The organism is Blautia luti (assembly GCF_013304735.1).
Taxonomy (GTDB): Bacteria; Bacillota; Clostridia; order Lachnospirales; family Lachnospiraceae; genus Blautia_A.
Genome location: NZ_JAAITI010000024.1, coordinates 1 through 55,202, shown reverse-complemented (window position 1 = coordinate 55,202; position 55,202 = coordinate 1). Strand labels below are relative to the sequence as shown.

Below are 55,202 nucleotides of genomic sequence, written 5' to 3'. Positions count from 1 at the left end.
CTTTATCAGAGCTGAATAACGCCGCTGATATCGCACACAAACGAATTTATGACCGTATTCTGGAGAGATGTATTCCTGTCCGTATCAATAACCGGAATATTCGTCAGGACAATGCAACAGCTAATTTAAAACAGGCGAAAAAAATCCTGTTGAACAATCATGCTCCAAACCAGAATTGACTCAAAAAAGTATAACACAATGATTACTTTTCACTGACAGTGGTACTACTTTCTTTCCTCATTTATTACCGGAAATATGTCACTGTCAGTTATCTAAAACCATAGTACCAAACCAAAAGATTTTAAAACCAAAACTGCCCGGATACGGGCATAAAAAGGAGGTGCCAGATATGGCAGATAAAAAAATCATGACACCGGAAGAAAAAGCACTTTTACAGGCAAGACACCGCCAGGAAGAAGCCGAAGCAAGAAATCGCAAAAAAGAACGTGATGCCAGAACACACAGGTTAGTCCAAGAAGGAGCAATTCTGGAAAGTATTGTTCCCCATATTAAAGAAATGGATTTAGATTCCCTGAAACGGGAGCTGATGATCCGGCTACGGGGAATGTAAACGCACAAGTTCTACTCCCGAAGGGCGCACTTACTCACCACCTGATAAATCAGGCAGTGGTATCCCCTTCGGGGCTCGTGCGCTCTGCCGAGGGCTTTATCCGCTGTTGCAGGCAACATCGAAAGGAGGTGCCAGATATGGCAATTTATCATATGCAAGCCAAAGTCGTCAGCCGTGGTTCCGGTCGGTCTGCCGTTGCTGCTTCTGCTTATATGAGCTGTAGCCGCATGTACAATGATTATGACGGCATCCAGCATGACTATACCAGAAAGCAGGGGCTGATCTATCAGGAGGTGATGCTTCCTCCAATGGCTCCATTGGAATGGAATGACCGGGAACAACTCTGGAATGCTGTGGAAGAAACCGAAAAGACCAAAGACAGCCGACTTGCAAGAGAATTTGTTGTCGCACTCCCCGTTGAGTTGGATAAAGACAGCAATATTTCTCTTCTTCAAGATTTTATTAAAAAGAATTTTGTAGATATGGGGATGTGTGCTGATTTTGCCATTCACGATACAGATGGTCACAATCCCCATGCACACATTCTTCTTACTGTCCGACCATTAAATGAAAATGGAACATGGCAGTATAAAACAGAAAAAGAATATCTCTGTATCAAAGATGGGGAAGAAAAAGGGTTTACTGCTTCTGAATTTAAAACTGCTCAGAAACAGGGATGGGAAAAGCAATATCGCTATAAAGTTGGAAAAAAGAAAGAATATCTGACTTCCTCTGTTGCACAGGAAAAAGGATATGAACGGATTGATAAACACCCCAAGAGCAGCCGATATGGCAGACAGAATCCTATTTCCCAACAATGGAACAGTGATGAACAACTTTGTATCTGGCGGGCAAACTGGGCAGATGCCGTAAATAAAATGCTTGCACGTAATCAGATAAATGCTACCATTGATCACCGCAGCTTTGCAGATCAGGGAATCACCGAACAGCCAACCATCCATGAAGGCTACATTGCCCAGAATATGGAAAAGAAAGGCATGATAGCAGACCGCTGTGAAATCAACCGTCAGATTCGTGCGGATAACAAAATGCTCCGAGAATTAAAAGCAAAGGTAGCAAAACTGGCTGAAGCTGTAGAAAAGTCTATTCCAATAATAGCTGAAACGTTAGAAGCGATCCGCAATCATATGATTTTTACACAGTATCATTTGCTCCACAATGAGATGCAAAAAGAAGTGATCCATGACTGGATGAATCATTTTAATCCAATACTGAATAAATACAACACCATTAAAAAGAAACTCAAAGCTAAAGTTACAGAGCGGAAAGAACTGAATGTGAAAAAAGAGAAAACCAGTATTTTGAATCCCATCCAGCATATAAAATTGAATCAGCAGCTTACCACTGTTACCGAAGAAATTGAAGAACTGAAATCAAGGAAAGAGCAGCTAATCTTCCAGGCACAATGCTCTACCGATAAAGATATGACAAATCTATCCAAGAAATATGACCAAATGAATAACAATCTTGATATCCTAGATTCTCAGGACATCTCGCTCAAAAAACAGCTTGAAAAAGATGCCGCCGCTTTCCGGGAAGAAAAATTTCATCCTGAACCAGAACAATATGCCGAGTTACTGGATACCAGAATCCAGATACGTCCTGATTTCCGGGATAAGCTGATTGAACAGCTCAAGGGGACTTTCGGTAAATATTATGACTATCACCGTCGTGATATTGCAGCCGATGAGGTGGATTATCTCAATGTGGAGGATCCTGATGTTTTCTCCCATCGTGCATGGGAACTTAAATATCAGCGAGAACAGGAAATGCGGCGAAATCAGCCTGCAAGAGCTAAGAAAAAGTCCTATGATATGGAATTGTAATCATCTTCGAGTAGATAACATGCTCTTACAAATCTCTTGTTCAAAAATAAACTCCTTTCAAAAAGGCGTATGGAAATCAAAACTTCCATACGCCTTTTTATATTCTGCTCTTCAAATTGTCTAAAAGTTGACTAAAAATATATCACCGTTCATATGATACAATAATTTCTTTGCTATCTGCTGTTTTATAATCAATTGTTCCCAAATTACCAATCAAATCAAATGTCATATCTGCATTAACCTGCAATTCATCTTCAAGCTTGACTGCAGACGGCTCATCTTTTAGAAAAACTGTTAATCCATAAGGCTCTGTTTCAGATTGTATCTCTATACTATCATATGAGTATCCCTCCGGATACTCTTGACCGCTTACAATATTTATAACATTCGAAGAATCTCCTACATAATCTGTCTTATACTTCGATAGGTCAGGAATTTCGTATAGTTTTTCTTTTTTTCCGCACGCCGAAATCAGCATTATTGATACGGCAACCAACATAATTGCAAGTACTTTTTTCTTCATAGAAACACCCCCGAAAGCTTTATTCAAAAATTTACGATTTGAGTAAAAGCCCAAGGAACTTTAATGTCCCTTATGCTTTTCTCTTTTCTTTCGCTGTTTCAGTTCAAACATTCGCTGCTCTTCTGCCTCTTTTCTCTTGCGGCTTTTCTCTTTACGTTCCTGCTTGTTCTGTTCCTGTTGTAATTTCAACGCCTGTTGCGATTTTGTACCAATGCCTATTTCCAGCATCTGCTTCTTTGTTTCCCGCTGCATCCGTTTCGAATTTCTTTTGATATCCTTTACAACAGTTTCAACAACCGGACTGAATTTCAAACTGAAATAGCACTTTTGAATATATTCCTGTACTTCATAATCTTTTGGCTCTGCACCAAATGTTACCTTTGCCACAGATAGTTTACCATCTTCGATGCGTTCAAAGATTCCCACCCAAAACGGCTCTTCAAAAAATACTGTCAGCTTTCCATTTACTTTGTCCATAAAAATCCCTCCTAAAAATGATTGAACAAAGAATGGACAACCCGGAGGGGCAGGTTACTTACCCTATTTATATAGGACGGCCGGGCTACCTACCGGCTCTGGTACATCAAAGATGTACGTTGCGTTTTTATCTTTGCTTTTATAATCAAGCCATGTGGCACGATTAACTTAATTCTGAAACTTCTAAGTTACTTTTTATGCTAAATAGCGAAACCATCACCTTTTGAGAAAAAATTTATACTCCACTTAGGGAGATATCATTTAACTCACCATTTAAAAATCAATATCAGTATACTTATTTTTCAACTTGTAAAATGCTATTATTACGCTTGTATAATATTGCATCATCCAATCATACCATATTTCTTTGCTATAATCGTTCTTTTGATCTGCACGATTATGGCGAATATTATAACCATTAACTATACCAAAAATCAACTTATCATGTTCATTTTTAGGAACTTCATACTCAGCATTTAAAGTATCTTTTACTTCTTCACGTTCACTTTCCAAAATATCGGCAAGAATATTAATAGCTTTCTTTTTCTGTTCTAAATTGGCATCAAAACGATAATACATTTCTGTGGCTGTTGCTAATTGCTCATATACTGAATCGGGTAAATCAGAACCGTCATATTCTAACTGTTCACGCAACGCACCGTTAGGTATTTGCATTATAAATCCATTTGTCGGTTCAAGATAATATCCCTCTTTATATGCACGTAAGATATTATTAATTTGTTCAGCAAATTCTTCCTTTTGTGCTTCATTTTCAAACTGATCTGTTTCATAGTTATAAACACCAATATGGTCGTATAAAATCTCAATCACTGAAAACAATGTCTGCTCATCATATTCTTCAAGATATTGCCAAATTGGCCAAACCTCTTTATCCTGTAAGCATGTTGCAAAATACACTTCCGGTGATGGCAACAAACTTGGTGGTAAAATCTGCTCCGAATCCTGCGTATAAGGAATTTGCCTCCACACTCCTCTTGTAGCCACTTCAAAATACTCTTTATCACAAAAATATTTATATACCTGTCCGAAATACTGTAATAACTCATCAAAATCTATCTGTAGTTGCTTTGTAAGTAAACCATGTCTTTCTGCGTAATATTTTTTCATATTTTTCTGTTCTCCTTATGTCAACTAAAAATTGCCTTGTTCATTTTTAATACTATTTTCCATTAATCTAATCAAATCATCAATGAATGCATTACAGATTTCCCCAAAGTCATAAGCCTTATATTCGCAGGCAAATTGATTTGCAATTACATTTCTTAATTCATCAACTTTCCTCATTTCTGTCCGTTCAATCTAATAGTATTATTTTACCATATCACTTGTTTTTTTACCATCTTCAAAAGAGCAATAGCAAAAAAGCTGATCAAGAATCATAACCTTCCAATATTTTTTCTCTCTGCATCTGTTCCATGTAAATAGATTGCTTTCCGGCACGAGAAAAAATTGTTTGTAGAAACGGTAAAAAGCTCCCGAAGGAGCTTTCCACGCTTTAAATATACACTAATTCTTTTAAGACAATCTCTTCTGCTACATTTCGGATATTATTTACAGCCCTGACCCATTCCATCTGGTCACAAGCTTTCATTTCTTCCGTAATGCCTTCCTTTTCCATCATCTGACGCACTAGAATGTCCATTCTCTCCTGTGCTTCATCGTCCACAGCATTCAGATGTTCTGTCAATCTGTCTTCCAACATATACAGTGAATACATTGCCGGACGATGCTCTTTCAGATACGTTTTTCGCATCATTCCATATTTCCCATAATGCGGTTCTTCATCTGTACTAACAAGATTCGGATAATAAATTCCGTCTGCGCCAAGTGTGTAGGTTCCACCCATTTTTTCAAATGTGCTTTTCATGTGTTATTCCTCCTTGAAATCAGCGATGTTCTTAGATCATCGCAAAATATTTCAGGGCAGCCTTGATAGCATCTTCTTTCTCTTTCGGGCATTGTGGAACTCTTGCATTTTCTGATTTTGGAAGATTATAGTTTTCTCCCACTTCAATTCCACATTTGCGTTTTACCTGAGAAATATATAAACTTGAAACCTTCAAGCCAGATTCTTTCAGCACATAATCCTTGATTTCCTGATAGGTTGCTTTCAACTCGGCACTGGTGGCATCCAGCTCATCCAGATCTAAGTCGATCTCTATCGTGTCATCTGGTTTTTGTTGGGATAAAAGAACAACCGTCTCCACATGCGTACTCTGCGGAAACATATCCGTAGTAGAAACCCGCATCAACTCATAATCCTCCGCACAAAGCACCTTCAGATCCCTGGCCAACGTAGCACTATCACAGCTCACATAAACAACCCTCTCCGGTTTCATCTTAAGGATCGTATTCAGAAGTACCTCATCACAACCCTTTCTTGGCGGATCTACCACAATAACATCTGCGTAGACGCCATTCTTCTCATACTCCCTCGGCAGTACTTCCTCTGCTTTTCCAACAAAAAACTCCACGTTCTCGATTCCATTAAGCTTAGCATTCTCTCTTGCATTGTCAATGGCCTGTGGTACGATCTCCACGCCGCGGACAAATTTTGCTTTCTGAGCCAGGAACAGGGAGATGGTTCCGATTCCACAGTACAGGTCCCAGACTGTTTCATTTCCGGTGAGACCTGCGTACTCCAGGGCCTTTCCGTACAGTTTTTCGGTCTGGATGGGATTGACCTGGAAAAAGGACAGCGGCGAGATCTGATAGGAGATATTTCCGATACTGTCCGTTATATAGGACTGTCCCCAGAGGAGACGAAGCTGATCTCCCAGGATCATATTGTTCCGTTTTTTATTGACATTGATGGTGATGCTGGTCATTTCCGGAATTTCACACAAAGAGTCCACCAGAGCTTTTTCTGCCGGGATCTTATCTCCGTTTAAGATCAGACAGACCATCATCTCATCTGTATGGAAACCATAGCGGATCATAATATGGCGTACAAGACCCTTTCCTGTTGTCTCATCATAAGGCTGTACATGATATTTCTCCATATGGCCGATCACACGGTCCAGAACCTCTTTATTCTGTTTCACTCCCAGAATACAGTCCCGGTTGTCAATAATAGAATGGGTCCTTCCTGCATAAAAACCGGTGATGATCTTTCCGTCTTTATTTTTTCCTACTGGGAACTGTGCCTTGTTGCGGTAATGGTAAGGCTCATCCATTCCCATGATCGGTTCCATGGGGAAATCCTTAAAACCTCCAATCCGCTCCAGATGGCCACGGACTTTTTTCTCCTTGAATTTCAGCTGCTGCTCATAGGATAATGCCTGAAGCTGGCATCCTCCACACTGACGGGCAATGGAGCAGGCCGGTTTCACACGGTACGGGGACGGTGTGATCACCTCCATCAGACGGCCATAGCCGTAGTTCTTTTTTGCCTTGATGATCTTGGCGCTGATCCGGTCTCCGATCACGGCGTCCTTCACAAAAACGGTGAAGCCATCGGCTTTCCCGATACCTTCACCGTCAACTCCGCAATCCTCTATATCCAAAGTCAGTATATCGTTTTTACGGAATTCCATCTATTAAATATCTCCTGTTCTTCTTAAATTGGACTCAAAAAGACGGTTATAACCGAGCCATTCTTTTTTGCCCTTGTCTGCGTGGAAAATCTCTGTCAGTGTCTCCATTCTTGCATCGGTATTGTCTGCCAGATTCAGAGCTACTGCCTCTGCAAGTGCCGGTTTCTTGGGAGAGCCGTACTCCAGCTCACCGTGATGGGCAAGGATGCAATGGATTACCTGATTCTCAAGTTTCTCAGGAAAATCCGGGATCTCTTTTACCAGGTCGTGTACCATCTGTGCCCCGATCACAATGTGTCCCAGAAGCTGTCCCTCGTCTGTATAATCATTCATCGGAAAAGCTGAAAGCTCCTTGGTCTTGCCCACATCATGAAGAAGAGCGGTTGTGATCAGAAGATCACGGTTCAAAAGCGGATAGGCATTTGCCATGTAATCACAGAGACGTGTCACTCCAAGGGTGTGCTCCATCAGTCCGCCGATAAATCCATGATGCACGGTCTTGGCTGCGGAATGACCTTCAAACACCTTCATAAATTCCTGATCTTCCACAAAAAGCTTCTTCAGAAGCTGGGAAAGATACGGATTCTTCACACTGTTGATCAGGTCGCGCAGCTGGCTCTGCATATCGTCCACACTGTTCTCACTGGTAGGAAGATAATCTGCCGGATCATACTCCCCTTCTCCTGCCTTGCGTGCTCTCTTAATGTTCAGCTGCATGGCACCTGCAAAACTTGTCACATCTCCCATGATCTCAATGTAATCCAGGGCATCAAAATCATCGATCCCCAGAGAATTTGGGTCCCAGATCTTACCATCGATCACACCTGTTTTATCCTGAAGGATCAGATTCTCATAGGGTTTTCCATTCTTCGTTGTAGCTGCCTGTTTCTGTTTACAGAGATAGATTCCGTTTACTCTGTCTCCCTCATGTAATTCATTTAAAAAACGCATAAAATTCTTGCCTTTCTGTTCTTTTTACTTTCAAAGCGGACATGCTCACCAAACAAAGTATCCACTTCACACTTTGTATTCACAGCCAGCCTTTCTTTACGATCTCCGGCTGCATCCCGGTCCGGGCTTTCCCTGTATTTTCGCACAGTCTCCCCTTACATCCGGGCTTTATTCAGTATCATAACACATTTTACTTTCCTTTGCTATGGAAATCATGTAAAATAGGAAACGAAGTGTTTTTTTGCATATCCTGTGTTACGCAGAAAAACACGAGATCAACAGAAGTAACAAAAAGGAGTAACTACAGCAACAATGAACAAAAAAGCATACAAAGCACTTGAATACTATAAAATCATAGATCTGCTGACAGACAAGGCTTCCTCCCCCATGGGAAAAGATCTCTGCCGGAAGCTTACCCCTTCCACAGATATCGAGGAAATCCGGTCCATGCAGCTGCAGACCCACGATGCCCTTGCACGCCTGTTCAAAAAAGGCGGCATTTCCTTTGGCAGTGTCAAGGATATCCGGGGCACACTGAAACGTCTTACTGTAGGCAGCGCCCTGAACGCGCCGGAGCTGCTTTCCGTCTGCAGTCTTCTGGAAAATACCGGCCGTGTCAAAGCCTATTCCAGAAGTGACCGTGACGACGGAATGACCGATTCCCTTGACGGAATGTTTGCGGCACTGGAACCTCTCACACCTCTGAGCACAGAGATCCGCCGCTGTATCCTTTCCGAGGATGAGATCAGTGACGATGCCAGCAGCACCCTTCGTCAGATACGCCGCAGCATCAAAGCCACCAACGACCGGATCCACACCCAGCTTTCTTCTCTGGTTGCAGGAAGCGCCCGGAATTATCTTCAGGATTCCGTCATCACCATGCGTGACGGCCGCTACTGTATCCCGGTAAAAGCCGAGTACAAAGGCCAGATAGCCGGCATGATCCACGATCAGTCCGCCACAGGCTCCACTCTTTTCATTGAGCCTATGGCTGTTGTCAAACTAAACAACGACATCCGCGAGCTGGAGCTGAAAGAACAGAAAGAGATCGAAGTGATCCTTGCCTCCTTAAGCCAGCAGGTAGCTGCAGAACTGGAAGCCATCCATGCAGATCTTTCCATCATGGTACAGCTGGACTTTATTTTTGCCCGCGCCGCTCTTGCCATGGACATGAATGCCAGCGAACCGATCTTCAATACTGAAGGACGGATTCGCCTGCGCCAGGCCCGTCATCCTTTGATCGATAAGAAAAAAGCCGTTCCTATTGACATCCGCCTTGGAGATGATTTTGACCTCCTGGTTGTCACAGGACCAAACACCGGTGGTAAAACTGTCTCTCTGAAAACCGTGGGACTTCTTACCCTTATGGGACAGGCAGGCCTTCATATCCCGGCACTGGACCGTTCCGAGCTTGCACTTTTCCGTGAGGTCTATGCAGATATCGGAGACGAGCAGAGCATTGAGCAATCCTTAAGTACCTTCTCCTCTCATATGACAAACGTGGTTTCTTTCCTGAAATCCGCAGATCAGGATTCCCTGGTCCTCTTCGATGAGCTTGGTGCAGGTACTGACCCTACCGAGGGTGCCGCTCTTGCCATTGCGATCCTGTCCCATCTTCACGAACAGGGCATCCGCACCATGGCAACCACCCATTACAGCGAACTGAAGATCTATGCCCTTTCCACTCCAGGTGTGGAAAATGCCTGCTGCGAATTCGATGTGGAAACTTTACGCCCCACCTACCGTCTTCTGATCGGTGTTCCCGGAAAAAGTAACGCATTTGCCATTTCCTCCAAACTGGGACTTCCGGATTTCATCATCGACAAGGCAAAAGAGCAGATCAGTGAGCAGGATGAATCTTTTGAAGATGTTCTGACATCCCTGGAGCAGAGCCGAGTCACCATCGAAAACGAACGTGCAGAAATTGCCCGTTACAAAGAGCAGGTAGAAGAACTGAAAAAATCTCTCCAGGAAAAAGAGGAAAAACTGGACGAACGAAAAGAGCGCATCTTAAGAGAAGCCAATGAACAGGCACATGCGATTCTCCGTGATACCAAGGAATACGCAGACCAGACCATGAAGCTTTTCCATAAGTTCCAGAAAGATCACGTAGATACCGCTTCTGTGGAAAAAGAGCGCCAGAACCTGAAGAAACGTATGTCAAAGGCCGAGAAAGGCATGTCTTCCAAACAGCAGAAGCAAAAACCAAAGAAGCAGCTGAAACCATCCGATCTTTCTCTTGGCGATACTGTAAAAGTTCTCAGCCTGAATCTGAAAGGAACCGTTTCCAGCCATCCGGATTCCAAGGGATATCTCTTTGTGCAGATGGGAATCATCCGTTCCAAAGTACATATCTCCGATCTGGAGCTTGTGGACGAGCCGGTAATCACCACCCCGTCCATGCAGCGTACTGGCGCCGGAAAGATCCGCATGTCAAAAGCGGCCAGCATTTCCACAGAGATCAATCTTCTGGGAAAAACCGTGGATGAGGCAGTTGCAGAGCTGGACAAATATCTGGATGACGCCTACATCGCACACATGAAATCCGTCCGCATTGTTCACGGAAAAGGCACCGGCGCTCTCAGAAAAGGTGTCCACAATTACCTGAAACGCCAGAAACATGTAGCTTCCTTCCGTCTTGGAGAATTCGGAGAAGGCGATGCCGGCGTAACCATCGTAGAATTCAAGAAATAAAAAAGGAGCGGAAACCATGGCTACAAAACAGAAAATCCTCATTGTTGACGATGACAACAACATTGCAGAGCTGGTAGCTCTCTATCTCACAAAAGAATGCTTTGAGACCAAGATCGTAAATGACGGCGAGGAAGCCCTGAAGCAGTTCCATATTTTTCACCCGGATCTGATCCTTCTGGATCTGATGCTCCCGGGTATTGACGGATACCAGGTATGTCGTGAGATCCGTCATACTTCCGATGTACCGATCATCATGCTTTCCGCCAAAGGAGAAACCTTTGACAAAGTCCTGGGACTGGAACTTGGAGCAGACGATTACATCATCAAACCTTTCGACTCCAAAGAACTGGTTGCACGTGTCCGTGCAGTGCTTCGCAGATTCCATGTAAAATCACCATCTGCCGCACCAAAGGAAAAATGTGTATCCTATCCGGATCTGGTGATCAACCTGACCAACTATTCTGTGACATATATGGGACATCAGATCGATATGCCGCCAAAGGAACTGGAGCTTCTCTATTTCCTGGCAGCTTCTCCCAATCAGGTTTTTACAAGGGAACAGCTCCTGGATCACATCTGGGGCTATGAATACATCGGGGATACCAGGACTGTAGACGTTCACATCAAGCGTCTCCGTGAGAAGATCAAGGATAATCCAAACTGGGCTCTTTCCACAGTCTGGGGCATCGGTTACAAATTTGAGGTAAAAGATTCATGAAGCAGCATCTTTATACCAAACTGCTGATCCTGTATTTTGTGTTGGGGGGAATCTGCTTTCTGCTGCTTTCCTCCGGCGGCTCCTACCTGGTAGAAAAAAGGCTTGAACGCTCCACCGGAGAGTACCTTTACCGCACAGCCAGCCAGATGGTTTCCGGAAATGAACTCCGTCAGGCTGTAAAAGACCCGGAAAACGACTCCCTTTCCCTGGCTCTTTCCTCTGCAGCGGCTTTTCAGAATGCAGACTTCTGGGTCATGGACACGGACGGAACCGTTCTGATAAACACAGATGAACAGTCTTCCGGCTCCGGTGAGATCACTGTCAAAAATTTCCGGCCTGCAGATTACGAAAATATCTGTTATTCTTCCGGTACGTTTTATGGGACATTCAAAACCACGCAGTTAAGCACCGTCGTTCCCATAAAAGATACAGACCAGGTGATCGGTTATCTGGCAGTCCACTACCCTATGAAAAACCTCTACGAAAGCCGCAGCAATATCGTAGAGGTCATGATCCTAATCTTTATTATTATTTACGCTTTGTTTTTCAGTTTCCTGCTGATTTATTTCTACCGGGTGCACAAACCGTTAAAAGAGATCCTGAAAGGTGCCCTGGAATTTGCAAACGGAAATCTTTCCTATACGATCCCGGTAGATTCTGAAGATGAGATGGGATATCTTTCCCATTCCCTGAATTATATGGCAGACAAGCTGAACAAAAACGGAGAATATCAGCGGCAGTTTATCTCCAACGTATCCCATGATTTCCGCTCACCTCTGACCTCCATCAAAGGATATGTGGAAGCCATGCTGGACGGTACCATCCCACCGGAAATGCAGGAACGCTATCTGAAAGTCATTGCTTTTGAATCCACCCGTCTGGAGAAACTTACCCGAAGCCTCCTTACTTTAAACGAACTGGATGTCAAAAAGCGGATGATGCATATGCGGCGTTTTGATATCAACGAAACCATCCGTACTACAGCAGCCTCTTTCGAGGGAACCTGTTCGGAACGGAACATCCGGCTGGAACTCCTTCTGGCAGGCAAAGAGCTGTTCGTCCGCGCGGATATGGAGCAGATCCAGCAGGTACTGTACAATTTATTGGATAATGCAGTAAAATTCAGCAGTGACAATTCTTCCATTACACTGGAAACAACCGTCAACCATGGCAAAGTTTTTGTCTCTGTCAAAGACCGGGGAACCGGAATTCCAAAAGAAAGTCTTTCCAAAATCTGGGACCGTTTCTACAAGATCGATGTCTCCCGTGGAAAAGACCGTAAGGGAACCGGCCTTGGACTCGCTATTGTGAAAGAGATCATCAACGCCCACAAACAGAATATCAATGTGATCAGCACTGTTGGCGTGGGAACAGAATTTATTTTTACCCTGGAAAAAGCAAAATAAAACATAAAAAACCTTTGATCCGAAAAGCTGTAAAAGAAATATTCCTTAATATTTCCTACAATCTTTCCAGATCAGAGGTTCTTTTATTTACTCTATAAATCTTCTTCGTCTTGCTATTCAGTATGTAAAGCAGACATGCACTTTCAATCTTTCAATCCGTTCACAATCTTATTTCCAGTCGTAATTTCTCAGGTGCCCTTCCAGATTCATATGTGCAAAATTATGCTGGCGCAGTGCCTCATAAAGAACAATGGCAACAGAATTGCTCAGATTCAGGGAACGGATGTCCCCGATCATGGGGATTCTCACGCAGGTTTCCTGATTTTTCACCAGGATATCCTCCGGAATTCCCGCACTTTCCTTGCCAAACATAATAAAACAGTCATCCTCATACTTTACATCTGTATAAGTCTGAGGCGCCTTGGTGGTTGCGTAATAGATCTTCGCTCCCGGATTCTTCTTGAGAAAATCCTCATAGTCCAGATATCTGGTCACATCCAGATGTTCCCAGTAATCCATGCCTGCACGCTTGATCGCCTTCTCATTGAGACGGAAACCAAGCGGCTCGATCAGATGTAATCTGGTTCCTGTTGCCACACAGGTTCTGCCGATATTACCTGTATTTGCCGGAATTTCCGGCTCATGGAGTACAATGTTTAAAACTCCCATTATTTATCCTCTTTTCATTATTTTAATCTCGTCTTCCGCCGGACGCTCCAGATATCTGGCATTTCCGCCGCTGTAAAGAAGCCTGTCATTTCCGGAATTGGTCTGCCCGATCACTGCTGCCATGATCCCTTCTCTTCGTAACTCCTGCACAAACGCATCGCCACCCTGGATTCCCAGAAGAATGCTTCCACCGGAAAGGAGTTTATAGGGATTCACATCAAAGATCTCACAGATCTCTATGGTTTCCTGTCGGATGGGTACGCTTCGAAGGTCTGCGCTAAGTCCCACTCCGGATGCTTCCGCCATTTTCCAGAGCGCAGACAGAAAGCCGCCTTCCCCCATCAGATACCTGGCACTGGCTCCGGACGCTTCCGCCATCTTCCAGACCTTATTGTTCTCTTTTTTCATTCCTGTTCCGTAAACTTCCGGAAGTTTTCCGGCATCTTCAAGAAACCGTTCCGAAAAAACTTCCCGCAGTCTGTCATGGTAGTTCTCTGCAATCCATGCCGTACCTTCTGCTGCCACAGGGCCTGCCACGATTAGTTCATCTCCGGGTTTCAGCTGTCCATCTATTTCCGCCTGAAGTGCCTCCAGTGCTTTTTTCCCAAGTTTCATAACTGCCGCCTTAATAAATGATCAGCGAAAGTACAGTCGGAACTACCATTGCAAGAACCAGAATAACTGCGATGATCGCTGTGATCACTTTTCTTTTTTTCGGATCAAACATTCCCATAATTTTTATTCACCTCATCTGTAATATCCGTTAATCGCGCATTGTTGGTCAAAGGATCCCTGTCTGTATAATCAAAAAGAATCTTCTTTCCATCTCGGAATACCTCGATATGGGCGGTCTTCGGGATTTTTTCCGCTTTCCGGTAATCCCAGATCATCCTCTCATAGGGCTTCTGATCGGATGCAAAGGATGGCCTGCTCTTTAAATTCTCACGAAGATAAAGATCCAGAAGCATCACATCGGAAAGGGCTTCCAACGGGATCTCTTTCTGTTCTCCGGCAAATTCCATCAGGATCTCATAGCGTCTCATCCTGGAATGAGAAATCTCCGAGTATCCTTTTTTCTCATAAAATCTGCCAAGTGCCTCATACATCCGGAAAGGATCTTCAAAATACTGTTCCAGAAATACAAGGGTGTGTTTGAACTGACCACTATTATAATACACTTCCACCATACTTTCCACCATTTTCAGCCTCAAAATCTCCCCGTAGGTCAGCCAGGCTGTGGAAAGCACCTCATAAGGTTCCCGGTCTTTGTAAAGGATCTGATATTCTCCGGTCATCTCCATCATATGGGAACCCTTCAGCACCTTCAGAAAACCAAGCTGAAACTGCTCCGGACGCAGTGCATAGACGTCGCAGAACGACTTATGGAAGCTGTCATATCCCTCATATGGAAGTCCTGCGATCAGATCCAGATGCTGGTGGATATTTCCAAAGCCGTGGATCTGCTCTACGATTCCTTTCAGTTTTTCAAAATCCATGGTTCTCCGAATAGCTTTGATGGTCTGCGGATTGGTGGACTGTACCCCGATCTCCAGCTGGATCAGGCCCGGGCGCATGGTTTTCATCAGAGCCAGTTCCTCCTCACGGAGAAGGTCCGCGGAAATTTCAAAATGGAAGTTCGTGATCCCGTTGTCATGCTCTGTAATATACCGCCAGATTGCCATGGCGTGATCATGTTTGCAGTTAAAGGTACGGTCTACAAATTTGACCTGTGGAACCTTATTGTCAATAAAAAACTGCAATTCGTTTTTTACAAGTTCGATATCACGGAACCGAAGCTTCTTGTCTATGGAAGAAAGACAGTAGCTGCAGGAAAACGGGCACCCTCTGCTGCTCTCATAATAGATGATACGGTTTTTAAACTCTGTAAGATTGCTGTATGCAAACGGAACTTTACTTAAATCCATCAGTTCCCGCCAGCCTGTGTGTACAATATCCGGGACTTTGGTTTCGTCATGAAAAGCCACACCTCGGATTTCTTTCAGGTTTTCCGGCTTTCTTTCTATATAATATCCTGCCAGTTCATGGAAAGTTTCCTCTCCCTCTCCTACCATCACACCAAAAAACGCGGGATTCTTTTTCAGAAATTCCACCGCATCGTAAGATACTTCCGGACCGCCTGCCCAGAAATCCACATGTGGAAGGATTTTCTTAAGATCCGGTACCAGTTCTTTTACAAAGGAAATATTCCAGATATAGCAGGAAAAACAGATCACATCCGGCTGTTCCAGATAAATGTCCTTTAAAATGTCATCCCGGATCTGGTTGATCGTATACTCTTTGATCACTACATTGGGACTGTACTTTCCGGAGCAGGATTTCAGGTTGTATACTGCAAGATTGGAATGGATATATTTTGCGTTGCACGCTGCAAGTAAGATCTTCAAAATTACTATTCTCCTAACTTCTGCCGGGTGACAGACTTCTACATCCGGCAGTTTTCATTCTTTCTCTGTCTGATTCTTTTCGCTTTATGATTATAACGTTCCAGCCCCCGGATGTAAATAGAAAAACAGGGATTCCCGGTATGCATAAAGATTCCGTTTCTGTTGTATTTCCATTCAAACAGCGTTAAAATGGATACTACATCTTTTATAAAGGAGTACCTTTTTATGGACCGAAACAGCTGCCTGAACTATTTTCAGGCTTTTCCCTTCTGGGAACATATGACCGAAGAAGACCAGGATTTTCTTCTTGATAATATCCGCGAACTCCATTACCCGGCAGGTGCTGCCATACAGTCAGAAGAACGCCAGTGCCTAGGAACTCTTTTTCTTCTGAAGGGCGTTCTCCGCGTGTACCTTCTGTCCTCTCAGGGAAAAGAAGCCACACTGTACCGTTTAAGGGACAGTGATATCTGCACCCTTTCCGCTTCCTGCATGCTTTCTGCCATCACATTTGATGTGCAGATCGATGCGGAAACAGACTGTGATCTGCTTCTGCTTCCGGCAGTTCCTTTTTCCCGGCTGATGAAAAACAATATCTATCTGGAAAATTTCATTTATAAACGGACAACCGAACATTTCTCGGATGTGATCGCAGGAATCGAACGGACATTTTTTATGACGTTACCTCAGAGGATTGCAGCCTTCCTTCTGGACGAAGCTGCAGATACCGGTTCCGATGAACTCACGCTCACCCAAGAAGCCATCGCCCGCTCCATCGGAAGCGCCAGGGAGGCAGTCAGCCGCAGCCTCAAAAAAATGAATAAAGACGGCTCTATCCAGATTTCACGGGGATCGATCCGCATTCTGGATAAAAGCCGTCTTTATGAAATGATGAATACTTTCTGATCTTACTGAAGTGCTGCCTCAAGCTCCGCTTTTGATGTCAGTCCCACAAAACGTGCTGTCTCTTTTCCACCCTTAAACACAAGCAGTGTAGGAATACTCATAATCTTATACTGCTGTGCAAGAGACGGTTCTTTATCTACGTCTACTTTCCCTACTTCGTATTCTGCTTCTGCCAGCTCTTCCACAACCGGAGCCTGACGTCTGCACGGTCCGCACCAGGTTGCCCAGAAATCTACCAGTACCGGTTTCTCTGCATTTAATACCTCAGTTTCAAAATTGTCTGTTGTAAAAACTTTTGCCATGATAAAATTCCTCCTTAAATTTATATGTTATGAAAATCCGATCATAATCCTGATCGTTATCAGTGTCTGCCGTTCTTCTGAATTTATGCTGTCTTCACTCTATGCCTGCCCTTTCAGAAGTTTCCGCACATACTGACAGGCAGAAAGTCCTGCCTGTGCTCCATCATGTACGGCCTTTGCCACCTGAAGAAGACCTCCGGTACAATCCCCTGCCGCGTACAGTCCGGGAACCGTTGTCTCCATCTCTTCATTCACCCTGATATTTCCTTTTTCATTCAGTTCCGCACCAATCTGACGGGCCATCTCTGAACTTCCGGCTGTACCCAATGCCACAAAAACACCTTCTGCAGGTGCAAATGACGTTTGCGGTTCGCCTGCTTCCTGTAAGGATACATCTCCTTTCAGGCGAAGTCCCTGAACACGCTCATCTCCCTCAATTGCCTGAATTTTCATGGTATTCACGTCAATTGCATTCTCTTTTGAAAATTCCGGTTTCTTTCCATCTGTAAAAATCGTCACATGGGAAGCTGTATGAGAAAGTTCCTCAGCTTCATGAAGAGCAAAATCACTGTTTCCAAGAACTGCTACATCTTTTCCACGGTAGAAAAATGCATCGCATACTGCACAGTAGCTGACTCCTTTTCCTTCAAATTCCTTCACTCCCGGAATTTTCGCGGAGGCTCTTTTGCTTCCGGTTGCCAGGATCACACTGCGGGCTTCAAAATCGCCTTCGGTTGTTTTTACCTCAAAGGTATCAAAGCCTCCCATTCCCACAACCTGTGCATCCAGAATCCTGACGCCAAGTGCCCTGGCCTGCTCAAGTCCTCTTTCAAAAAGTTCTTTTCCGGAAAGAGGTCTCTCAAGTCCGTAATAATTCTCGATCTTCTCTGCTTTTTCCAGTGAACCAATTCCTGTATTGATGATCAGCGGGTCCATATTTCCTCTCGCTGCATAAAGAGCTGCGGAAATTCCTGCCGGGCCTGCTCCTACGATAATGATATTTTCCATTTCAGACACCTGCTTTCTTCTGCTTCTTTGAAATCTGTTTTATAATATACGCTCTGCATCGGTCTGTTTCTGTGATTAAGTCACTTTTACTTTCTCACAAAAACTATTATACCACATCCTTTTGGAATTACATCCCCTTTATCACCTTTATCTTCCCTGTTTTTCCTGTCGCAAACGTTTTCCGAAATCTTGCACCCGGCCCTCTTCTATGCTATTATTATAACGGTTTGCTAATGCAAATCATCCATTTTTGCTTTTAATTAATTTTCGTGATTTCGAATAGATCAATTATGAAATAAGGGAGAGTTGTTTATTATGAGAAGTTTTGAATATTTTACCCCCACACGGGTGGTTTTTGGAAAAGATACACATCTTAAAATTGCCACACTTCTGAAAGAACAGAACTGTAAAAAAGTTCTGATCCACTATGGTGGACACAGTGCCGTCAAATCCGGTCTTATTAATGAGATCAGATCCGTACTTGACGAGGCAGGGATTGCCTATGTAACTCTTGGCGGCGTCGTTCCCAATCCGCATCTTTCCAAAGTCCGGGAAGGAATCGAACTCTGTCGCAGAGAAAATGTGGATTTTCTTCTTGCCGTAGGAGGCGGAAGTGTTATTGATTCCTGTAAGGCCATCGGTTACGGTCTTGCAAATCCGGAAACAGACGTATGGAACTTTTTCCTCCGCACAGAAACTCCAAAAGCATGTCTTCCAGTTGGTGTAATCCTTACCATCGCAGCTTCCGGAAGTGAAATGAGCAATTCCTGTGTCATCACAAATGAAGAGGGCTGGCTGAAGCGTAGTACTGCCCGAAATGACCTGTGCAGGCCACGTTTTGCCATTTTAAATCCACGGCTTACATACACCTTACCTCAGTATCAGACAGAAAGCGGCTGTGTGGATATCCTGATGCATACCATGGAACGGTATTTTGTAAATATCGAAACTATGGAAATTACAGACAGCATCAGCGAATCTCTGATGCAGACGGTAATCTACAATTCCCGTATCTTGCTGAAAGAGCCGGATAATTACACTGCCAGGGCAGAAATCATGTGGGCAGGAAGTCTCTCCCACAACGGCCTCACCGGCTGTGGAACCGGCGGCGGTGACTGGGCATGTCACCAGCTGGAACATGAACTTGGCGGAACTTACGATGTAGCTCACGGTGCCGGTCTGGCCGCACTGTGGGGAAGCTGGGCCCGTTATGTCTATGACGCAAATCCAGAACGTTTTGCCCAGTTTGCTACCAACGTATTTGAAATCCCATGCAGCATCGATTTCAACAAAACCGCACTTGCCGGTATTGAAGCCATGGAAGATTATTTCCGTTCCATTCAGATGCCTACCAGCCTTCATGAGCTTGGTCTTGATCTTACAGAAAAAGATATCCACGATCTGGCATTTAAGTGCAGTTATGAAGATACCCGTACCATCGGTGTCTTCAAACAGTTAAATATGAAAGATATGGAAAAAATTTATCTGGCTGCCCGCTGAATTTGCCGCATATAATATTGCAGATGTTTTTTTGAAAATCGGATTTTTCAGAAAAACATCTGCTTTTTTTCATTTTCCCCTTGCATTCTCTACATAAATGTGTTAAAGTAACAAAGTGCTCGAAAGAGACATGCCCAGATAGCTCAGTTGGTAGAGCAGAGGACTGAAAATCCTCGTGTCGCTGGTTCGATTCCGGCTCTGGGCATTATTTTTTTGCTCTGTTCACAGTTCCTGTTTCCTGTTGAACAGAGTTTTTCTTTTTATAAATAAAAAATACTGCATTCGACATTTTCTGATAAAGCGGATATTTATATTCCGATTTATACATTAAGTCTGATGCAGTATTTTTTGTTATACGGCGTTTTTACTGAAGCAGATAAACTTCTGTATAAAATACACCTTTCTCCTCTGCCTCTGAATGTGTGGCAACATAAACATCAATACAGTTGGTACGGATCGCACCTCCGCAATCCTCCGCCACGTAAACCTGTCCATTGATCACCACCTTGGAACCATATGGAATCTGGCTGGGGTCTACTGCTATGGTGTGATTGGTTGTTGCCGTTACACCTGTAGATGTGATTCCATTTGACCATGGACCACAGCAGATACTGCATGGGCAGTAATGGGTAATACGGAAAGTTCCCAAAGATTTCAGTGTGGCATCGGAAGAAACTGATACCGGAGTTCCGACTTTTACACCATTGGCAGATGTTCCGGAACCACCCGTAGACGTTACGCCGTCCACAGCGTCTGCAAAAATACCTTCTCCGGAACTCTTGGTAAGGGAACCTGCTTTTGTTTTCTTTTCCTGCTCTGCTTTGGCTACTTCGTTCTCCTGATATCCTTCCAGACAGCTGGTAGGAATATATCCAGTCTGCTGTGCACCGCTGTCATCGGTGTAAACGATCCGGCTCCAGATATCATCTACAGTACCAGTTCTCTTCAGCTCATCATCCTGAAGAACTTCTCCTACTACTTCTCCGTCTTTTTTTCCCGGATAATCAAGAATATCGCTGTCTTTGGCTGCCGTGACTGTATCCGTAAATTTATTCACGGTTTCCGTATCACTGAGCACGCTATCCTGAACATAACCGATAATCTTGTCCTCTCCGTCTTTCTGAAACGTAACTTTACTCCATCCGTTGTCACATACGGCAACTCTCTCAAGTTTCGTTCCCAGAAGAACGGATCGAAGTTCTGATCCACTCTCTCCGGGATTGGACCGAATTGCGGTATTCTTCGCAGTGACATAAAGGGTGTCCGTCTTCGCCAGTGCATTTACTGTATTTCCTTCCCCATCATCAATCTGAAACTGCTGAGGGGATTTTTTCTCCTGTGTATATGTATTCAGTGTTGCTTCATATCCAAGTACCTCTGCAGATGCTGATACAGGGAATATCATGGAAGCACACAAAATAACTGCAAGAAGCCTTTTACGCATGAAATCTTGCCTCCTTTTTTCCGGCATTCTGCGGTTTGTCCCGACTATCATAGCATATCAGATCGTATTTTGCAATTTTGTAGGTCAGTCTTCAGAAAATTTTAACAAAAAGATCACATTTCTTAACTGGTCAAATCACCATCCGACGGGTAAAATAAGCTTATGAATACAAAACGAAAAACCCCTAAACTTACAAAAAAACAACGCCAGCGTCTCCGCGTACGCCAGGTTCGCAGACAGAAGTTCTTTCTGGGCTTGATCTTTTTACTGGTCCTCGGATGCATTTTTCTGCGTTTATCCAGATTTTCCGGAAAGCAGACAAATACGTATCAGATCAATGCATCCTGTGAAGCCTACCGAGATGAAGTTACCACGGAAGCCGCCCAATATGGCATGTCTGACTATGTAGATCTGATCCTGGCGGTTATGATGCAGGAAAGCTCCGGCCAGGGAACCGATCCCATGCAGTCATCCGAAGGCGCTTATAATACGCAGTATCCCCAGCAGCCTAACGGAATCACAGATCCTTCCTATTCTATCTCCTGTGGAATCCAGGAGCTGAAATATGCCCTGGATAAATCCGGATGCACAGGACCCGCTGATCTGCCCCATATCCGTCTTGCCCTGCAGGCCTATAATTTTGGTACAGACTCTTATTTCTCTTATCTTGCCAAAAACGGAGAAACCTCCTGGACAACCGAAAGCGCCCAGGCATTTGCCCAGATGGCAAGTGGTGGCAAGCAGCGTGATGAAGACGATCCCCTTCACGATCCGGCAGGTCCATGGGATTACGGTGACCAGTATTACCCGGACCATGTACTTCGCTATTATCACATAAGCAGTGAATCTGAAACGTCTTGATCCGGAAATGTCTTCTTTTTTTCAATTTTTCAAAAAAATGCAAAAAAAGATTTGACATGCTTTAAAATCTGTGCTAATATATGTCTTGTCGATGAGGGAAACACCTCATAAGATAAGACAAATGCGATAGTGGCGTAGTTGGTAACGCGCGACCTTGCCAAGGTCGAGACCGCGGGTTCGAGCCCCGTCTATCGCTCTTCGGAACTCTGAATGATTCAGAGTTCTTTTTTTATTTCACAAAAAACAAGCACAAAATGGCGCAAAAAATCCCGGATCCGGAATTTCCTGATAGAAATCCAGATCCGGGATCTTTTATGTAAGACAGACATTCATATTCTGCCCCATTATATGTTCATGATATTTTAGTGATGGAAAAGTCTGATTCCTGTAAATGCCATTACCATTCCATACTTATTGCAGGTATCGATAACTGCGTCATCGCGGACAGATCCGCCCGGCTCTGCAATATATTTCACGCCACTCTTATGTGCGCGCTCAATATTATCACTGAACGGGAAGAATGCATCTGAACCAAGAGTCACATCTGTAAGACCATCCAGCCATGCACGCTTCTCTTCTCTTGTGAACACTTCCGGCTTCTCGGTAAATGTTTTCTCCCATGCGCCATCTGCAAGAACATCCATATACTCCTCACCAATATAAACATCAATGGCATTGTCTCTCTCTGCACGTGTAATGGTATCTTTAAATGGAAGATTCAGCACCTTCGGGCACTGACGGAGATACCAGTTATCTGCCTTCTGGCCTGCAAGACGTGTACAGTGAACACGTGACTGCTGACCAGCACCAACACCGATCGCCTGTCCGTCTTTTACGAAGCATACGGAATTGGACTGCGTATATTTCAAAACGATCAGAGAAACCTTCAGATCCCTCTTTGCTTCCTCTGTAAGCTCTTTATTTTCTGTTACAATATTAGAGATCAGTTCATCATCAATTGCAAGTTCCTGACGTCCCTGCTCAAAAGTAACACCAAATACCTGCTTGTGTTCCAGCGGCTCCGGAACATAATTTTCATCGATCTGGATTACATTGTAGTTGCCTTTTTTCTTCTGTTTCAGGATTTCCAGCGCTTCCTCTGTATATCCCGGTGCGATCACACCATCCGAAACCTCTCTTTTGATCAGCATTGCGGTATCTTTGTCGCAGACATCAGAAAGAGAAATGAAATCACCGAAAGATGACATACGGTCTGCACCTCTTGCTCTTGCATACGCACATGCAAGCGGGGAAAAATTCTTCCAGTCCATATCATCTACCCAGTAGATCTTGGCCAGGGTCTCATTCAGTGGAAGTCCGATGGAAGCACCTGCCGGAGATACATGTTTAAAAGAAGTTGCTGCCGGAAGTCCGGTTGCTTTCTTAAGGTCACGTACCAGCTGCCAGCCGTTAAATGCATCCAGGAAGTTGATATATCCCGGTCTTCCGGAAAGTACCTGGATCGGAAGTTCACTTCCGTCTGCCATATAAATCTTGGATGGTTTCTGGTTTGGGTTGCATCCGTATTTTAACTGTAATTCTTTCATGGAAAAATCCTCCGTTCTCTACGATATCGATTATTTATTCTTGTTTACAATTCTGGATTCATATTTACCTGTTTCAATGTCAATGAAACGGACAAACAGAGAAACTTTATTGTCCTTGTTCAGGCTCTCCCAGAGAAGGTTGGTAAAATCATCAATATCATCCGGAATCTCTACCGGCTTCGGCTCTCCCTCAAAACTTGGAAGCGGGTTTCCGTCGCATTTATAAGTATGAATGAAGCGTCCCTGTCCTGCTGCCGCATTCTCATAAGCAAATGTATAACGGAGGCAGGAATCTGGATTTCCATTATTGCTCTTTAAGATAGACATTGCATAGCTGAATTTTCCGTTTTCCACATGAAGAACACCGGAAATACGAGGTGTGTAATTCGGTGCATCTGGCTCAAATTCTCTGCTGCGGAGTGACTGCTCAAAAGTAAGCTGTCTGTCCATGCCTTCATAGATGGTATCTGTCTGATCCCCATTTGTTACGATCGTCTTGTTTCCAAGGACACGTACCGGTGCATAAATAATCAGGCTCGGGTCTGTAAGTTTGGACGGGTCAAATGCCTGTGTGCGGATTCCCTCACCATCCTCAACAAAAATACGGTTTCTGCTGTTCTCACTTCTTCCCATGATAAAATATGCGGTAACAGCGTGCTTTCCGTCAGCGGAACGTCCAATCACAATTCCTCTTCCTGGGTAGGAATTCTCTTTCAGTTCTTTTTCAAGTGAAAATGTAGTCATTTTTCACAGTCCTCCTTGTCTAATGTAAGGCCCGGGGATCATTCCAGGTATCAGCAGGTAACAAAAAACCGCCTGGACACCCCTTTATCAGGCTGCCCAGGCGGTCGGCTTCTCATTTCACTGCACTCCCTGTAGGTAATCCTACTTTCCGCCAGTCATGCAGCTTCTGTTGTTATACTACAATACTTCTTCTGAATTTTCAAGTCCCAATTTTCAGAAATTATTTTTTCATACTGTCTATTTTCCCTGCAGTTCATAATCTGCCTGAATCTGTGCGGCAATATCTGATTTCATCTGAATCCATGCATCCGGATTTTCCACATAATATTTCGGACAGTCTTTTCCTGTAACATCATAATGCCGGATCACCTGATCCGCCGTCAGTCCAAACCGTGTACAGAGCCAGGCTGTCAGCTTCACTGCCGAACTATATGTTGCCTCATTAAACTGTCCTGTATCATCCAAGTGACAACATTCAATAGATAAGGTGTCCACATTTCTGGAATTCGTAGCATAGGACATTTCTGAGGTAGGAATGCACTGTACCACTTCGCCATCCAGACCTATTACAAAATGACTGCTGACTTTGTTTTCCTGTGTTGTTGCAAGATTTTCGAAATAATTCCGGTTGGACATTGCTGTAGATCCTGGATTGGCAGTATAGTGAATGGCAATATAATTCACCTGTTCAATGGGAATCTGAGGCCTAGAATACGAATTCGGCGTCAGAAGTTCCACGTCAATATAGGGGGCACCCTCTTCCTGCCACTGTTCTGGCCCACTGTTGCCATCGTTTTCCTGAACGGAACCTGTCTCATCAGAATAAATTCTGTCCTCTTCCATACGCATCTCAAAAAATCCATATCCTAATGCACATACCGCAGATATAACAATTACAAAAATCAGAATCATCACTGTTTTTCGAAGAAATTTCAGCGGTTTATTTTTGCGGGAGGTTTTCCTTTTCTTCTTTTTTACGGAATTTGCGGCAGGTTCTGAAGAAGTTTTTTTTACGGAAACAGGCCGCCCGCTATGGGACGGCCTGGGTGACTTCTTACCTGTCTTACCTTTTTTTCCTGTATTACTCATCTACACTGTAGTTTGGAGCCTCTTTTGTGATATGGATATCATGCGGATGTGACTCCTTAAGAGATGCAGCGGAGATTTTAATAAATCTGCCTGTTGTTTTCAGCTTCTCAATGTTCTCTGCTCCACAGTAACCCATCCCGGATCTTAAACCACCAATTAACTGGAATACGGTATCTTCAACATGTCCCTTATATGCAACACGTCCTTCAACACCTTCCGGTACAAGCTTCTTCGCATTCTCCTGGAAATAACGATCCTTGCTGCCATTCTCCATAGCTGCAATAGATCCCATTCCACGGTATACTTTATATTTTCTTCCCTGATAAAGCTCGAATGTTCCCGGGCTCTCATCACATCCTGCGAACATGCTTCCCATCATGCAGACATTGGCTCCGGCTGCGATAGCCTTGGTGATGTCTCCGGAATACTTGATTCCACCATCTGCAATGATCGGGATTCCATAGCTGTTGGCTACTTCATAGCAATCCATAACTGCTGTAACCTGCGGAACACCGATACCTGCAACAACACGTGTGGTACAGATAGATCCAGGTCCGATACCAACCTTAACTGCATCTACACCAGCCTCGATCAGAGCCTTGGTAGCAGCACCTGTTGCAACGTTACCTGCGATAACCTGAAGTTCCGGATATGCAGCCTTGATCTCACGAACTGCTTTTAAGATATTCTCGGAATGACCATGTGCGGAATCGATAACGATAACATCTACGTTAGCCTTAACAAGTGCATCCACACGAGCAAGTACATTAGCTGTGATACCAACTGCCGCACCGCAGAGAAGACGTCCCTGTGCATCCTTGGCTGCAAGCGGATATTTAATCTGTTTCTCGATATCCTTGATGGTAATGAGTCCTTTTAAATTAAAGTCGTCATCTACAATGGGTAATTTCTCCTTACGGGATTTCGCAAGGATCTTCTTGGCATCCTCAAGTGTGATTCCTTCCTTGGCTGTGATCAGTCCTTCAGAAGTCATGCACTCCTTGATCTTTCTGCTGAAATCTGTCTCAAATTTAAGATCACGGTTTGTGATAATACCTACAAGTTTTCTGCCTTCTGTAATCGGAACACCGGAAATACGGTATTTCGCCATCAGATCATTGGCATCTTTCAGTGTATGCTCCGGTGAAAGATAAAATGGATCTGTAATAACACCGTTCTCAGAACGTTTAACCTTATCAACCTCTTCTGCCTGTGCTTCAATGGACATATTCTTGTGGATGATACCGATACCACCCTGTCTGGCCATGGCAATTGCCATTCTGTGCTCTGTAACTGTGTCCATTCCCGCACTCATCATGGGGATATTCAGCTTTACTTTCTTGGTTAAATACGTTGAAACATCTACCTGATTCGGAATTACTTTAGAATAAGCTGGAACCAGAAGAACGTCATCAAACGTAATGCCTTCACCAATAATAGTACCCATTGCATTTCCTCCCTTGTGTAAGATATTTTAAATTTGTGAACTAGTGTAACAAAAAACAAGTTTCATGTCAATCCAAAAAAACTTTACTTGGTGCAGAATTTTTCATGGTGTTTGCCAGGGCGTCATCTAATTCGAGAATCACTTTGCATGTTTCACCACCGTCTCTTGTGATCATGGCATAACGTTTATGATCCTCAATACCGGAGGAAAAATCCATCACTTTCATTTTCTGATTTCCGTTGTAATAGTCCATTCTGTGGGATTTCAGAGGTGCTACAAGATCTGCTTCCGCAAGCTGGATGGATTTTACTCTTTTTCTCTTGGACTTGGACATAATCATATCAATATCCAGCTCACCATTTACAAACAGATACTCGTATTCCAGATCTGTTTTCGGTATTACAAAATAACAGGCAACACCGAGCGCAACAGCCGGCACCAGTAAAAGACCGTTCACTAAAAGGCCTCCTATAGCCATGATCACTGTCAGTACAATAAGACCGTATTTCACAACCATATCCTTTGCTGTCTGTTTCTTCTTTACCAGAAGTTCTGAATATAAGTCACTCATTTGCTTCTTCCTTTCGTAATTTACTGATTTTTTTGATTATAACACAAAAAGAGGGCCGCGTCCATGACGCAGGCCCTCTTATTTTGTGAACAATTTCACCTGCTTAGCTGATTATTACATCATTCCCATTCCCGGGTTTGCTGCCGGAGCAGGAGTATCTTCTTTGATTGTGGAAACTACAGCCTCTGTTGTAAGGAGTGTAGATGCAACGCTTGTAGCATTCTGAAGAGCACTTCTTGTAACCTTGGCCGGGTCAAGAATTCCGTTCTCAACCATGTTTACATATTTCTCATTGAGAGCATCGAATCCTGTACCAACCTCAGACTCTCTTACTTTGTTGATGATAACAGCGCCTTCCAGTCCTGCGTTTGCAGCGATGTGGAACAGTGGTGCCTCAAGAGCTTTCAGGATTACATAAGCTCCTGTCTTCTCATCTCCCTCAAGTGTTGTTGCAAGTTTTGCAACTTCTTTTGAAGCGTGGATGTAAGCAGATCCGCCACCTGCAATAATACCTTCCTCAACAGCTGCTCTTGTTGCTGCAAGAGCATCCTCAAGACGAAGTTTTGCTTCTTTCATCTCTGTCTCAGTAGCAGCACCTACACGGATAACAGCTACGCCGCCAGCCAGTTTTGCAAGTCTCTCCTGAAGTTTCTCTTTATCGAACTCGGATTTTGTCTCCTCGATCTGAGCACGGATCTGTGCAACACGTTTTGCAATGGCATCTTTGTCACCGAGACCATCAACGATAACTGTGTTCTCTTTTGCAACTTTAACAGATTTTGCACGTCCAAGCTGCTCCATCTTAGCTTCTTTCAGGTCAAGACCAAGCTCATCGGAGATCACCTGTCCGCCTGTCAGGATCGCGATATCCTGAAGCATCTCTTTTCTTCTGTCACCATAGCCAGGAGCTTTTACAGCTACTACCTGGAAGGTTCCTCTCAGTTTGTTGACGATCAGAGTTGTAAGGGCCTCACCCTCAACATCCTCAGCGATGATGAGAAGTTTCGCACCGGCCTGAACAACCTGCTCAAGAAGTGGAAGGATCTCCTGGATATTGCTGATCTTCTTGTCTGTGATCAGGATGTACGGATCATCAAGAGTTGCCTCCATTTTCTCCATATCTGTGGACATGTATGCGGAAATATATCCACGGTCAAACTGCATACCTTCTACAAGGTCAAGCTCTGTATGCATGGTCTTGGACTCCTCAACAGTGATAACACCGTCTTTGGAAACTTTCTCCATAGCATCAGCAACAAGCTGTCCAACCTGCTCATCACTTGCAGAGATTGCTGCTACGTTAGCGATCTGCTCTTTGCCGTTGATTGCCTGGCTCATGTTCTTGATCGCTTCTACTGCAACATCTGTTGCTTTTTTCATACCTTTTCTGAGGATGATCGGGTTGGCACCTGCTGCCAGGTTCTTCATTCCCTCATGAACCATTGCCTGAGCAAGTACAGTCGCTGTTGTAGTACCATCACCTGCTACATCGTTTGTCTTGGATGCAACTTCCTTGATGATCTGAGCACCCATGTTCTCGAATCCGTCCTCAAGCTCGATCTCTTTTGCGATGGAAACACCATCGTTTGTGATAAGCGGAGCACCGAAAGATTTGTCAAGTACTACGTTTCTTCCTTTCGGTCCAAGTGTTACTCTTACTGTATCTGCAAGTTTATTTACACCAGCTTCAAGTGCTGCTCTTGCTTCTGCGCCATATTTAATTTCTTTTGCCATGATAAAATGACCTCCTATTTATATTGATATACGATAAGATGTTTATATTATTTAATAACTGCCAGGATATCTTCCTGTTTTACAATGATGTAATCCGTACCATCCATCTTAACTTCTGTTCCTGCATATTTGGAGTAAATAACAGTGTTTCCGACTTCTACTTCCATCTTTACTTCTTTGCCATTTACAACTCCGCCAGGACCAACTGCGATAACTTCTGCCTGCTGTGGTTTCTCCTGTGCCTGTCCCGGAAGTACGATTCCGGATGCTGTTGTCTCTTCTGCCTCAACCTGTTTTAATACTACTCTGTCGCCTAAAGGTACTAACTTCATGATCTATGTTCCTCCTTATCAGTTCCATTTTCGTTTGCTAGCACTCACTTTCTACGAGTGCTAATCACTATGGCTATATTAGTGAATTTCACGTTTTTTCGCAACTCTTTTAAGATATACTATTTCTAGTTTATTCTCTTTATATCTCTTTTATACTCTTGTTTTCTCTTATTTTCTTAATTTCATTATTTATTTTGATTTTTTCTAAAAAGATACACTTTCCTTTTATGCGATCCTGCAAAAGAATTTCAGTAAAAAAGAGACTGCCCACAATAACGGGTAGTCTCTTTCGTCACGTTCTTTATCTTATATTATCAGTCGGCAGATAATGCAGATCGCATTATGCCTTTTTGTTTCTCTGTGCCTTGATCTCCTCAAGCTCGTCGAAGATTACTTCATTAAGAACCTTAATGTAAGTTCCCTTCATACCGGAAGAACGGGACTCGATCACACCTGCACTCTCAAATTTACGCAGTGCATTTACGATCACAGATCTGGTGATACCTACGCGGTCAGCAATCTTGCTGGCAACAAGGATGCCTTCGTCTCCATCCAGTTCATCAAAGATATGGATGATCGCCTCAAGCTCTGAGAAGGACAGGGTACTGAACGCAGATTTCACGATCTGCTGCTTTCTGTCTTCCTCCGCATTCTCATCATGAACCGCACGCATCATTTCCAGACCTACAACAGTTGTACCGTACTCACTGACAATAATATCTTCAATATCATACGGATGATCGTTACGATACATAAATAATGTTCCCAGTCTCTCACCTGCAATATCGATAGGGTTTACGATTCCCTGATAATTCCCTGGTACATGCTCAAAGCCAAGTGTCTGGAGATTGACATTCTCCTTGGTAGAAAGAACGCCAAGAAATCTCTCGTTCAATAACGGATCAATATGTCCGCCGATCTTATCATCGATCAGCTCTGTGATCTCATCTACGCCCGGACAGATACTGACTCCCAGAACCTTACCTTTCTTACTGAGTACCAGGATGTTGGAACTTAAGGTTTCCATGAGCACCTGGCAAATGTCGTTAAACACTACCTTGCTTGAGCTGCTGTTATGCAGAAGCTTATTGATTTTTCTAGTTTTATCTAGCAACTGAACGCTCATTTTTTCCTCCTTTCACTTTCGTACCTTGAAAGAAATCGTTTTTCTAGTCTAATATTACACGTTATTCTGGAAATTTACAAGACATTTTTATATTTTTTTTATTTTTAACGGGATTTTCTGAAAATTGGTAGAAAAGCATTTATTCCATCAATCTTCATCTTTTGGTTTCTGTTCCACATATCCGCAGGTTTCCTGGCTGCAAACCAGCTTATTTCCCTTTTCGAGCATATAATTGCCACATTTCGGACATTTCTTTGCGGATGGTTTCTGCCAGGACATAAAATCACATTCCGGATTATTCTCACATCCGTAATATTTTCTGCCCTTTTTCGTTTTTTTCATGACAATTTCACCGCCACATTTCGGACATGCAACACCAATCTTTTCATAATATGGTTTCGTATTACGGCAGTCCGGGAATCCCGGGCATGCAAGAAATCTTCCGTGTGGACCATACTTAATTACCATGTTACGGCCACAGTTGTCGCAGACTACATCTGTAACCTCATCCTGGATATCAACTTTCTCCAGTTCTTTCTCCGCCTCATCCACATCATGTTTCAGATCCGGATAGAAATTACGTACAACAGTCTTCCACTGCACAGTGCCTGCCTCCACGCAGTCCAGAAGTCCCTCCATGGTAGCTGTAAAGTTTACATCCACAATACTCGGAAATGCCTGTTTCATAATATTGTTAACAACTTCACCAAGCTCTGTAACGTAAAGATTTTTCTGTTCCTTTGATACGTAGCGTCGGCTGATGATCGTTGTGATCGTCGGCGCATAGGTACTCGGGCGTCCAATTCCCAGTTCTTCCATGGTTTTTACAAGTGATGCCTCTGTATAATGTGCCGGTGGCTGTGTAAAATGCTGTTCCGGTTTCAGTTCTTTCAGTTTCAGCTCCATGCCTTTTTCCAGGCTCTGACTTAAAATATTGCCTTTTTTGTCATCGCCCTCTTCTGTATACACAGACATAAAACCATCAAACGCAACCTTGGATGCCGCAACCGTAAATACATACTCGCCGGCTCCGATCTTGACAGATGTAGTCTCATAACGTGCCGGTGCCATTCTGCTGGCCGCAAAGCGTCTCCAGATCAGCTGATACAGACGAAACTGATCTCTGGTGAGAGATTCTTTCACAAGAACCGGTGTCCTTGTAATGTCTGTAGGGCGGATTGCCTCATGGGCATCCTGGATCTTCTGTCCGTTTTTGACTGTCTTTTCTGTCTGAGAAACATAATTCTGTCCGTACTGTTCAGAAATGTAGGTTCTTGCTGCTGCATCTGCTTCCTCGGAAATTCGGGTGGAATCTGTACGCAGATAAGAGATCAGACCTACTGTGCCGCTTCCCTTGACATCAACACCCTCATATAACTGCTGTGCCAGACGCATGGTTTTCTGTGTGGAAAAATTCAGAGTCTTGGCCGCTTCCTGCTGCAGTGTACTGGTTGTAAACGGGAGCGGAGCATTTTTGATCCTCTCGCCTTTTTTTACTTCTGTGATCTCATATTTACAGTTTTCCAGATTTTTCAGGATTTCATCCATTTCCTGGCGGTTTTTGATCGGAAGTTTTTTATCAGTTCCATAGAACTTGGCCGTTAACGGCTTCTTTTCACCTTTTACCTGAAATTCACCTTCCAGGCTCCAGTACTCTTCCGGAATGAATGCGTTGATCTCATCTTCTCGGTCACAGATGATACGCAGTGCTACAGACTGCACACGGCCTGCACTTAATCCTCTTTTTACTTTGGCCCAGAGAAGTGGGCTGATGGTATAACCTACCATACGGTCCAGCATACGTCTGGCCTGCTGTGCATCCACAAGATTCATATCCAGCTCTCTGGCCTGTTTGATGGACGCCTTGACTGCTGTTTTTGTTACTTCATTAAATGTAATTCTGTGCATCTTTGAAGTATCTGTTTTCAGTGCCTGCATCAGATGCCAGGAGATTGCCTCTCCTTCACGGTCAGGGTCCGTTGCGAGATAGATCTTATCTGCTTTTTTTGCTTCTTTACGGAGTTTTGCAAGAAGCTCTCCCTTTCCTCTTATCGTAATATACTTGGGTTCAAAATCATTGTCTACATCAATACCAAACTGGCTCTTTGGAAAATCCCTTACGTGGCCATTGGATGCCTCTACTGTATAATTTGCCCCCAGAAACTTTTTTACTGTTTTCATTTTAGCAGGTGACTCTACTATCACCAGATTTTTGGCCATTTTACCTCTCCTAATCTTATTCTGCCTTCTGTCCGGTGTAAAAAATCTCACTGCTGCCGGCAAAAAGGCGGTTATTCAAGTCTGATATAATTCTGTCTTCCGGTTTCCTTCACCAGTCCCATCAGCATGAGCTGTCCCAGTATACCGGCTGTTTTTCCCGGTGAAAAACCGGTTTTTCTGATAATCTGATCCAGATTTTTTGGTCGTAAATCGAGACAACTATACACCAAATCCAAATCCGTTGCAAGTCCTATCTTGGTTTTTCCCGACAAATTTGTCTTTTTTTTCACAGACAAACCCCACTCATCCAGAAGAATTTCCGGGGAATAGGCAATCCCCGCTCCATCGTAAATCAGTTTGTGGCATCCACGGCTTAACGCATCATTTACCGCTCCTGGAATGGCATATACCATTTTTCCCTGCTCCAGTGCACAGGCTGCAGTAATCAGCGATCCACTCTTTTCTTTTGCTTCCACCACAAGTACCAGATCCGCAAGTCCGCTGATGATCCGGTTCCTGGCCGGAAAATGATAGGCCCTGCCTCTGGTTCCTGGTTCATATTCGCTGATAATTCCACCATTTTCCTGAGGAATCCTCCGGTAAATACTTCTGCTGGATGACGGATAACAGATATCGACGCCGTTTCCAAGCACTGCAAACGTCGGCGTTCCTCCTTCCAGTGCTCCTTTATGGCTTTCTGCATCAATCCCGGCTGCCATACCGCTGATCACCTGTACACCATGCTCACTCAAAAACTTCCCATAACGAAAAGCCTGTATCCGACCGTAGGTACTGCACAGTCTGGCTCCCACAATCGCAGCGGAAGGACGGTCATTTTCAGGAAACCTTCCAATATAATACAGTCTCTCCGGCATACCGGAAATTTCCCGGAGTTTTGCCGGATAAATACGACTGTTTTTTTCCGCACAGCGAATCTTTTTCTGTATTTCTTCCATTATAAAGTACCTTCCTTTCTGCTGTTTTATGACCAATATTTTTTATCATATGCCCGGTATGTCAGTGCCTCACAGATATGTTCCGATTGAATCTTTTCTGATTTTTCCATATCCGCAATGGTTCTGGCTACTTTCAGTATCTTGTGATATGCCCTGGTGCTGAACTGGAACTGCCCGTATGCCTGTTCCAGTATTTCTTCTGCTGCCCTCGTCAACACACAGTACTTCTCCAGCATTCTTCCGTCAAGCTCTCCGTTAAAACAGATTTCTTCTTTCTGATAACGCTTTCTCTGAATCTCCTGTACCGCCTCTACTCTTTCTCTGATTTTCGCCGAAGATTCCCCCTGTATTCTTTTTTTCATTTTTGAAAAACTCACGGCCGGAACTTCTGTGCAGATATCAATCCGCTCCAGAAGAGGCTGGCTGATTTTGCCCAGATAATGTGTAATTTCTCCAGGTGTGCAACGACAGCGGTTCATATCCGGATAAAATCCACACGGGCAGGGGTTCATCGCCGCTGCCAGCATAAAACTCGCAGGAAATGTATAAGTTCCTGCTGCCCTGGACAGATGAATTTCTTTATCTTCCAGAGGCTGTCGAAGAATCTCCAGACTTTTCCTGGAAAATTCCGGCATTTCATCCAGAAAAAGTACGCCCCTGTGTGCCAGAGTAATTTCCCCCGGGCCTGGAATCCTGCCTCCTCCTGCCAATGCCTGTGGAGAACTGGTATGATGGGGACTGCGAAATGGCCTTTCCCTGATCAGTGGATCTTTTTCTGTGAGAAGTCCTGCCACACTGTATACTTTTGTTATCTCCAGACTCTCCTCAAAAGTAAGTTTCGGCATAACTGTCGGCAGACGCCTTGCAAGCATGGTTTTCCCGGAACCCGGTGGGCCAATAAAAAGGATATTGTGAAACCCGCTGACTGCGATTTCCGCTGCTCGTCTTGCCGCTTCCTGACCACAGATATCCGCAAAATCGACACCTTTTTCTTCCTGGCTTTCTCTTTTTTCTACTTCCGGTTCCGGATATGTATACATCTGTGGTTCCTTCAGGCAGCAAATCATATCTGTCAGTGTCTTCACACCAACCACCTGCATATCCCGTACCAGCCTTCCCTCTCTCAGGTTTTCCTGAGGAATAATACAAAATCGAAGTCCAAGTTCTCTTGCCCGGATCACCCGCGGCAGAACCCCGGAAACTCCATGAATTTCTCCATTCAGACTGATTTCGCCTACAACCAGAACCTCTTTTAGAAGCTCCGGTTCCAGTATTCCGGCTGCTGCCATCACTGCCGCAGCTACCGGCAGGTCAAAGCCTGCACCTTCCTTCTTCATATCTGCCGGCGCAAAATTCACGGTCACTCTTTTGGGTGGCAGACTGAGCCGGTTATTTTTGAATGCTGTCCGCACTCGCTCCTGTGCTTCTCTCACCTGTGCAGATGGAAAACCAACCATAGTAAAAGAAGGAAGTCCGTCACTGACATCTGCTTCAACCTGGATTTCCCGCACTTCCATGCCAAAAATCGCCGCCGATAAAACACTTGCAAACAAATCTTTTCCTTTCTGCGATAAAATCCGAACCCGATCTTCAGTTTTTTCGTCTTTTTCATTTATAAATGGGAAATTTCAGATAGACATTTTCTGAATAAAAGAAGATAATGAATTTAGTATAGTCCATTTTGCTCTCTTTTGCAAGAGTGCAATTCGTTCTGTTTTATACTTCCTATAGAAAGAAGAGGTGAGCACAATGAAATTTCAGCGTATTCAGGATTTACGTACAGACGCAGATCTGTCCCAGAAAGAATTAAGTGAGATTCTTCATATCAGTCAGCGTTCTTATTCCCATTATGAGACGGGATCCCGTAATATTCCTATCGAAATGCTTATCCGGCTGGCAAATTATTACGACACCAGCATTGACTATCTCGTCGGCCGTACAGACCGAAAAAAAATGATCAAATAAAGAAATCCCCGGAATTTGAAGCAGCTAGGAAACTTTCTGTACAGAAAATTTCCAAATGCCACAAATCCGGGGATTCTTTATTTTTTATGTCAGACCGGCAGCTGTGCTATCCCGCTTCCTACTCCGTGTAATAAGTTTCTTCCTCACCATATGGAATCTGATAAATATCGGCATCTTCCTGAGATGACGTATCATTACTTCCATTATAATAGGTATCTTCACTGTAAGTATTTTCATCATAGGACACTGTTCCTTCCTCCGATGTTTCCGAAGATCCTTCTGCTGCATTATTATCAGCCGTCTGTTCCTGTGATGAGTCCTCCTCTACCGGAGCTTCTCTTCTCATAATAGATTCTGTTTTTGGATAGGTCTTTGATCCGTCTGCCCTTTTATAAGTTTTGACTTTTACATAAAGCTCTCCGCTTTTATCAAAAACAAACTCTCCTTTTGCCTTGTTCCCTTCCGAATCCTTAAACCGAAACTGTGTGGCATTTCCTGCCACTTCCGCAGTTACATCTGCCTCCGCACTCAGGGAATGATTTCTTCCATTTATACGCTTATAGGTAAACGAAACGGACTTCAGACTGATATCGTAAATATTAATCGTTGTCAGTCCATCTTCGCTGTACCAGATTCCCTGATAATTTTCCGGTTCAAAAGCCGGCAGTATGGTAGGAATCGGAGTTACTGATGGTGTCGGTGTCGCTGTTGGAACCGGTGTCGCCGTCGCTACAGGGGTGGCTGTCACTTCCGGAATACTCTCCAGAGCTGCCAGTGCCGCCTCTTTCCTCTGTTGTTTTTCTACTTTATTCTTGTGTGAGATAAACAGCATACCACCAAGTCCCGCCAGGATAAACAGAACGATCAGCAGGACTAGCGCTGACTTCAGCCGCTGTTTTCTTCTTTTGTTTCTTCTCATCTGCATCACCTCTGTTTACTATAGCATAGGATAAACTGTCTGTGTACTTCGCATTTTCACTTATTTTTTCTCTTTGATGATACCTTTTCTGTAAGCTTCCAAAAGCTGGATCAACTCCCCGATCCTCTCCTTCAGAGCAGCTCCTGTATCCGTATCTCCTACCAGTGTACGTTTGTTATTGTAATGAACTGCCACCCGGTTGGAAACAATATCCTGTTCCTTGGCTACTGCCTCTTCTGCGGAAGTAAAAGGCTCATGAGCAGACAGGATCAGTCCATAGGAGTTATAGACCAGTGTATAACCGGCAATTCCCGTAACTTTCTGATATGGTCTGGAAAAACCGCCGTCAATGACAAGAACTTTTCCATTGCATTTTACAGGGCTCTCTCCTTCGCTCTGGTGAACCGGCACATGGCCGTTGATGATATGGCCTTTTTCCGGATCCAGTCCGAATTCACGGAGCAGATTGTCTACAACTTCCTCGTTTTCCAGAAGATGATAGTAAGCATTTTTTGTTTCTTTATGCGTTTCCTTATCTTTAATAAAATAACGCTCAAAAGTGGTCATCTTGTCTTTCCCAAATAAAGGAGAATTTGGGGCGGCCCAGATATACCACATGATATCCCTGCCTTTACGCTTTTCGTCTTCATTGACAGAGAAAAATGCCCGGCGCACATAGGTCTCCAGCACATCGTAGAGCTCTTTTCCCTTGTAGGTTTTTCCATAGATCTGGACTTCCTTCAGGCTTCCGTCTTCATTGAGAGGAATGCTTCCGTGAAACAGAAGATTTCCGTTGTAAGTCTTGTAAAGGCCTCCCTTATCCAGAAGAAGACGCACATGGTTCTGCAGTTTCTCGCAGTTACGGAACGCGGAATCCAGGCGTTCCATCACATCTTTTTCCTCTGGGGTAAGTTCATATGGCTTTTTCCAGTCGATCGTAGGAAAATATGTATCGGTCAACGGATATTCTTTTCCGTCCGGAAGTGTGATCGTTCCCTTTTTCGGATCGATCCTCTGAAGCAGGCACCGGTTTTCCATATGGAACTCTTTGTGCCGGCGGATCAGCTGGCCTTCCAGTTTAAACTGGATAATAGCGATAGCTTTGTGCATCTTCCTACCAAGCTCTTCTTCCAGAATGCTGTAATTATTGGCATCTCCCTTCATCTCAAAAACAGTGCAGGGATCATCTTTATAAGCTTCCATTGCAAAGGTTGCCAGCGGCATGAGATTGATTCCATATCCGTCCTCCAAGATATCCATGTTCCGGTAGCGGATACTGTTTCGGATCACGGTTGCAATGCAGGCTTTCTGGCCTGTGGCAGCACCCATCCAGACTACATCGTGATTTCCCCACTGGATATCCAGAGAGTGGTATTTCATCAGACGGTCCATGATAAAATGCGGGCCCGGACCTCGATCATAAATATCTCCCAAAACATGAAGATGATCCACAACCAGACGCTGGATCAGTTCTGCCAGGGCAATGATAAAATTCTCTGCCCTGCCGATCTCAATGATGGTGTTGACGATAGCATCGTAATATGCCTCTTTGTCCAGGACTTCCGCTTTTTCTGTGATCAGCTCCTCGATCACATAGGCATAATCCGCCGGGAGTGCTTTACGCACCTTGGATCGGGTATATTTGGATGCCGTTGTCTTGCACACTTCGATCAGACGATAAAGGGTGATCTTGTACCAGTTCTCCATATCTTCTTCATGCTTTTTCACAACTTCCATCTTTTCCTTGGGATAATAGATCAGTGTGGCAAGAGAACGTTTGTCGCTGTTACTTAAGGTATGTCCAAACACATCATCAATCTTTTTACGCACAGCGCCGGAACCATTTCGAAGAACATGGGAAAATGCATCATACTCTCCGTGGATGTCCGACATGAAATGTTCGGTACCTTTCGGGAGGTTTAATATAGACTGCAGATTGATGATCTCTGTTGAAGCTTTTGCTATGGTAGGATACAGCTCCGCAAGTCGCTGCAGGTATCTTAATTCTTCTTTTTTCATATTATTTTGATATCCTCCTGGGAGTTCTCGCTGCCATATCTCCCGTTAAGAGAAATGGCAACATTTTTATTTATTGTAAGCCCTTCCGGTGTCATATATCAACCCGTAAAATCAAACAGTGACATCTGATTGGACTGTGGAATGTCTCCGAACAGATCCAGATCATCCATCAGATCGATAACGGTCTTGCTGACTTTGGTGCGGTCGCGGAAATCATCCTTGGAAAGAAATTTTCCCTTCGCGGCTGCATCTACCACAGCCTCTGCCGCCTTATCTCCAAGACCCTCTATGGTATCCAGCGCAGGCATCAGTTTATTTCCAATGATCTGGAACCGGTGGGCCTTTGCTTTATAAAGGTCAATGGGCACAAAATCAAAACCTCTGGCGTACATCTCCTGTACGATTCTCATATCCTTCAGTGTATCCTGCTCCTTCTTGGATGCCTCATCGCCTTTTTTGCGGATCTCTGCCATATAATATTCCAGGCGTTCTTTTCCCATACACATCAGTTCATAGGAAAAAGATGTGGCACGGATACTGAAAAATGCCGCATAATATGCCAGCGGATGAAACACTTTATACCAGGCGATACGGTAGGCCATCATAACGTAGGCCGCCGCATGGGCCTTCGGGAACATATACTTGATCAGCTTGCAGGACCAGATATACCAGTCCGGAACATCATGATCTTTCATAGTCTGGATCCATTCGTCACGGAGACCTTTTCCTTTACGGACACTCTCCATGATGGTAAATGCCAGACCGCTTTCCACCCCTTTTCCAATAAGGTAGATCATAATATCATCTCGCGTACAGATCGCGGTGGAAATGGTCGCCGTTCCGTTCTGAATCAGTACCTGGGCATTTCCAAGCCATACGTCCGTACCATGAGAAAGTCCCGCAATACGTACCAGGTCGGAAAAATATTTCGGCTTGGTATCAATTAACATCTGCATGGCAAAATCCGTACCAAACTCCGGGATCCCCAGGCATCCAAGCTTACAGCCGCCAATATCTTCCGGGCTGATCCCCAGGGCCTGAGTTCCTGCAAACAGGGACATGACATCTCTCTGATCCAGTGGAACCGTTCTCGCACTGATGCCAGTAAGATCCTCCAGCATACGAATCATGGTCGGATCATCGTGTCCCAGTATATCAAGCTTCAGAAGGTTTCCGTCAATAGAATGGTAATCAAAATGTGTGGTAATGATATCGCTGTTTACATCATTGGCCGGATGCTGCACAGGCGTAAATTTCTCGATCTCCTCACCCATGGGCAGTACGATGATTCCTCCCGGATGCTGGCCCGTAGTACGACGGACGCCGGTGCAACCCTGCACAATACGGTTGATCTCACAGTAACGCTTGTGCTGTCCCCGCTCTTCATAATAATTCTTCACATAACCAAATGCGGTCTTTTCCGCAAGGGTACCAATGGTTCCTGCCTTGAATGTCTGGCCTTTTCCGAAGATAACCTCCGTATACCGGTGAGCATTGGCCTGGTATTCTCCGGAAAAGTTCAGGTCGATATCCGGCTCCTTATCTCCTTTGAAACCAAGGAATGTCTCAAACGGGATATCAAATCCTTCTTTGTTCATCTTGGTGCCACATTTCGGGCAGATCTTATCCGGCATGTCACACCCTGCCATACCTGCGTATTTTTTTACCTCCGGAGAATCAAAATCGCTGTATTTACAGTCCGGATTCGGACAGAGATAATGCGGCGGCAGAGGATTTACCTCCGTGATACCGGACATAGTCGCTGCCAGGGAAGAACCTACCGAACCTCGGGAACCTACCAGATAACCATCCTCATTGGATTTCCATACCAGTTTCTGTGCAATGATATACATCACCGCATAACCATTGGAGATAATGGAGTTCAGCTCCCGGTCCAGACGGTCCTCCACGATCTTCGGAAGCGGATCTCCGTACATTTCGTGGGCTTTTGTGAAACAGATATTCTTAAGATCCTGCTCGGAGTTTTCAATGACCGGCGGAAATTTATCCGGATGGATCGGCGAGATCTTCTCGATCATATCCGCGATCTTGTTGGTATTGGTAATGACCACTTCTTCTGCTTTTTCACTTCCCAGATAGGAAAATTCCTCCAGCATTTCCTCCGTTGTACGAAGGTAAAGCGGTGCCTGGTTATCTGCATCGGAAAATCCGTTTCCTGCCATGATAATCCGGCGGTAAACCTCATCCTGAGGATCCATGAAATGCACATCGCAGGTGGCAACTACCGGCTTTTTGAACTGTTCGCCAAGTTTTACGATCTTCCGGTTTATCTCTTTTAAATCTTCCTCGGAATTGATCATATCGTGCTTCTCATCTGCAAGCATGAACGCATTGTTTCCCAGTGGCTGGATCTCCAGATAATCATAGAAGTTCACCAGTCTGGCGATCTCCTGATCCGGTACATTGCGAAGAAGTGCCTGATAAAGTTCTCCTGCCTCGCAGGCACTTCCCACCAGAAGGCCATCTCTGTATTTTTTCAGTACGCTTTTTGGGACTCTGGGTCGTCTGTGATAGTACTTTAAATGGGACTGGCTTACCAGTTTGTACAAATTGATCCTTCCTGTTTCGTTCCTTGCAAAAACAATGGCATGATAGGTAGGCAGTTTCCGGATGGTATCCGGTGAAACCGCACCCTGGCTGTTCATCTCATCCACGTCAAAAATATCTCTTTCTTCCAGCATCTTTACAAACCGCACAAAAATCTCCGCGGTACATGCCGCATCATCCACCGCTCTGTGGTGATGATCCAGGGAAACACCTACTGCCTTGGCTACGGTATCCAGCTTAAAACGGTTCAGGGCAGGAAGAAGGAATCTGGCCATACCTACTGTATCCACATAGGTAAAATCATCCGGGATTCCCTGTCGTTTGCAGTTTTCAATGATAAAGCTCATATCAAAGTCCGCATTATGGGCCACCATCACGCAGCCCTCACAGAATTCCAGGAATTTCGGCAGCACTTCCTCTATGGTAGGCGCATCCAGAACCATGGAATCATTGATGCTTGTCAGCTGTTCAATACGGAACGGAATGGGCACTTCCGGATTTACAAAGGTGGAAAAACGGTCCGTGATCTGTCCCTTCTCCACTTTTACCGCACCGATCTCAATAATCTTGCAGGTCAGTGCCGAGAATCCCGTTGTCTCAATATCAAAAACAACAAAATCACTGTCCAGCCGCTGTCCTTTGGAATTGGTGACCATACCTTTCAGGTCATCCACAAGATAAGCCTCCATGCCATAGAGCACCTTGAAATCAGACTCTTTGGGAACACAGCCTCCCCAGGCATCAAAGCAATGGTTTGCCTCAGGGAAAGACTGCACCACACCATGATCGGTGATAGCGATAGCCTTATGGCCCCACTCATAGGCACGTTTTACCAGCGCCTTGGCATCGGTGACACCATCCATGTCGCTCATCTTGGTATGGCAGTGAAGTTCCACACGTTTCTGAGGACTGGTATCCATTCTCGAACTGGTAAAATTGGCAATTTTCTTGATACCTGTAATATTTCCGATGGTCAGCTCGCTGTCAAAACGGTCAATGGTGGTAACACCTTTCAGTTTCAGGAACGCACCTTTTTTTACACTTTCCGTCACTTCCGGAACCTGCTCGTTACGCAGGAACATCTTCACAACAATACTGTCCGTAAAATCGGTCACCGGAAAGATCAGGATCGTTTTTTCATTTCGGATCTCACGGGCTTCCACATCCATAACCTGGCAGCGGATGATAACTTCTCCCATCTCTCCGGTGATACCCTCCAGTGGAATCGGCTCTCCGTCAAAATCCCTGCCGTAAACCACATCTGGATTGCTGTCTCTACGGAATCCGAACCCGCTGCGGAAATCACCCTTCTGGCCTTTCTGCTGTTTCCGGTCAAAGGATTTCTTCTCCGATGCTTTTTCTCCCTTTTTCTCTCCGGAAGCTTTCTTCGTCTCTTCTTTGGCTGCTTCCTCCTGCTTCGGTTCACTCTCCTGATCTCCGCCGAGTTTGGCATGTTTCAGAACATTCTCCACTTCCTGTTTGATCTGAAGTGCGGCATTTTTCCGGTATTTACTCTCTTTCGCCTCCACAAAATCCAGGTCTACTTTCAGATCCATCCCACATCGTTCACAGAAAACTTTATGAAAGTATTCGATGAGGATTTCGCTCTTCTGCCTGGAGATCACCGTATCCGGAAGTTCCATACGCATGGCATCCTTTCCGGTAAACGTAAGCTTTGCTCTGCGGAACAGATTGTACTCCAGCATATTGTAGCTGCGCAGCTCCAACTCCATACTGGAACGGTAGCTTTCCAGGAAATTCTCCGGTGTGTACTGCTCGGAAAGATGAAATTTTTCCACAACGGTAACAGTCATGGGAATTCCCGGAAAACACTGCCGTTCAATCTCATCTTCCAGGGCAAAGATATTTTTCTTGTGGATCCAGCGGCTGCTTTCGATATATACCCTCAGATGCGTTCTTCCCGGATTCATGGAAACTTTTGTCACAAATACCATGTCCAGAAGTTCTTCCAGCTCTTTTTTTACTTTCAGATGAGGAAATACGTCAAAAAAATCTTTCTCCATTATGACTCCTGTTCATTCCAGGTAAGAAGTTCCTGGCGAAGTGTATCCAGAAGTTCCGTCTCCGGTACTTTCTTTACAACCTCTCCATGTTTGATCAGAAGGCCGACACCATCGCCTCCCGCAATTCCGAGATCTGCCTCTTTTGCCTCTCCAGGACCGTTTACTACACATCCCATAACCGCAACCTTGATATCAAGAGGAATATCCTGAACCATGGTTTCTACCTGATTTGCAAGGCCGATCAGATCGATCTTGGTTCTTCCGCAGGTCGGACAGGAAACAACTTCCACCCCGCCTTTACGGAGTCCCAGTGTTTTCAGGATCCTTTTGGCTGATTTCACTTCCTCCAGCGGCGCACCGGTCAGGGAAACACGGATGGTATCACCGATTCCCTGATACAGAATGATTCCAAGGCCAATGGCTGATTTGATATTTCCGGAGTACAGGGTTCCTGCTTCTGTAATTCCCACGTGAAGCGGATACTGTGTCTGTTTTGCGATCAGCTCATGGGCTTTTGCACACATAAGGACATCGGAAGATTTGATACTGATCACCAGATTATCGTAACCCATCTCTTCAATGATGCGTACTTTATCAAGGGCGCTCTCCACAAGGCCCTCTGCTGTGACACCGTGATATTTTTCCACCAGTTCTTTTTCGAGAGAACCACTGTTCACGCCTACGCGGATAGGGATATTCCGTTCCTTTGCAGTATCTACAACTGCCTGGATCCTCTCTTTTGAACCGATATTTCCCGGGTTGATACGGATCTTGTCTGCACCGTTTTCCATAGCTGCAATGGCAAGACGGTAATCAAAATGAATGTCCGCAACCAGCGGAATATGGATCTGTTTTTTGATCCGGGACAAAGCTTTCGCAGCTTCCATGGTCGGAACTGCACAGCGGATAATATCACAGCCTGCTTTTTCCAGGGAAAGGATCTGCGCAACGGTTGCTTCCACATCTTCAGTTTTTGTATTGGTCATGGACTGGATAAGGATCGGATTTCCTCCTCCGATAACACGGTTTCCAATTTTTATTACTTTTGTATGATCTCTGTACATAAAAATCTCCTTTATGAATCCTGAAAGGCAGGTGTCTTCAAACGCCCTGCCTTTCCTCTCTGAACTATCTTTTCGCTCTTACGCTTAACGCCGGATCTCCAGCAGTTTTGTTTTCAGCTCATTTTCCATACGTCTCATATCTGCTTCTGCTGCCTGACGTTTCTCACGGCCCTCCTGCTGGATCTTCATCACATCATCCAGTGTCTGGATCAGCTCCTGATTGGTCTTTTTCAGAGTTTCAATATCTACGATGCCACGCTCGGACTCCTTTGCTGTTTCCACAGATGCCAGGTGGAGAGTTTCCGCGTTTTTCTTCAAAAGCTCATTGGTAAGATCTGTAACCTGTCGCTGTGCCTGTGCGGCTTCCGTGGAATGTGCGATTCCGAGAGCCAGCACCATCTGGCTTTTCCAGAGGGGAATGGTATTTACAATGGTGGTCTGGATCTTCTCGATCATGGTGGTGTCATTGTTCTGGATCATACGGATCTGTGGTGCTGTCTGCATGGAAATGGTTCTTGTCAGCTCCAGATCATGAAGCTTCTTCTCAAAACGATCACACTTGTTTTCCAGATCATTGGCTGCCTGGGCGTCTTCTGGAAGTCCGCTTGCCGCTGCCTTCTGATGAAGCTCCATAAGCTTTCCTTCCCGGAGTTCCTTAAGTTTCTTTTTGCCCGCAAGGATATACATGGAAAGTTCTTTAAAATATGCCAGGTTCTGCTCATACATCTTATCCAGTACTGCAGAATCCTTCATCAGACGCATCTGGTGCTGCTCCAGAGCTTCTGTGATCTTCGCCACATTTCCCTCGGCTTTTGTGTAACGGTTTTTCAGGGTTTCCACCTTCGCTGTCTGTTTTTTGAAGAAACCGAAGAGTCCCTTTTCTTCTGTGGCATCAAAATCTTTCAGTTCTCCTACCACATTTGCAAGCAGCTCTCCCACCTCTCCAAGATCCTGGGTCTTCACATTTACCAGTGCCGCATCAGAAAAATCTGCCATTTTTTTCTGCGTACCAGCTCCATACTGGAGGATCTGGTTCGTATTTTCAATATCGATCTTTGCCGCAAAATCTTCTACGATTTTCTGTTCCTGAGGAGATAACACCGGTTCCTCCACTGCAGGTTCCTGCGGTTTCTCCGGTTCTTTTGCCGCAATTTCTTCTTTTTCTTCTGTAAGATCCGGTTCCAGAGTCAGCACCGGGGCTTCCACCTCAAAGTCCTTAAATTCTTCTCCCATAATCTTCTCCTTAATCAGCTGTACCTTCCGGCAGTCATCTGCGATTTGTTTTCTCATCTGCTCGTTGTACTTATTTCATTTCCGCATTCTGTTTCATTTTTTCGAAATCATCTTCTGTCAGACCTTCCTGTGCCAGAACCGTATGTAACACAGAAATATCCGTAGATACATCCCAGGCGGTATCCCGGAATATGGAATCCAGAAGTTTTTCAAAAGCAACATTCAGTGTATCAATGGTTTCCTCAATCTCTTTCTTGGAAGCTGTGATATTCTCGCCCTGTACAGGCTGTCCGTCCATATCTTCGTAGGCATCCAGAAGTTTCACCGTCATAGGAAGATAATAATCCATCAGCTTCTTAAGATCCGGGATTACCTCCGGATGTTCTCCGGCACGCTCAAAAATCTTCTGAACGATCAGTTCCATTCTGGAAATCTTCGCGGAAATCTCCTCTCCGGGAATGGCATCATTGCTCTTTCGAATCTTTACCAGAAATTCATTTCCTTTTCTCAGAACTTCCTGGGCCTCCGGGCTCATATTCTCTTCAAGCTGAACTTTCGGATCTGCCTCCTGTTTGCGGAGTTCCAGCTGTTTCTGCGTTTCCAGATACTGCTGATACGTCTCATTGCTGGTGATCAGACAGGTGCCTTCAGCATCTACATGGCCTTCCAGGAACCAGCCTTTCTCGATCATCCTGCTGATATCTTTTTTTACAAATTTCTCTGTCTTTCCTGCTGCCTGGGCAAGTTTCTGGAAATTACAGTAAGTATGGTCTCCCAGTGCACGGATATATTTCTGAAAACGCCCCAGTCTACCAAGACGGCTGGTTCCTGCCCCCAGAAGAGCACCGCCACCTGCCGCGCCTGCACACATCACACCAAGAACCCCTGCCGCAAGTGCACCACTATGACCAAGGCCCATCCAGATCAGAAGCACCATGGCTCCAAGGCCCATACCGCTTAAAAGGATTCCGCCGGAAACTGCCATCATCATGCCTTTCAGATTTTCGCCGGTTGTTTTTCCATAAAGAAGCTCCGTCTGTTTCTTCGCGGCCTGCTCTTTCGCTTTTTTACTTTTTCCATAATAGGGGCTCTGATAGGTATAGCTTCTCTTTCGAAACTGGGAATCATTTCCCGGTTCAAATACGGAATTCATGGCATTTTTCAGAGCCTCACTTCCGGAATCAATTGCCTTATTTACCGTCTGGTTGATAGTATGGCTCAGCTCATGGTAGCTGTTTGAATTCACGGCATTATCTACAATATCCTGAATCTTTTTTCCAAGGTCTTCAAATTCGTGATTGTCCATTTTTTCCTCCAGTCCATAGATAACTTTTATTATAGCGAAATCCCGTTAAAATTACAAGCAAATACAAAAAAGGCGCAAAAAACTATTGAAGTCAGCACGTAAAAGTTTTACAATGGTAAAAAGTAAAAATTCGTAAACGGAGGAATCGTTATGGAAAAAAAGAACATTGACTGGTCCAGCATCGGATTTGGCTACATGCCAACCGACTACAGATACGTGTCTAATTTTAAAGATGGAAAATGGGATGAGGGTACTTTAAGCACAGACCCGAATATCGTACTTAATGAGTGCGCCGGTGTACTTCAGTATTCTCAGAGTGTATTTGAAGGCCTGAAAGCTTACACAACAGAAGACGGACATATCGTTACTTTCCGTCCTGACCTGAACGCAGAGCGTATCGCTGCTTCTGCTGCAAGACTTGAAATGCCGGTATTCCCGAAAGAGAGATTTATCGACGCTGTCAATCAGGTTGTTAAGGCAAATGCCGCATGGGTTCCACCATACGGCTCAGGCGCAACCCTTTACCTTCGTCCGTACATGTTCGGTTCCAATGCCGTAATCGGTGTTAAACCAGCTGACGAGTATCAGTTCCGTATCCTTACAACACCGGTTGGACCGTACTTCAAAGGCGGCGCTAAACCGATCACAATCCGTGTCAGTGACTTCGACCGTGCCGCACCTTGTGGAACAGGTAACATCAAAGCCGGCCTGAACTACGCAATGAGCCTTCACGCTATCGTAGATGCTCACAAACAGGGATTTGATGAGAACATGTACCTTGATCCTAAGACTCGTACAAAAGTTGAGGAGACAGGCGGAGCTAACTTCATCTTCGTTACAAAAGACGGCAAGGTTGTAACACCGAAGTCTGACAGTATCCTTCCATCCATCACACGTCGTTCCCTGATCTACGTTGCAAAAGAGTACCTGGGACTGGAAGCTGAGGAGCGTGAGATCTACTTCGACGAAGTGAAAGATTTCGCAGAGTGTGGTCTTTGCGGTACTGCTGCTGTTATCTCTCCAGTTGGAAAGATCAACGACCATGGCAAAGAAATCTGCTTCCCAAGCGGAATGGAGAAGATGGGCCCGGTTATCCAGAAACTGTACGACACACTGACAGGTATCCAGATGGGACGCATCGAAGCTCCGGAAGGATGGATCCATGTAATCGAGTAATCAATTACCGGATTTTGGGATTTATACATAATATTAAGAGCCAAAAACAGGCCGCCGGATTTTTACCGGTGGCCTGTTTTATATTGTTTTTCTGTGTAATTACAAAGCAAGCATTATTTATTTTTTCTCTCATATTTCATAAACGTATACTCCAGATCAAAATACGTCTGCTCTTCACTCTCCGCTGTAACTTCCCAGTCCGAATCCTCATCCAGGTTCGGGAAATGTGCATCTGCTTCATATGCAAAATCGATCTTGGTCACATGGGCCACATCGCAGTAAGGAAGCATCTGTCTGTAAATACTGTCTCCGCCGATGCAGTACACATCCTGTGCCGGATATTTTTCCACTTCTTTTAACGCCTCTTCGATGCTGTGAACGACCACCGCACCTTTTACCTGATAATCCTTATTTCCGGTGATCACAATGTTGGTTCTGTTCTTAAGAGGAAGTCCGTTTGGAAAAGACTCCAGCGTTTTTCTTCCCATAACAACCACTTTTCCTGTAGTTTCCTGACGGAACATCTTCATATCTGCCGGAATGCTTACCAAAAGTTCATTGTTTCTTCCAATTCCCCAGTTTTTATCTGCTGCAACAATAATATTCATCCTGATTTCCTTTCTTTATATGCAATTATACCGCAATCGGGATATTTTTGATCTGCGGCCATGTCTCATAATTCTCCACGATCAGATCATCGGTTGTAAATTTATAAAAATCTTTGATCTCCGGATTCAGTTTTACCGTTGGTGCAGGATACGGTTTTCTGGAGATCAGCTCTTTGATCACCGGAATATGGCGGTCATAAATATGACAGTCCGCAATTACATGAACCAGCTCTCCTGCTTCCATATCGCAGGCCTGTGCGATCATCATCAGAAGAAGGGAATACTGACACACATTCCAGTTATTTGCTGCCAGGATATCCTGAGATCTCTGATTCAGAACAGCATTGAGGACCAGTTTATCTTTTCCCGGCTCTTTGGTCACATTAAATGTCATAGAATAGGCACATGGGTAAAGATTCATCTCATGAAGATCCTGATGTACATAAATATTGGTCATGATCCTTCTGCTGTAAGGATTGTTCTTAAGATCAAAAAGAACCCTGTCCACCTGATCCATCATTCCCTCTTTATACTGATGTTTCACACCCAACTGATAGCCGTAGGCTTTTCCGATGGAGCCGTTCTCATCTGCCCAGCTGTCCCAGATATGGCTGTGAAGATCATGGATATTGTTGGATTTCTGCTGCCAGATCCACAAAATCTCATCCATGGCACTCTTTAATGCAGTTCTTCTCAAAGTCAGCGCCGGAAATTCCCTGCGGAGATCATAACGGTTCACAACACCAAATCTCTTGATGGTATAAGCCGGAGTTCCATCCTCCCACACCGGACGTACCTTCTCTCCCTCTGTGCTGGTTCCGTTTTCTATGACATCTTTGCACATGTCAATGAATATATTGTCTGCAAGACTCATTATCTGATTCCTCCCTGTGATTTTCTTCTGTTCGCTCCCGGAAATATTCTTTTTTCTTAAAAATACCCCTGAAATTTATTTTATATTCTAACACATTTTAGTCTTTACTGTCCACTTCCCCCTTTCATCTCCTCCGTCCCTTTTTCTTCTCCCTCTGTTCTTTTTCTATATTTTTCTGGACTTTTCCAGACAACAGTGCTATATTGAAGCCATGAAAATACTGATTACATTATTAAAACCATTTTCTTTTGCACCTGCGATCCTGATGATGTGCGTGATCTACTCTTTTTCCGCACAGACCGGAGAAGTTTCCGGTGCCCTGAGTTATAAAGTCAGCTATCAGATCGTAGAAACAAAAAATGAAATACTTGCCACAGGAAAAAGCCCGGATCAGCTTTCCCAGGAGGCATCCCATATCGAGTTTTATGTACGGAAGGCTGCCCATATGACCGAATACTGTCTGTTGTCCATCTCCATTTCCTTCCCGCTTTATGTTTACGGAGTCCGGGGAATCTGGCTGATGCTTCTTGCAGGATTTGTATGTGTGGGTTTTGCCGGCCTGGACGAATATCATCAGTCTTTTGTGGACGCCCGCGGGCCTTCTGTAAGGGATGTGGGAATTGACAGCTGTGGAGCGCTGATCGGAATTTTACTGGTACAGGCATTCTGCTGGTCTACCTTACATACCCCAGGCAGGAAAAAATCACGAAAAAAACGTCGAAAAAATCAAAGACACAGATAAGTCAAGTGAGGCAAAATATCTACTTTCCTTTGGCAGTCCTGCACCCGATATATGCCACACAACTTACTCAATCAAAAACGGAACATCCCCGGAAGAAATATTTTTTTTCCTCCTGATGTTCCGTTTTTTATGTTTATATGTATCATATTCTGGCAGGCGTTATCCTGCATCTGATATTTTATTTTGCTTCTTCCTCCGGTGCATCATCCAGATTCTCTGCCAGATGTGCCCGCTCCGCAATAGACATGCGTTTCTTTCCAGCTTTCACATCCTCCGGGGGGCCGGCAGCTTCCTCTGCCGCTTTTTTCGCTGCTGCTTCTTCCATCTCGTGTTTCTGTGCGCCTGCTTTTGCAAGGTTACGGACTGCCATGATCAGAAGCACCGCTCCGATCACAACAAAAACACCTCCCGCTACCAGAAATCCTGCACTGGAATCTTCTGCCCCGCTTATCACATTGGCACAGAGACGATATCCTGTATACACAAGATAACCACCTGCAAAAATCCACAGAAGACTGCTTCTTGTGGAAGAATTTCCCTGGCTGGAATTCTTTTCTTCCGTGGTCTCCTGCTGCAGCTCTTCCTTATTTTCTGTTTTCTGTTCTTCCATGATGTATCTTTTATCCTTTCTGATATCCTGACATTTTTTTATTTGTCAGATATCATTTCCACGTCAGCCTCTGTTTTTTCTTGCTCTTCTTTTACAAGTCTTCCATAAAGTTTTGTCATTTTATAAATCTTCTCAATGATTTTTTCATTGAGCTGACCTTTTTTCATACGCCACTTCCAGTTATCACCAAGGGTTGACGGTTCATTAATCCTTGCCTCATTTCCAAGGCAAAGATAATCCTGTACCGGGATCACACAGCGATCCGCCACACTGGACATGGCTGCGCGGATCAGACTCCATACGGCTGCAGTCTCATGCTTGCCCTCACAGCCGATATAAGCCTTTGCAAAATTCCGGTCATGCTGGCTTAAATTGCGGAACCAGCCTCTTGTGGTTTCATTATCATGAGTGCCTGTATACACGATACAGTTTCTTTCATATCTGTGTGTCAGATACGGACTGTCTTCATTCTCATCAAACGCAAACTGAAGAACCTTCATTCCCGGAAATCCGGATTCTTCCACCATCTCAATAACACTGTCTGTAAGAAGACCAAGGTCCTCCGCGATCACATCCAGTTTTCCAAGATTTTTTTCGAGAGTACGGAACAGATCCATTCCCGGTCCCTTTTCCCAGTGGCCGAATTCCGCAGTCTTATCTCCGTATGGAATGGAATAATACTCGTCAAACCCTCTGAAATGATCAATTCTTACCACATCATAAAGTTTCATACAGTTGGCCATCCGGCGTGTCCACCATGCATAGCCTGTCTTTTTATGATATTCCCAGTCATAAAGAGGATTTCCCCAGAGCTGCCCGGTAGCGGAAAAGGCATCTGGCGGGCATCCGGCAACACCAACCGGAAGATTATTCTCATCAAACTGGAACAGTTCCGGCTGTGCCCATGCGTCCGCACTGTCAAACGCAACGTAGATCGGTACATCTCCGATGATCTCCACGCCTTTCTCATTTGCATAAGTTTTCAGCTCTGTCCACTGTTTGAAAAAACAGTACTGCTGGAAACAGTAAAATCCCACTTCTTTCGCAAGTTTTTCTCCTGCCTCAGCCAGTGCGTCTTTTTCTCTGTTTTTAAGCTCTTTTGGCCATTCGATCCAGCTGATCCCGTTCAGACTGTCCTTAATGGCCATATACAGGCTGTAATCTTCCAGCCAGGCGGCATTTTCTTCTACAAACTTCTGATACTCTGGATCTCCCTCACAGTCATAATTTTCAAAGGCTTTTCTTAAGAGACGGAATCTGGAATTATAAATCTTCTCATAATCCACGTAACTCTCACTTCCACCCCAGTCGCAGTTCTCACAGTCACTTTCTTCCAGATAACCAGCTTTTACAAAGGCTTCCAGATCAATAAAATACGGATTTCCCGCAAAAGTGGAAAAAGACTGATACGGTGAATCTCCATATCCGGTAGGTCCAAGAGGAAGGATCTGCCAATATTTCTGCCCAGCCCTTACCAGCTGGTCTACAAACTCATACGCCTCTGCGGAAAAACATCCTATTCCATATTTCGATGGAAGGCTGGATACCGGAAGCAAAATTCCACTTGCTCTCATCATTTATGAATCCCCCTGTTTTCTCAGTAGTTGCGCTCGCTCACAGATGTCTGTAGGAGCACTCTGGTTTTTATTATATCACCCCATCCCAGAGCGTTCAAAGGCATTTTTTGTGGATATATATCAATATATCATGATAAACCTTCTCCCTGTCTTTCTCATTGAGGATCTCATGGCGCATTCCCGGATATAATTTTCCCCGGACATCCCGGTATCCTGCCTGACGCATGGCACGGACAGCCTTGGCAAACTGGCGGACATTTCCCATACAGGGGTCTTCCGCCCCACTGATAAACAGCACCGGCATCTCCGGTTTCGTACACTTCCAGTGTTTCACATCGTACGCTCTTTTCATCAGGTCAAAAAGTGCCAGATACGCATCATCCGTAAAGGTAAATCCGCAATACTCGGAATCGGAATAATCTTTAACAACCTGCGGGTCGGAACAGATCCAGGAAAAACGGTTTTTCTCTTTTTTAAACCGCATGGCGTAACTTCCAAAAGACATCATCTCGATCAGACCTGCGCTGTGTCTTGGCCCGAAAACAGCTTTTTCCGCCTTTGCCAGGGCTACTCCAACCGGACGAAGCGCATTGTAACTAGGTGATCCGCAGACGATCAGCATATCCATACAGTCATCATGATGGGCTGCATAAGCACGAACAGCCAGGGATCCCATACTGTGTCCAAAAAGAATCAGCGGAAGTTCCGGAAAATGATCCTTGATCAGGCAGTTGACTGTATGGATATCCTGCAGCATGGCATCTGCTCCACCGCCGTACATATATCCCAGGTCTTCTTTGCTCCTCACACTCTTTCCGTGGCCACGGTGATCATGGATCACACTTACATATTTCCGTTCTGCCATATATTCCATAAAAGGAAGATAACGTTCCTTATATTCACTCATTCCGTGAACAATCTGGATGATCCCACGGTACTTCTCGTCACGTCCCAGTTCCGGCACCACTGCCAGACAGGAAATTTCCAGTCCGTCTGCTTTTGAAGGGAATGAGTACTGAATTGTTCGTATCATATTTTCACCTCGTCTTTTCTGCTGCTTTTTTGTTTCTCACAGTATATCATAACACAGGGGGTTTCTCAAACAGTAAACCTATGTTATAATCGTTACGGTAAACCAGATGTGTTACGATTCACTCCATATCCGGTAACTCTGTATCTGGTTTATCTTACCCGAAAACCTAGATGACTTATTGTAAGGAGGAATAATGAATACAGAAGACAATAACGATTTTTACGACGACGAGCTCTCCAGGTCATTGATCTCCAATGATTTCGAAGAGGATACTCCTCGCAAAAAGAAAAAAAGCAAAAAACCACTTGTGATCTGTCTGATCATTCTTCTGATCGCTGCGGTGGCCGGCGGAATTGCCTGGTATATGGTTCAGCGCCATAAACCGGTAGAAGCCACAGAAGAATTTCTCACAGGCATGCAGAACATGGATTTTACCACCATGGAGAACCTTCTCCAGAGTCATGATCTCAGTGCTCTGGATGATGCGGATATCCGTGATTCCGCCTACACAGATTTCTTCACTACTGTCAACAAAAAAATGACTTACAAGATCACCAAAAACAAATTCGACATTCAGAATGGCACCGCAAAAGTAACTGTCCACATGAAATACATCGACGGAACCAACATCTATGCAGCTACCATTCAGGAATATACCCGTAAAGTTGCGGTTGCCGCCTATGCCGGAAAAGAAATGACCCAGGATGATATTCAGGAGATGCTTGCTACCCTTCTTGCGGAAAACGCCTCCACAGCGGATGAGAAATACAGCGAAATCGATATCACCTATCCGCTGATCAAAATCGGAAATGATTGGAAGATTGTTTCTCTGGATGATACTACTGTCAAAGTTATGTGTGCGAACTTCAAGAGTGTAAAAGATGAGATCTCATCTCAGCTTACAGACGATACCACCACAGACAGTTCCAGCACAGATGCCGAATCCACAGGTTCTGATTCTACACAGGCTACAGGTGCATCCATTGATATCACAACAGACAAATTCTCTGTCCGTTTCAAACAGTTCGCAATCTCCAACGATTACGGCGGAAATCCATGTCTGATGATCTACTACGATTACACAAACTCCGGTGATTCCCAGTCCAGCGCATTTGTGGACTTCACTCTCCAGGCTTCCCAGAACGGAGAATCCCTGGAAGGAACTTATCCGGAAGCCAACGATGATGCTGTAGACAATTATATGAACACCATCGATCCCGGAAAGACCGTCACAGTATGCCAGGTATTTCTTCTGAAAGATACCACCAGTGATGTAACCCTTCAGGGAAAAGAAACTCTGAATTTAAGCGGCGGACAGACGACTTCCCAGGTTCTGAAACTGCAGTAAGATACCTGCCAAAATAAAAACGGAAATTTCTCCTTCATGATCTTTTCATGACTGGAAGAAATTTCCGTTTTTTTCTTTTTTCACATACGTATATTTTCCCTGTTTCCGTGAAAAACTATCTCCTGTATAACGAAAGGATGGTGACTTATGGCAAATAAATGTCTGCAGTATTTTGCTCTGACCATTGCTGTGGTCGGCGCCATAAACTGGGGTCTGATCGGCTTCTTTAATTTCAATCTGATAGCGTTCCTGTTCGGAAGCATGAGCTGGCTCTCCCGAATCGTCTACGGGCTTGTAGGTTTATGTGGGCTTTATCTTCTGACTTTCTATACTCTGATCGATCAGGGGGAAGCAACTGAATAAGGTAAGCCGCTACACATAACGCAAAAAATCCTCTGCCACATTGAAAATACAGCAGAGGATTTTTTTATTATAAATAATAAAAAAAAGAACTCTGATCATTCTCAGAGTTCCGAAGAGCGATAGACGGGGCTCGAACCCGCGGTCTCGACCTTGGCAAGGTCGCGCGTT

47 protein-coding genes, 2 tRNA genes, 1 pseudogene and 1 riboswitch are annotated in these 55,202 nt (G+C 44.5%); of the genes and pseudogenes, 16 read left to right on the top strand and 34 right to left on the bottom strand.

The features are described from left to right. The 3 genes and pseudogenes from G5B06_RS19640 to mobQ all read left to right on the top strand — a co-directional run. Window positions 1-179: pseudogene (locus G5B06_RS19640) on the top strand (ATP-binding protein); the annotation flags it as partial. A gap of 170 nt (window positions 180-349) precedes the next feature. Beyond that, a complete protein-coding gene (locus G5B06_RS12865) occupies window positions 350-571 on the top strand; it encodes a DUF3847 domain-containing protein (protein ID WP_014080783.1) in 222 nt (73 codons plus the stop codon). A 137-nt stretch (window positions 572-708) separates the two neighbouring features. Further along, window positions 709-2,418, top strand: coding sequence for a MobQ family relaxase (mobQ, locus tag G5B06_RS12860; RefSeq protein WP_055260434.1), 1,710 nt, complete (start codon window positions 709-711; stop codon window positions 2,416-2,418). A gap of 142 nt (window positions 2,419-2,560) precedes the next feature. Here the strand turns inward: mobQ and G5B06_RS12855 are convergent, their stop codons facing one another. From G5B06_RS12855 to G5B06_RS12830, 6 genes are all read right to left on the bottom strand, one after another. Further along, window positions 2,561-2,941: a DUF4825 domain-containing protein gene (locus G5B06_RS12855; RefSeq protein WP_015560109.1), complete on the bottom strand. Its 381-nt coding sequence runs from the start codon at window positions 2,939-2,941 to the stop codon at window positions 2,561-2,563. A 60-nt stretch (window positions 2,942-3,001) separates the two neighbouring features. Beyond that, window positions 3,002-3,418, bottom strand: a complete 417-nt coding sequence (locus G5B06_RS12850; RefSeq protein ID WP_015560108.1) for a YjdF family protein — start codon at window positions 3,416-3,418, stop codon at window positions 3,002-3,004. Between the two features lie 273 nt (window positions 3,419-3,691). Continuing rightward, window positions 3,692-4,546, bottom strand: coding sequence for a hypothetical protein (locus G5B06_RS12845; RefSeq protein WP_015560107.1), 855 nt, complete (start codon window positions 4,544-4,546; stop codon window positions 3,692-3,694). 388 nt (window positions 4,547-4,934) lie between these two features. Then, window positions 4,935-5,306, bottom strand: coding sequence for a TnpV protein (locus G5B06_RS12840; protein WP_015560105.1), 372 nt, complete (start codon window positions 5,304-5,306; stop codon window positions 4,935-4,937). Window positions 5,307-5,337: 31 nt separating this feature from the next. Beyond that, the gene (gene rlmD, locus G5B06_RS12835; protein WP_173772217.1) at window positions 5,338-6,975 is read right to left on the bottom strand and encodes a 23S rRNA (uracil(1939)-C(5))-methyltransferase RlmD; all 1,638 of its coding nucleotides are present in this window, start codon (window positions 6,973-6,975) and stop codon (window positions 5,338-5,340) included. Window positions 6,976-6,978: 3 nt separating this feature from the next. Continuing rightward, window positions 6,979-7,926 (bottom strand): 3'-5' exoribonuclease YhaM family protein, encoded by a 948-nt coding sequence (locus tag G5B06_RS12830; RefSeq protein WP_021975915.1) that lies wholly within the window; start codon window positions 7,924-7,926, stop codon window positions 6,979-6,981. 312 nt (window positions 7,927-8,238) lie between these two features. Here G5B06_RS12830 and G5B06_RS12825 point away from each other — a divergent pair, with 312 nt between their 5' ends. The 3 genes from G5B06_RS12825 to G5B06_RS12815 are packed head-to-tail and all read left to right on the top strand — an operon-like array spanning window position 8,239 to window position 12,744. Further along, the gene (locus G5B06_RS12825; RefSeq protein WP_173761902.1) at window positions 8,239-10,620 is read left to right on the top strand and encodes an endonuclease MutS2; all 2,382 of its coding nucleotides are present in this window, start codon (window positions 8,239-8,241) and stop codon (window positions 10,618-10,620) included. 16 nt (window positions 10,621-10,636) lie between these two features. Next, window positions 10,637-11,338, top strand: coding sequence for a response regulator transcription factor (locus G5B06_RS12820; RefSeq protein WP_015524367.1), 702 nt, complete (start codon window positions 10,637-10,639; stop codon window positions 11,336-11,338). Continuing rightward, window positions 11,335-12,744 carry a sensor histidine kinase gene (locus tag G5B06_RS12815; protein ID WP_173761901.1) on the top strand — a complete coding sequence of 470 codons (1,410 nt, stop codon included), beginning with the start codon at window positions 11,335-11,337 and terminating at the stop codon, window positions 12,742-12,744. The genes G5B06_RS12820 and G5B06_RS12815 overlap by 4 nt, the downstream gene beginning before the upstream one ends. A 168-nt stretch (window positions 12,745-12,912) precedes the next feature. On the opposite strand, the gene G5B06_RS12810 is transcribed toward G5B06_RS12815, so the two are convergent. The 3 genes from G5B06_RS12810 to G5B06_RS12800 form a co-directional block, all read right to left on the bottom strand. Continuing rightward, on the bottom strand, window positions 12,913-13,413 hold the full coding sequence (locus tag G5B06_RS12810; protein ID WP_021975912.1) for a tRNA (cytidine(34)-2'-O)-methyltransferase: 501 nt from the start codon (window positions 13,411-13,413) through the stop codon (window positions 12,913-12,915). Between the two features lie 3 nt (window positions 13,414-13,416). Next, on the bottom strand, window positions 13,417-14,028 hold the full coding sequence (locus G5B06_RS12805; protein WP_173761900.1) for an AIR synthase-related protein: 612 nt from the start codon (window positions 14,026-14,028) through the stop codon (window positions 13,417-13,419). 104 nt (window positions 14,029-14,132) lie between these two features. Beyond that, entirely contained in the window at window positions 14,133-15,818 is a 1,686-nt protein-coding gene (locus G5B06_RS12800) for a B12-binding domain-containing radical SAM protein (protein ID WP_173761899.1), read from the bottom strand. A gap of 225 nt (window positions 15,819-16,043) precedes the next feature. Here G5B06_RS12800 and G5B06_RS12795 point away from each other — a divergent pair, with 225 nt between their 5' ends. Next, window positions 16,044-16,724 (top strand): Crp/Fnr family transcriptional regulator, encoded by a 681-nt coding sequence (locus G5B06_RS12795; protein ID WP_021975908.1) that lies wholly within the window; start codon window positions 16,044-16,046, stop codon window positions 16,722-16,724. A gap of 2 nt (window positions 16,725-16,726) precedes the next feature. Here G5B06_RS12795 and trxA read toward each other — a convergent pair whose 3' ends face one another. Then, window positions 16,727-17,026 (bottom strand): thioredoxin, encoded by a 300-nt coding sequence (trxA, locus tag G5B06_RS12790; protein ID WP_173761898.1) that lies wholly within the window; start codon window positions 17,024-17,026, stop codon window positions 16,727-16,729. Window positions 17,027-17,125: 99 nt separating this feature from the next. Further along, window positions 17,126-18,034 (bottom strand): NAD(P)/FAD-dependent oxidoreductase, encoded by a 909-nt coding sequence (locus G5B06_RS12785; RefSeq protein WP_173761897.1) that lies wholly within the window; start codon window positions 18,032-18,034, stop codon window positions 17,126-17,128. 315 nt (window positions 18,035-18,349) lie between these two features. Here G5B06_RS12785 and G5B06_RS12780 point away from each other — a divergent pair, with 315 nt between their 5' ends. Both G5B06_RS12780 and G5B06_RS12775 read left to right on the top strand, forming a co-directional pair. Continuing rightward, window positions 18,350-19,534: an iron-containing alcohol dehydrogenase gene (locus G5B06_RS12780; RefSeq protein ID WP_173761896.1), complete on the top strand. Its 1,185-nt coding sequence runs from the start codon at window positions 18,350-18,352 to the stop codon at window positions 19,532-19,534. A gap of 132 nt (window positions 19,535-19,666) precedes the next feature. Next, window positions 19,667-19,739: transfer RNA gene (locus G5B06_RS12775), tRNA-Phe, on the top strand. A gap of 159 nt (window positions 19,740-19,898) precedes the next feature. On the opposite strand, the gene G5B06_RS12770 is transcribed toward G5B06_RS12775, so the two are convergent. Continuing rightward, entirely contained in the window at window positions 19,899-20,978 is a 1,080-nt protein-coding gene (locus G5B06_RS12770; protein ID WP_173761895.1) for a 3D domain-containing protein, read from the bottom strand. A 162-nt stretch (window positions 20,979-21,140) separates the two neighbouring features. Between G5B06_RS12770 and G5B06_RS12765 the strand changes: the two genes are divergently transcribed. Both G5B06_RS12765 and G5B06_RS12760 read left to right on the top strand, forming a co-directional pair. Next, a complete protein-coding gene (locus G5B06_RS12765) occupies window positions 21,141-21,839 on the top strand; it encodes a lysozyme family protein (RefSeq protein ID WP_148448199.1) in 699 nt (232 codons plus the stop codon). Window positions 21,840-21,962: 123 nt separating this feature from the next. Further along, window positions 21,963-22,035, top strand: a tRNA-Gly gene (locus tag G5B06_RS12760). 166 nt (window positions 22,036-22,201) lie between these two features. Here G5B06_RS12760 and G5B06_RS12755 read toward each other — a convergent pair. The 11 genes from G5B06_RS12755 to G5B06_RS12705 form a co-directional block, all read right to left on the bottom strand. Next, window positions 22,202-23,386: a phosphoribosylaminoimidazolecarboxamide formyltransferase gene (locus G5B06_RS12755; protein WP_148448197.1), complete on the bottom strand. Its 1,185-nt coding sequence runs from the start codon at window positions 23,384-23,386 to the stop codon at window positions 22,202-22,204. A gap of 30 nt (window positions 23,387-23,416) precedes the next feature. Then, window positions 23,417-24,130 carry an IMP cyclohydrolase gene (locus tag G5B06_RS12750; protein ID WP_148448195.1) on the bottom strand — a complete coding sequence of 238 codons (714 nt, stop codon included), beginning with the start codon at window positions 24,128-24,130 and terminating at the stop codon, window positions 23,417-23,419. Between the two features lie 87 nt (window positions 24,131-24,217). Further along, window positions 24,218-24,299, bottom strand: a riboswitch (ZMP/ZTP riboswitch). A 68-nt stretch (window positions 24,300-24,367) separates the two neighbouring features. Beyond that, on the bottom strand, window positions 24,368-25,042 hold the full coding sequence (locus tag G5B06_RS12745) for an N-acetylmuramoyl-L-alanine amidase family protein (RefSeq protein WP_148448193.1): 675 nt from the start codon (window positions 25,040-25,042) through the stop codon (window positions 24,368-24,370). A gap of 169 nt (window positions 25,043-25,211) precedes the next feature. Beyond that, window positions 25,212-26,666, bottom strand: a complete 1,455-nt coding sequence (guaB, locus tag G5B06_RS12740) for an IMP dehydrogenase (RefSeq protein ID WP_021975900.1) — start codon at window positions 26,664-26,666, stop codon at window positions 25,212-25,214. A gap of 67 nt (window positions 26,667-26,733) precedes the next feature. After that, complete coding sequence (locus G5B06_RS12735; RefSeq protein WP_148448191.1) at window positions 26,734-27,237, bottom strand: DUF6106 family protein; 504 nt, start codon at window positions 27,235-27,237, stop codon at window positions 26,734-26,736. Window positions 27,238-27,351: 114 nt separating this feature from the next. Next, window positions 27,352-28,971, bottom strand: a complete 1,620-nt coding sequence (groL, locus tag G5B06_RS12730) for a chaperonin GroEL (RefSeq protein WP_148448189.1) — start codon at window positions 28,969-28,971, stop codon at window positions 27,352-27,354. A 47-nt stretch (window positions 28,972-29,018) separates the two neighbouring features. Next, window positions 29,019-29,303: a co-chaperone GroES gene (gene groES / locus G5B06_RS12725; RefSeq protein WP_021651813.1), complete on the bottom strand. Its 285-nt coding sequence runs from the start codon at window positions 29,301-29,303 to the stop codon at window positions 29,019-29,021. A gap of 340 nt (window positions 29,304-29,643) precedes the next feature. Next, window positions 29,644-30,429 carry a GTP-sensing pleiotropic transcriptional regulator CodY gene (codY, locus tag G5B06_RS12720; protein ID WP_021975897.1) on the bottom strand — a complete coding sequence of 262 codons (786 nt, stop codon included), beginning with the start codon at window positions 30,427-30,429 and terminating at the stop codon, window positions 29,644-29,646. A 147-nt stretch (window positions 30,430-30,576) separates the two neighbouring features. Beyond that, window positions 30,577-32,649 carry a type I DNA topoisomerase gene (gene topA, locus G5B06_RS12715; RefSeq protein ID WP_118071680.1) on the bottom strand — a complete coding sequence of 691 codons (2,073 nt, stop codon included), beginning with the start codon at window positions 32,647-32,649 and terminating at the stop codon, window positions 30,577-30,579. Between the two features lie 71 nt (window positions 32,650-32,720). Then, the gene (dprA, locus tag G5B06_RS12710; protein ID WP_173761894.1) at window positions 32,721-33,605 is read right to left on the bottom strand and encodes a DNA-processing protein DprA; all 885 of its coding nucleotides are present in this window, start codon (window positions 33,603-33,605) and stop codon (window positions 32,721-32,723) included. Between the two features lie 26 nt (window positions 33,606-33,631). Then, window positions 33,632-35,158, bottom strand: coding sequence for a YifB family Mg chelatase-like AAA ATPase (locus G5B06_RS12705; protein ID WP_173761893.1), 1,527 nt, complete (start codon window positions 35,156-35,158; stop codon window positions 33,632-33,634). A gap of 196 nt (window positions 35,159-35,354) precedes the next feature. Between G5B06_RS12705 and G5B06_RS12700 the strand changes: the two genes are divergently transcribed. Beyond that, entirely contained in the window at window positions 35,355-35,570 is a 216-nt protein-coding gene (locus G5B06_RS12700; protein ID WP_148448181.1) for a helix-turn-helix domain-containing protein, read from the top strand. A gap of 118 nt (window positions 35,571-35,688) precedes the next feature. Here G5B06_RS12700 and G5B06_RS12695 read toward each other — a convergent pair whose 3' ends face one another. The 6 genes from G5B06_RS12695 to G5B06_RS12670 all read right to left on the bottom strand — a co-directional run bounded on the left by G5B06_RS12695 (window position 35,689) and on the right by G5B06_RS12670 (window position 46,703). Next, entirely contained in the window at window positions 35,689-36,489 is an 801-nt protein-coding gene (locus G5B06_RS12695) for a hypothetical protein (protein ID WP_173761892.1), read from the bottom strand. Window positions 36,490-36,549: 60 nt separating this feature from the next. Further along, window positions 36,550-38,508: a fructose-1,6-bisphosphatase gene (locus G5B06_RS12690; RefSeq protein ID WP_148448175.1), complete on the bottom strand. Its 1,959-nt coding sequence runs from the start codon at window positions 38,506-38,508 to the stop codon at window positions 36,550-36,552. A gap of 98 nt (window positions 38,509-38,606) precedes the next feature. Then, window positions 38,607-43,100 carry a PolC-type DNA polymerase III gene (locus tag G5B06_RS12685; protein ID WP_173772216.1) on the bottom strand — a complete coding sequence of 1,498 codons (4,494 nt, stop codon included), beginning with the start codon at window positions 43,098-43,100 and terminating at the stop codon, window positions 38,607-38,609. Beyond that, window positions 43,100-44,164, bottom strand: a complete 1,065-nt coding sequence (gene ispG / locus G5B06_RS12680) for a flavodoxin-dependent (E)-4-hydroxy-3-methylbut-2-enyl-diphosphate synthase (RefSeq protein WP_021975890.1) — start codon at window positions 44,162-44,164, stop codon at window positions 43,100-43,102. The genes G5B06_RS12685 and ispG overlap by 1 nt, the downstream gene beginning before the upstream one ends. An 84-nt stretch (window positions 44,165-44,248) precedes the next feature. Continuing rightward, entirely contained in the window at window positions 44,249-45,454 is a 1,206-nt protein-coding gene (locus G5B06_RS12675) for a toxic anion resistance protein (protein WP_330606725.1), read from the bottom strand. Between the two features lie 13 nt (window positions 45,455-45,467). Next, window positions 45,468-46,703 (bottom strand): 5-bromo-4-chloroindolyl phosphate hydrolysis family protein, encoded by a 1,236-nt coding sequence (locus G5B06_RS12670; protein WP_173772215.1) that lies wholly within the window; start codon window positions 46,701-46,703, stop codon window positions 45,468-45,470. Between the two features lie 150 nt (window positions 46,704-46,853). Between G5B06_RS12670 and G5B06_RS12665 the strand changes: the two genes are divergently transcribed. Continuing rightward, the gene (locus G5B06_RS12665) at window positions 46,854-47,879 is read left to right on the top strand and encodes a branched-chain amino acid aminotransferase (RefSeq protein ID WP_148448166.1); all 1,026 of its coding nucleotides are present in this window, start codon (window positions 46,854-46,856) and stop codon (window positions 47,877-47,879) included. 113 nt (window positions 47,880-47,992) lie between these two features. Here the strand turns inward: G5B06_RS12665 and G5B06_RS12660 are convergent, their stop codons facing one another. Next, a complete protein-coding gene (locus G5B06_RS12660; protein ID WP_148448164.1) occupies window positions 47,993-48,487 on the bottom strand; it encodes a dihydrofolate reductase in 495 nt (164 codons plus the stop codon). A gap of 25 nt (window positions 48,488-48,512) precedes the next feature. Continuing rightward, entirely contained in the window at window positions 48,513-49,361 is an 849-nt protein-coding gene (gene thyA / locus G5B06_RS12655; protein ID WP_021975885.1) for a thymidylate synthase, read from the bottom strand. 211 nt (window positions 49,362-49,572) lie between these two features. Here thyA and G5B06_RS12650 point away from each other — a divergent pair, with 211 nt between their 5' ends. Beyond that, window positions 49,573-50,103 (top strand): VanZ family protein, encoded by a 531-nt coding sequence (locus tag G5B06_RS12650; protein ID WP_148448162.1) that lies wholly within the window; start codon window positions 49,573-49,575, stop codon window positions 50,101-50,103. 178 nt (window positions 50,104-50,281) lie between these two features. On the opposite strand, the gene G5B06_RS12645 is transcribed toward G5B06_RS12650, so the two are convergent. From G5B06_RS12645 to G5B06_RS12635, 3 genes are all read right to left on the bottom strand, one after another. After that, entirely contained in the window at window positions 50,282-50,713 is a 432-nt protein-coding gene (locus G5B06_RS12645) for a hypothetical protein (RefSeq protein WP_173772214.1), read from the bottom strand. A gap of 38 nt (window positions 50,714-50,751) precedes the next feature. Then, complete coding sequence (gene malQ / locus G5B06_RS12640; RefSeq protein ID WP_148448240.1) at window positions 50,752-52,287, bottom strand: 4-alpha-glucanotransferase; 1,536 nt, start codon at window positions 52,285-52,287, stop codon at window positions 50,752-50,754. A gap of 97 nt (window positions 52,288-52,384) precedes the next feature. After that, window positions 52,385-53,323, bottom strand: a complete 939-nt coding sequence (locus G5B06_RS12635; protein WP_148448158.1) for an alpha/beta fold hydrolase — start codon at window positions 53,321-53,323, stop codon at window positions 52,385-52,387. A gap of 193 nt (window positions 53,324-53,516) precedes the next feature. Here G5B06_RS12635 and G5B06_RS12630 point away from each other — a divergent pair, with 193 nt between their 5' ends. Both G5B06_RS12630 and G5B06_RS12625 read left to right on the top strand, forming a co-directional pair. Continuing rightward, entirely contained in the window at window positions 53,517-54,671 is a 1,155-nt protein-coding gene (locus tag G5B06_RS12630; protein ID WP_244094567.1) for a DUF5067 domain-containing protein, read from the top strand. 147 nt (window positions 54,672-54,818) lie between these two features. After that, on the top strand, window positions 54,819-55,034 hold the full coding sequence (locus tag G5B06_RS12625) for a DUF378 domain-containing protein (protein WP_148448156.1): 216 nt from the start codon (window positions 54,819-54,821) through the stop codon (window positions 55,032-55,034). The last annotated feature ends 168 nt before the right edge of the window (window positions 55,035-55,202 follow it).

What these genes read in the sequence shown, in the direction of transcription:
- G5B06_RS12865 (WP_014080783.1), top strand. Translation starts at nt 350, where the DNA reads ATGGCAGATAAAAAAATCATGACACCGGAAGAAAAAGCACTTTTACAG.
- mobQ (WP_055260434.1), top strand. Translation starts at nt 709, where the DNA reads ATGGCAATTTATCATATGCAAGCCAAAGTCGTCAGCCGTGGTTCCGGT.
- G5B06_RS12855 (WP_015560109.1), bottom strand. Translation starts at nt 2,941, where the DNA reads ATGAAGAAAAAAGTACTTGCAATTATGTTGGTTGCCGTATCAATAATG.
- G5B06_RS12850 (WP_015560108.1), bottom strand. Translation starts at nt 3,418, where the DNA reads ATGGACAAAGTAAATGGAAAGCTGACAGTATTTTTTGAAGAGCCGTTT.
- G5B06_RS12845 (WP_015560107.1), bottom strand. Translation starts at nt 4,546, where the DNA reads ATGAAAAAATATTACGCAGAAAGACATGGTTTACTTACAAAGCAACTA.
- G5B06_RS12840 (WP_015560105.1), bottom strand. Translation starts at nt 5,306, where the DNA reads ATGAAAAGCACATTTGAAAAAATGGGTGGAACCTACACACTTGGCGCA.
- rlmD (WP_173772217.1), bottom strand. Translation starts at nt 6,975, where the DNA reads ATGGAATTCCGTAAAAACGATATACTGACTTTGGATATAGAGGATTGC.
- G5B06_RS12830 (WP_021975915.1), bottom strand. Translation starts at nt 7,926, where the DNA reads ATGCGTTTTTTAAATGAATTACATGAGGGAGACAGAGTAAACGGAATC.
- G5B06_RS12825 (WP_173761902.1), top strand. Translation starts at nt 8,239, where the DNA reads ATGAACAAAAAAGCATACAAAGCACTTGAATACTATAAAATCATAGAT.
- G5B06_RS12820 (WP_015524367.1), top strand. Translation starts at nt 10,637, where the DNA reads ATGGCTACAAAACAGAAAATCCTCATTGTTGACGATGACAACAACATT.
- G5B06_RS12815 (WP_173761901.1), top strand. Translation starts at nt 11,335, where the DNA reads ATGAAGCAGCATCTTTATACCAAACTGCTGATCCTGTATTTTGTGTTG.
- G5B06_RS12810 (WP_021975912.1), bottom strand. Translation starts at nt 13,413, where the DNA reads ATGGGAGTTTTAAACATTGTACTCCATGAGCCGGAAATTCCGGCAAAT.
- G5B06_RS12805 (WP_173761900.1), bottom strand. Translation starts at nt 14,028, where the DNA reads ATGAAACTTGGGAAAAAAGCACTGGAGGCACTTCAGGCGGAAATAGAT.
- G5B06_RS12795 (WP_021975908.1), top strand. Translation starts at nt 16,044, where the DNA reads ATGGACCGAAACAGCTGCCTGAACTATTTTCAGGCTTTTCCCTTCTGG.
- trxA (WP_173761898.1), bottom strand. Translation starts at nt 17,026, where the DNA reads ATGGCAAAAGTTTTTACAACAGACAATTTTGAAACTGAGGTATTAAAT.
- G5B06_RS12785 (WP_173761897.1), bottom strand. Translation starts at nt 18,034, where the DNA reads ATGGAAAATATCATTATCGTAGGAGCAGGCCCGGCAGGAATTTCCGCA.
- G5B06_RS12780 (WP_173761896.1), top strand. Translation starts at nt 18,350, where the DNA reads ATGAGAAGTTTTGAATATTTTACCCCCACACGGGTGGTTTTTGGAAAA.
- G5B06_RS12770 (WP_173761895.1), bottom strand. Translation starts at nt 20,978, where the DNA reads ATGCGTAAAAGGCTTCTTGCAGTTATTTTGTGTGCTTCCATGATATTC.
- G5B06_RS12765 (WP_148448199.1), top strand. Translation starts at nt 21,141, where the DNA reads ATGAATACAAAACGAAAAACCCCTAAACTTACAAAAAAACAACGCCAG.
- G5B06_RS12755 (WP_148448197.1), bottom strand. Translation starts at nt 23,386, where the DNA reads ATGAAAGAATTACAGTTAAAATACGGATGCAACCCAAACCAGAAACCA.
- G5B06_RS12750 (WP_148448195.1), bottom strand. Translation starts at nt 24,130, where the DNA reads ATGACTACATTTTCACTTGAAAAAGAACTGAAAGAGAATTCCTACCCA.
- G5B06_RS12745 (WP_148448193.1), bottom strand. Translation starts at nt 25,042, where the DNA reads ATGATTCTGATTTTTGTAATTGTTATATCTGCGGTATGTGCATTAGGA.
- guaB (WP_021975900.1), bottom strand. Translation starts at nt 26,666, where the DNA reads ATGGGTACTATTATTGGTGAAGGCATTACGTTTGATGACGTTCTTCTG.
- G5B06_RS12735 (WP_148448191.1), bottom strand. Translation starts at nt 27,237, where the DNA reads ATGAGTGACTTATATTCAGAACTTCTGGTAAAGAAGAAACAGACAGCA.
- groL (WP_148448189.1), bottom strand. Translation starts at nt 28,971, where the DNA reads ATGGCAAAAGAAATTAAATATGGCGCAGAAGCAAGAGCAGCACTTGAA.
- groES (WP_021651813.1), bottom strand. Translation starts at nt 29,303, where the DNA reads ATGAAGTTAGTACCTTTAGGCGACAGAGTAGTATTAAAACAGGTTGAG.
- codY (WP_021975897.1), bottom strand. Translation starts at nt 30,429, where the DNA reads ATGAGCGTTCAGTTGCTAGATAAAACTAGAAAAATCAATAAGCTTCTG.
- topA (WP_118071680.1), bottom strand. Translation starts at nt 32,649, where the DNA reads ATGGCCAAAAATCTGGTGATAGTAGAGTCACCTGCTAAAATGAAAACA.
- dprA (WP_173761894.1), bottom strand. Translation starts at nt 33,605, where the DNA reads ATGGAAGAAATACAGAAAAAGATTCGCTGTGCGGAAAAAAACAGTCGT.
- G5B06_RS12700 (WP_148448181.1), top strand. Translation starts at nt 35,355, where the DNA reads ATGAAATTTCAGCGTATTCAGGATTTACGTACAGACGCAGATCTGTCC.
- G5B06_RS12695 (WP_173761892.1), bottom strand. Translation starts at nt 36,489, where the DNA reads ATGAGAAGAAACAAAAGAAGAAAACAGCGGCTGAAGTCAGCGCTAGTC.
- G5B06_RS12690 (WP_148448175.1), bottom strand. Translation starts at nt 38,508, where the DNA reads ATGAAAAAAGAAGAATTAAGATACCTGCAGCGACTTGCGGAGCTGTAT.
- G5B06_RS12685 (WP_173772216.1), bottom strand. Translation starts at nt 43,100, where the DNA reads ATGGAGAAAGATTTTTTTGACGTATTTCCTCATCTGAAAGTAAAAAAA.
- ispG (WP_021975890.1), bottom strand. Translation starts at nt 44,164, where the DNA reads ATGTACAGAGATCATACAAAAGTAATAAAAATTGGAAACCGTGTTATC.
- G5B06_RS12675 (WP_330606725.1), bottom strand. Translation starts at nt 45,454, where the DNA reads ATGAGAAAACAAATCGCAGATGACTGCCGGAAGGTACAGCTGATTAAG.
- G5B06_RS12670 (WP_173772215.1), bottom strand. Translation starts at nt 46,703, where the DNA reads ATGGACAATCACGAATTTGAAGACCTTGGAAAAAAGATTCAGGATATT.
- G5B06_RS12665 (WP_148448166.1), top strand. Translation starts at nt 46,854, where the DNA reads ATGGAAAAAAAGAACATTGACTGGTCCAGCATCGGATTTGGCTACATG.
- G5B06_RS12660 (WP_148448164.1), bottom strand. Translation starts at nt 48,487, where the DNA reads ATGAATATTATTGTTGCAGCAGATAAAAACTGGGGAATTGGAAGAAAC.
- thyA (WP_021975885.1), bottom strand. Translation starts at nt 49,361, where the DNA reads ATGAGTCTTGCAGACAATATATTCATTGACATGTGCAAAGATGTCATA.
- G5B06_RS12650 (WP_148448162.1), top strand. Translation starts at nt 49,573, where the DNA reads ATGAAAATACTGATTACATTATTAAAACCATTTTCTTTTGCACCTGCG.
- G5B06_RS12645 (WP_173772214.1), bottom strand. Translation starts at nt 50,713, where the DNA reads ATGGAAGAACAGAAAACAGAAAATAAGGAAGAGCTGCAGCAGGAGACC.
- malQ (WP_148448240.1), bottom strand. Translation starts at nt 52,287, where the DNA reads ATGAGAGCAAGTGGAATTTTGCTTCCGGTATCCAGCCTTCCATCGAAA.
- G5B06_RS12635 (WP_148448158.1), bottom strand. Translation starts at nt 53,323, where the DNA reads ATGATACGAACAATTCAGTACTCATTCCCTTCAAAAGCAGACGGACTG.
- G5B06_RS12630 (WP_244094567.1), top strand. Translation starts at nt 53,517, where the DNA reads ATGAATACAGAAGACAATAACGATTTTTACGACGACGAGCTCTCCAGG.
- G5B06_RS12625 (WP_148448156.1), top strand. Translation starts at nt 54,819, where the DNA reads ATGGCAAATAAATGTCTGCAGTATTTTGCTCTGACCATTGCTGTGGTC.